The 57,671-nt window shown below is 37.0% G+C and carries 58 protein-coding genes (1 of these 58 running past the window's edge); 43 read left to right on the top strand and 15 right to left on the bottom strand.

The features are described 5' to 3' along the window. The 21 genes from PGOND44_RS00290 to PGOND44_RS00190 form a co-directional block, all read left to right on the top strand. A protein-coding gene (locus tag PGOND44_RS00290; protein ID WP_003434567.1) for a tetratricopeptide repeat protein crosses the window boundary here: on the top strand, positions 1-575 show its end. Its footprint begins 1,366 nt before the window's first position; only the last 575 of its 1,941 coding nucleotides appear in the window; the start codon falls outside the window, past its left edge; its stop codon occupies positions 573-575. Between the two features lie 9 nt (positions 576-584). Then, a complete protein-coding gene (locus tag PGOND44_RS15110; RefSeq protein ID WP_003434565.1) occupies positions 585-1,190 on the top strand; it encodes a nucleotide pyrophosphohydrolase in 606 nt (201 codons plus the stop codon). A gap of 23 nt (positions 1,191-1,213) precedes the next feature. After that, complete coding sequence (locus PGOND44_RS00280) at positions 1,214-3,070, top strand: DUF2075 domain-containing protein (RefSeq protein ID WP_003434562.1); 1,857 nt, start codon at positions 1,214-1,216, stop codon at positions 3,068-3,070. A 477-nt stretch (positions 3,071-3,547) separates the two neighbouring features. Then, complete coding sequence (locus PGOND44_RS00275; protein WP_003434559.1) at positions 3,548-5,002, top strand: lipopolysaccharide biosynthesis protein; 1,455 nt, start codon at positions 3,548-3,550, stop codon at positions 5,000-5,002. A 2-nt stretch (positions 5,003-5,004) separates the two neighbouring features. Next, on the top strand, positions 5,005-5,436 hold the full coding sequence (gene dut / locus PGOND44_RS00270; protein ID WP_003434557.1) for a dUTP diphosphatase: 432 nt from the start codon (positions 5,005-5,007) through the stop codon (positions 5,434-5,436). Positions 5,437-5,493: 57 nt separating this feature from the next. Further along, positions 5,494-6,135 (top strand): hypothetical protein, encoded by a 642-nt coding sequence (locus PGOND44_RS00265; protein ID WP_003434556.1) that lies wholly within the window; start codon positions 5,494-5,496, stop codon positions 6,133-6,135. A gap of 9 nt (positions 6,136-6,144) precedes the next feature. Next, positions 6,145-7,158 carry a sugar phosphate nucleotidyltransferase gene (locus PGOND44_RS00260; protein ID WP_003434555.1) on the top strand — a complete coding sequence of 338 codons (1,014 nt, stop codon included), beginning with the start codon at positions 6,145-6,147 and terminating at the stop codon, positions 7,156-7,158. A gap of 6 nt (positions 7,159-7,164) precedes the next feature. Then, positions 7,165-8,529 carry a tetratricopeptide repeat protein gene (locus PGOND44_RS00255; protein ID WP_003434554.1) on the top strand — a complete coding sequence of 455 codons (1,365 nt, stop codon included), beginning with the start codon at positions 7,165-7,167 and terminating at the stop codon, positions 8,527-8,529. Further along, positions 8,529-9,299 carry a DUF4292 domain-containing protein gene (locus tag PGOND44_RS00250; protein ID WP_003434553.1) on the top strand — a complete coding sequence of 257 codons (771 nt, stop codon included), beginning with the start codon at positions 8,529-8,531 and terminating at the stop codon, positions 9,297-9,299. The genes PGOND44_RS00255 and PGOND44_RS00250 overlap by 1 nt, the downstream gene beginning before the upstream one ends. Next, positions 9,299-10,507, top strand: a complete 1,209-nt coding sequence (locus PGOND44_RS00245; RefSeq protein WP_003434552.1) for a murein hydrolase activator EnvC family protein — start codon at positions 9,299-9,301, stop codon at positions 10,505-10,507. The genes PGOND44_RS00250 and PGOND44_RS00245 overlap by 1 nt, the downstream gene beginning before the upstream one ends. Before the next feature lie 154 nt (positions 10,508-10,661). After that, positions 10,662-11,666: an AAA family ATPase gene (locus PGOND44_RS00240; RefSeq protein WP_003434551.1), complete on the top strand. Its 1,005-nt coding sequence runs from the start codon at positions 10,662-10,664 to the stop codon at positions 11,664-11,666. A gap of 98 nt (positions 11,667-11,764) precedes the next feature. After that, positions 11,765-12,628 (top strand): DUF58 domain-containing protein, encoded by an 864-nt coding sequence (locus PGOND44_RS00235; protein WP_003434550.1) that lies wholly within the window; start codon positions 11,765-11,767, stop codon positions 12,626-12,628. Between the two features lie 5 nt (positions 12,629-12,633). Next, a complete protein-coding gene (locus tag PGOND44_RS00230) occupies positions 12,634-14,274 on the top strand; it encodes a hypothetical protein (protein WP_003434549.1) in 1,641 nt (546 codons plus the stop codon). Then, positions 14,271-15,275: a vWA domain-containing protein gene (locus PGOND44_RS00225; RefSeq protein ID WP_003434547.1), complete on the top strand. Its 1,005-nt coding sequence runs from the start codon at positions 14,271-14,273 to the stop codon at positions 15,273-15,275. Before PGOND44_RS00230 ends, PGOND44_RS00225 begins: the two co-directional genes overlap by 4 nt. Then, positions 15,276-16,325 carry a vWA domain-containing protein gene (locus PGOND44_RS00220; protein WP_003434544.1) on the top strand — a complete coding sequence of 350 codons (1,050 nt, stop codon included), beginning with the start codon at positions 15,276-15,278 and terminating at the stop codon, positions 16,323-16,325. Beyond that, positions 16,300-17,172: a tetratricopeptide repeat protein gene (locus PGOND44_RS00215; RefSeq protein ID WP_223810171.1), complete on the top strand. Its 873-nt coding sequence runs from the start codon at positions 16,300-16,302 to the stop codon at positions 17,170-17,172. Before PGOND44_RS00220 ends, PGOND44_RS00215 begins: the two co-directional genes overlap by 26 nt. 3 nt (positions 17,173-17,175) lie before the next feature. After that, on the top strand, positions 17,176-18,933 hold the full coding sequence (locus PGOND44_RS00210; RefSeq protein WP_040555627.1) for a BatD family protein: 1,758 nt from the start codon (positions 17,176-17,178) through the stop codon (positions 18,931-18,933). Position 18,934: 1 nt separating this feature from the next. Then, on the top strand, positions 18,935-19,684 hold the full coding sequence (locus tag PGOND44_RS00205; RefSeq protein WP_003434537.1) for a tetratricopeptide repeat protein: 750 nt from the start codon (positions 18,935-18,937) through the stop codon (positions 19,682-19,684). A 51-nt stretch (positions 19,685-19,735) separates the two neighbouring features. After that, positions 19,736-20,026 (top strand): hypothetical protein, encoded by a 291-nt coding sequence (locus PGOND44_RS00200; RefSeq protein WP_003434535.1) that lies wholly within the window; start codon positions 19,736-19,738, stop codon positions 20,024-20,026. 78 nt (positions 20,027-20,104) lie between these two features. Next, positions 20,105-21,670 carry a SulP family inorganic anion transporter gene (locus PGOND44_RS00195; RefSeq protein WP_003434533.1) on the top strand — a complete coding sequence of 522 codons (1,566 nt, stop codon included), beginning with the start codon at positions 20,105-20,107 and terminating at the stop codon, positions 21,668-21,670. Between the two features lie 2 nt (positions 21,671-21,672). Beyond that, complete coding sequence (locus PGOND44_RS00190; RefSeq protein ID WP_003434530.1) at positions 21,673-22,314, top strand: carbonic anhydrase family protein; 642 nt, start codon at positions 21,673-21,675, stop codon at positions 22,312-22,314. 42 nt (positions 22,315-22,356) lie between these two features. Here the strand turns inward: PGOND44_RS00190 and PGOND44_RS00185 are convergent, their stop codons facing one another. Then, positions 22,357-22,878 (bottom strand): CvpA family protein, encoded by a 522-nt coding sequence (locus PGOND44_RS00185; protein WP_003434527.1) that lies wholly within the window; start codon positions 22,876-22,878, stop codon positions 22,357-22,359. 45 nt (positions 22,879-22,923) lie between these two features. Between PGOND44_RS00185 and PGOND44_RS00180 the strand changes: the two genes are divergently transcribed. From PGOND44_RS00180 to PGOND44_RS00170, 3 genes are all read left to right on the top strand, one after another. Next, positions 22,924-23,277, top strand: coding sequence for a hypothetical protein (locus PGOND44_RS00180; protein WP_003434525.1), 354 nt, complete (start codon positions 22,924-22,926; stop codon positions 23,275-23,277). A 79-nt stretch (positions 23,278-23,356) separates the two neighbouring features. Beyond that, the gene (gene pheS, locus PGOND44_RS00175; protein ID WP_003434517.1) at positions 23,357-24,379 is read left to right on the top strand and encodes a phenylalanine--tRNA ligase subunit alpha; all 1,023 of its coding nucleotides are present in this window, start codon (positions 23,357-23,359) and stop codon (positions 24,377-24,379) included. A 10-nt stretch (positions 24,380-24,389) separates the two neighbouring features. Next, on the top strand, positions 24,390-24,791 hold the full coding sequence (locus tag PGOND44_RS00170; protein WP_003434515.1) for a hypothetical protein: 402 nt from the start codon (positions 24,390-24,392) through the stop codon (positions 24,789-24,791). A gap of 3 nt (positions 24,792-24,794) precedes the next feature. On the opposite strand, the gene PGOND44_RS00165 is transcribed toward PGOND44_RS00170, so the two are convergent. The 5 genes from PGOND44_RS00165 to PGOND44_RS00145 form a co-directional block, all read right to left on the bottom strand. Further along, positions 24,795-25,694: an EamA family transporter gene (locus tag PGOND44_RS00165; RefSeq protein ID WP_003434509.1), complete on the bottom strand. Its 900-nt coding sequence runs from the start codon at positions 25,692-25,694 to the stop codon at positions 24,795-24,797. Positions 25,695-25,707: 13 nt separating this feature from the next. Beyond that, positions 25,708-26,709, bottom strand: coding sequence for an NAD(P)H-dependent glycerol-3-phosphate dehydrogenase (locus PGOND44_RS00160; protein WP_003434508.1), 1,002 nt, complete (start codon positions 26,707-26,709; stop codon positions 25,708-25,710). Between the two features lie 122 nt (positions 26,710-26,831). Continuing rightward, the gene (gene nadD / locus PGOND44_RS00155) at positions 26,832-27,413 is read right to left on the bottom strand and encodes a nicotinate (nicotinamide) nucleotide adenylyltransferase (protein ID WP_003434507.1); all 582 of its coding nucleotides are present in this window, start codon (positions 27,411-27,413) and stop codon (positions 26,832-26,834) included. Positions 27,414-27,415: 2 nt separating this feature from the next. After that, the gene (gene gmk / locus PGOND44_RS00150; RefSeq protein WP_003434505.1) at positions 27,416-27,994 is read right to left on the bottom strand and encodes a guanylate kinase; all 579 of its coding nucleotides are present in this window, start codon (positions 27,992-27,994) and stop codon (positions 27,416-27,418) included. Positions 27,995-27,996: 2 nt separating this feature from the next. Then, entirely contained in the window at positions 27,997-28,863 is an 867-nt protein-coding gene (locus PGOND44_RS00145) for a YicC/YloC family endoribonuclease (protein ID WP_003434501.1), read from the bottom strand. A gap of 133 nt (positions 28,864-28,996) precedes the next feature. Between PGOND44_RS00145 and lpxB the strand changes: the two genes are divergently transcribed. Continuing rightward, positions 28,997-30,109 (top strand): lipid-A-disaccharide synthase, encoded by a 1,113-nt coding sequence (lpxB, locus tag PGOND44_RS00140; RefSeq protein ID WP_003434498.1) that lies wholly within the window; start codon positions 28,997-28,999, stop codon positions 30,107-30,109. Here the strand turns inward: lpxB and PGOND44_RS00135 are convergent. After that, positions 30,106-31,014, bottom strand: a complete 909-nt coding sequence (locus PGOND44_RS00135) for a NifU family protein (protein WP_003434495.1) — start codon at positions 31,012-31,014, stop codon at positions 30,106-30,108. The two genes, lpxB and PGOND44_RS00135, sit on opposite strands and share 4 nt — an antisense overlap. Positions 31,015-31,167: 153 nt before the next feature. Here PGOND44_RS00135 and PGOND44_RS00130 point away from each other — a divergent pair, with 153 nt between their 5' ends. Continuing rightward, positions 31,168-32,214, top strand: a complete 1,047-nt coding sequence (locus PGOND44_RS00130; protein ID WP_003434492.1) for a PorP/SprF family type IX secretion system membrane protein — start codon at positions 31,168-31,170, stop codon at positions 32,212-32,214. Here PGOND44_RS00130 and murI read toward each other — a convergent pair. From murI to PGOND44_RS00090, 8 genes are all read right to left on the bottom strand, one after another. Further along, on the bottom strand, positions 32,211-32,999 hold the full coding sequence (murI, locus tag PGOND44_RS00125; RefSeq protein ID WP_003434488.1) for a glutamate racemase: 789 nt from the start codon (positions 32,997-32,999) through the stop codon (positions 32,211-32,213). The two genes, PGOND44_RS00130 and murI, sit on opposite strands and share 4 nt — an antisense overlap. Positions 33,000-33,066: 67 nt before the next feature. After that, positions 33,067-33,576, bottom strand: coding sequence for an OmpH family outer membrane protein (locus PGOND44_RS00120; RefSeq protein WP_003434485.1), 510 nt, complete (start codon positions 33,574-33,576; stop codon positions 33,067-33,069). Between the two features lie 27 nt (positions 33,577-33,603). Further along, entirely contained in the window at positions 33,604-34,407 is an 804-nt protein-coding gene (locus PGOND44_RS00115) for an OmpH family outer membrane protein (protein WP_003434482.1), read from the bottom strand. Positions 34,408-34,436: 29 nt separating this feature from the next. Beyond that, the gene (locus PGOND44_RS00110) at positions 34,437-37,094 is read right to left on the bottom strand and encodes a BamA/OMP85 family outer membrane protein (RefSeq protein ID WP_003434476.1); all 2,658 of its coding nucleotides are present in this window, start codon (positions 37,092-37,094) and stop codon (positions 34,437-34,439) included. Beyond that, positions 37,030-37,767: an isoprenyl transferase gene (locus PGOND44_RS00105; protein ID WP_003434475.1), complete on the bottom strand. Its 738-nt coding sequence runs from the start codon at positions 37,765-37,767 to the stop codon at positions 37,030-37,032. Before PGOND44_RS00105 ends, PGOND44_RS00110 begins: the two co-directional genes overlap by 65 nt. 3 nt (positions 37,768-37,770) lie before the next feature. Next, on the bottom strand, positions 37,771-38,481 hold the full coding sequence (porG, locus tag PGOND44_RS00100) for a type IX secretion system protein PorG (protein WP_003434474.1): 711 nt from the start codon (positions 38,479-38,481) through the stop codon (positions 37,771-37,773). 99 nt (positions 38,482-38,580) lie between these two features. Then, a complete protein-coding gene (locus PGOND44_RS00095; RefSeq protein WP_003434473.1) occupies positions 38,581-39,468 on the bottom strand; it encodes an NAD kinase in 888 nt (295 codons plus the stop codon). A gap of 12 nt (positions 39,469-39,480) precedes the next feature. Further along, a complete protein-coding gene (locus PGOND44_RS00090) occupies positions 39,481-40,137 on the bottom strand; it encodes a CBS domain-containing protein (protein WP_003434472.1) in 657 nt (218 codons plus the stop codon). A 79-nt stretch (positions 40,138-40,216) separates the two neighbouring features. Here PGOND44_RS00090 and PGOND44_RS00085 point away from each other — a divergent pair, with 79 nt between their 5' ends. The 17 genes from PGOND44_RS00085 (at position 40,217) to PGOND44_RS00005 (ending at position 57,217) form a co-directional block, all read left to right on the top strand. Further along, a complete protein-coding gene (locus PGOND44_RS00085) occupies positions 40,217-40,930 on the top strand; it encodes a pyridoxine 5'-phosphate synthase (RefSeq protein WP_003434471.1) in 714 nt (237 codons plus the stop codon). Further along, a complete protein-coding gene (locus PGOND44_RS00080) occupies positions 40,931-41,701 on the top strand; it encodes an alpha/beta fold hydrolase (protein ID WP_003434468.1) in 771 nt (256 codons plus the stop codon). A 108-nt stretch (positions 41,702-41,809) separates the two neighbouring features. Beyond that, positions 41,810-43,066 carry an OmpP1/FadL family transporter gene (locus PGOND44_RS00075; protein ID WP_003434466.1) on the top strand — a complete coding sequence of 419 codons (1,257 nt, stop codon included), beginning with the start codon at positions 41,810-41,812 and terminating at the stop codon, positions 43,064-43,066. 9 nt (positions 43,067-43,075) lie between these two features. Beyond that, positions 43,076-44,632: an SGNH/GDSL hydrolase family protein gene (locus tag PGOND44_RS00070; protein ID WP_003434462.1), complete on the top strand. Its 1,557-nt coding sequence runs from the start codon at positions 43,076-43,078 to the stop codon at positions 44,630-44,632. A gap of 88 nt (positions 44,633-44,720) precedes the next feature. After that, the gene (locus tag PGOND44_RS00065) at positions 44,721-45,065 is read left to right on the top strand and encodes a phage holin family protein (RefSeq protein WP_003434459.1); all 345 of its coding nucleotides are present in this window, start codon (positions 44,721-44,723) and stop codon (positions 45,063-45,065) included. Positions 45,066-45,080: 15 nt separating this feature from the next. Beyond that, positions 45,081-45,656, top strand: coding sequence for a CPBP family intramembrane glutamic endopeptidase (locus PGOND44_RS00060; protein WP_003434457.1), 576 nt, complete (start codon positions 45,081-45,083; stop codon positions 45,654-45,656). Positions 45,657-45,762: 106 nt separating this feature from the next. Next, entirely contained in the window at positions 45,763-47,085 is a 1,323-nt protein-coding gene (tig, locus tag PGOND44_RS00055; protein WP_003434441.1) for a trigger factor, read from the top strand. Positions 47,086-47,193: 108 nt separating this feature from the next. After that, on the top strand, positions 47,194-47,868 hold the full coding sequence (locus tag PGOND44_RS00050) for an ATP-dependent Clp protease proteolytic subunit (protein WP_003434438.1): 675 nt from the start codon (positions 47,194-47,196) through the stop codon (positions 47,866-47,868). A gap of 3 nt (positions 47,869-47,871) precedes the next feature. Next, positions 47,872-49,104, top strand: a complete 1,233-nt coding sequence (clpX, locus tag PGOND44_RS00045) for an ATP-dependent Clp protease ATP-binding subunit ClpX (RefSeq protein WP_003434435.1) — start codon at positions 47,872-47,874, stop codon at positions 49,102-49,104. 109 nt (positions 49,105-49,213) lie between these two features. Then, complete coding sequence (locus PGOND44_RS00040) at positions 49,214-50,563, top strand: M24 family metallopeptidase (RefSeq protein WP_003434433.1); 1,350 nt, start codon at positions 49,214-49,216, stop codon at positions 50,561-50,563. Positions 50,564-50,761: 198 nt separating this feature from the next. Beyond that, the gene (locus PGOND44_RS00035; RefSeq protein WP_003434428.1) at positions 50,762-51,586 is read left to right on the top strand and encodes a prephenate dehydratase; all 825 of its coding nucleotides are present in this window, start codon (positions 50,762-50,764) and stop codon (positions 51,584-51,586) included. Next, positions 51,583-52,743 (top strand): pyridoxal phosphate-dependent aminotransferase, encoded by a 1,161-nt coding sequence (locus tag PGOND44_RS00030; RefSeq protein ID WP_003434425.1) that lies wholly within the window; start codon positions 51,583-51,585, stop codon positions 52,741-52,743. The genes PGOND44_RS00035 and PGOND44_RS00030 overlap by 4 nt, the downstream gene beginning before the upstream one ends. Further along, positions 52,740-53,609 (top strand): prephenate dehydrogenase, encoded by an 870-nt coding sequence (locus PGOND44_RS00025; RefSeq protein ID WP_003434418.1) that lies wholly within the window; start codon positions 52,740-52,742, stop codon positions 53,607-53,609. Before PGOND44_RS00030 ends, PGOND44_RS00025 begins: the two co-directional genes overlap by 4 nt. Continuing rightward, entirely contained in the window at positions 53,599-54,681 is a 1,083-nt protein-coding gene (locus PGOND44_RS00020) for a bifunctional 3-deoxy-7-phosphoheptulonate synthase/chorismate mutase type II (protein ID WP_003434416.1), read from the top strand. Before PGOND44_RS00025 ends, PGOND44_RS00020 begins: the two co-directional genes overlap by 11 nt. Before the next feature lie 753 nt (positions 54,682-55,434). Continuing rightward, positions 55,435-55,896 carry an IS200/IS605 family transposase gene (tnpA, locus tag PGOND44_RS00015; RefSeq protein ID WP_003434414.1) on the top strand — a complete coding sequence of 154 codons (462 nt, stop codon included), beginning with the start codon at positions 55,435-55,437 and terminating at the stop codon, positions 55,894-55,896. Between the two features lie 643 nt (positions 55,897-56,539). Continuing rightward, on the top strand, positions 56,540-56,794 hold the full coding sequence (locus PGOND44_RS00010) for a DUF6364 family protein (RefSeq protein WP_003434412.1): 255 nt from the start codon (positions 56,540-56,542) through the stop codon (positions 56,792-56,794). Further along, the gene (locus tag PGOND44_RS00005; protein WP_003434410.1) at positions 56,795-57,217 is read left to right on the top strand and encodes a type II toxin-antitoxin system VapC family toxin; all 423 of its coding nucleotides are present in this window, start codon (positions 56,795-56,797) and stop codon (positions 57,215-57,217) included. Positions 57,218-57,671: the final 454 nt, after the last annotated feature.

Here is a 57,671-nt window from a genome sequence, read left to right as displayed (position 1 = left end):
TTAAGTCTAACAAAATTGAACGAAAACAAGCAGAAAATTTTTATCAAGAATACCTTGAATATTTAAAGGATAAAGAACCATCTGAAGAATATGAACTTTTACAACACTGGGCTGAAGATTTAGAGTTAGACGATTTATTTGAGCTTAAAAAAGAAAGCATAAATAAGTCTAAAACAGCTGAGGATGTAATTAGTGATGTCAACAAAGACCCCTATGGTTTAGAAAGTAAAGAATCTGATTATGTTATCGAAGAACGTAAAAAGTTTGTTGAATCACATAGCAGTGATGAGGTTAATACTGCTGTTGTAATGTACATGGTTGAAGCATTGGACTTTTTTGTTAGTAAACCAAAAGCAGAAATTAAAAAAATTGCATTCGAATTTGGTACTTTAGGGATGACTGGCATTGATCCATCCAAAAATAATTATGATGTACCTTCAATAGATAAAAAAATGTCAGGTTTTCAGGCTTTGGCATATTACTATGTGAGTTGGGCAGTTGGAATACCTGAAATGCTTCCACAACTAGGTATGCCTTTCGATAAAGAATATGAAATAGCGCAACAAGCACTTTAAAATCAAGTCATGATAAGCATCCATTTTCCCAGAAACGATAAAGAAGCATCGGCTTACAATGGTTTCTTAGATAGAGAAGGCAATTTCAATAAGCTATTCCTAGCTGAAGAATTTGGATCAGTTTTAAACTTAGAAAGTGGAATTAATCAATTTTTAAACGAAAATGCATACAAGTCGGTAAGTTTTGGAAGTATAGATGAAACCATTATTCTTGAGAATGATGTTTTAAGCCTATCTAGAGTCGAAATAAAGGCATCAGTTTTACTTGTTATATACAGAGGCATTAACTCTTCACTTAACCCAATTATTGAAGCCTTAGAGGTGTTTAGAGAAGAAAGAGATTGGAAACAATTCCACAATCCTAAAGATCTGTCAATGGCATTATCTATCGAAGCCAGTGAATTACTAGAATGTTTTCTTTGGAAAGATATCTCAACCACTAATAAAGACCAAATCAATGAGGAGGTCGCTGATGTTTTTTCCTATTTGTTGTACATCGCCACAGATTTGGGAATTGACCTAGAATCAGTCACCTTGGAAAAGATTAAAATAAACTCAAAAAAGTATCCAATTTCAAAATCTAAAGGTGTCAATACTAAATACAATAAACTATAATTCACTAACAAAAACTTAAGTATATGCTTGTTTACAACAAGACCAAAAAAAAATTTAGTGATGATATTTTAACTAATAATATCCATAATATTGTTTCCCAACAGATACTTGAACGTACTGGTAAAAAAGTAGCTAATAACGAGTTGAGGTCTTTTCAGAACTCACTTCAGTATATGGATAGAGTGCTATATGATAATGAAATCCCTGAAGATTGTGGGATTTCTATTGAGTACCATTTACCTCAAACTTCAAAAAGAGTTGATTTTATTGTATCAGGCACTTCTGAAGGTCAAGAAAATGTCATTATTGTGGAGTTAAAGCAATGGCAACAAGCTGAATTAACCCCAAAGGATGGAATTGTAAAAACAAGATTTCAACACGGTGTCACAGAAACAAGTCACCCCTCCTATCAAGCTTGGTCATATGCAGCCTTATTACAATCATTTAATGCCACAGTAGACGAAGAGAACATTAAATTGCACCCTTGCGCTTACCTTCACAATTATGAACCTGACGATAATATCACCAACGAATTTTACAGCTATTACATAGAAAAAGCGCCAGTTTTCCTTCAACCTGATGCGATCAAGCTAAGAGAGTTTATAAAACGCTTCATAAAAGAAGGTGACCATTCCAATATTATGTTCCGCATCGACAATGGTAAAATTAAACCTACCAAAAGCCTTGCTGATAGCTTAAAAAACATGATCAAAGGGAATCAAGAGTTTGTAATGATTGATGACCAAAAAGTTGTATATGAGACAGCTTTGGATTTAGGAATCAAGTCAAATGAAAAAAATAAAAATGTACTTATTGTAGAGGGTGGTCCAGGCACAGGTAAATCTGTTGTTGCTATAAATTTGTTGGTAGAGCTTAACAGAAGAGGCAAGATGTCGCAGTATGTTACTAAAACTTCTGCCCCACGAGATGTGTACTTTGAAAAATTATCTGGAACAAAGAAAAAAGTTGAACTTAAAAATCTATTTGTAGGTTCGGGAACGTTTATCAACGCACCTGAAAACGCAATAAACACTCTTATAGTTGATGAGGCACATCGCTTGACAGAACGTACTGGGTTTTTAAAAAGAGGAAAAAACCAAATCATTGAGATTTTAGAAACAGCTTTATCATCAATATTCTTCATTGATAAGAATCAACGTGTTTCTGTAGACGATTACGGTGAATCTTATTTAATAGAGAAGTTTGCTGAAGAACGAAAAATAGGCGTTACTAAACTAAAATTAGAATCGCAGTTTAGATGTAATGGTTCTGACGGTTACTTAGCTTGGCTAGATAATGTTTTGCAAATTAGAGAAACTGCAAATTTTGATTTAGAAAGCCTTGATTATGAATACGATTTTAAAGTTTTTGATGATCCTTTAGCTCTTCAGCAAGAAATCTTTAAAAAAAATAAAATAAACAATAAAGCAAGATTAGTGGCAGGCTATTGTTGGGCTTGGGATAGTAAAAAGAATCCTGACGTTTACGATTTCAAAGAGGAGGAATTTGGCTTTAATATGAAGTGGAATATGACTGATTATGGTGGCAAATGGGTTATAGATGAAGAATCTGTTACTGAAATCGGATGTATTCATACAGCTCAGGGGCTCGAACTTGACTACGTAGGTGTTATTATTGGAGAAGACCTCATTGTTCGGGATGGAGAAATATTAGTACAGCCTATAAAACGTGATAAGGGTGATAGAACTGTGTTTGGCTGGAAAAGTGGCATAAAGGTTAATCCAGAATATTGGAAATCACTTTTAAAAGAGATAATCAAAAATACCTATAGAACCTTAATGACTAGGGGGATGAAGGGCTGCTATATATATTGTAAAGACAAAGAGACGAGTGATTATTTCAAGCAACAACTTTATTAAACAATTATTTTAATCAGCTTAAATAATATTCCAACAAAAACGGCGGGTAATAACTAAGAATTCTTACAGTCGTTTAAGATTATAACGTTTTTTCAGTAACCCAACATTAATGTCCTGTTTTGAAGGGGATGGTTACATCGCCTTTAGATATATAGGCAGCGGTGGTGAAGCTAATGATGGAACTTATGAATTGGATGATATCTTAATTTCTGTTGAGTAGGTAAGGTATGCTGAACTTGAAGAGGAGGCATCTCAATTTAGGAAAACTCTCTTTCTAACCCGACCAATGAAATTTTAAGAGGGGTTTTCGGAATCTTAGAATATTAAAAGTCAAGAGAATTGAAGACCCTGAAATAAGTCAGCCTACCAGTTGCATTCAGTCAAGTTTAGGGTGACAGATTACCAAGTTATGTGACAACTTATTTTGTCACGGTTCGACTTTATAATTTACTACATTTGAAAAAATGAATTTTTCGGGTGAGTATCTATAAAAAGCTTTTTAAAAACACCTTTATTTACGGAGTAGCGACAGTAATCCCGAGGATGCTTTCAGTTATTTTGGTTCCCTTATATACAGGGGTCCTAGAAAATACTTCTTTTGGAGATTACTCCATCATCTTCTCCTACTTTGTTATTTTCAATGTGATTTTAGCCTATGGGATGGAAACGGCTTTTTTCAGGTTTTATAATAAAGAAGAAGATAAATCTCAAGTGATACACACCTCCACTTGGTCTATTCTCATCACAACTCTAGCTTTTCTAGCCTTAGCCTACCTATCGATATCAAACATTGAAAATTTCACACGGATTAATCCTCAAAATCTACAAATCATCATTTGGATTTTGGCTTTAGATGCTTTGGCTATTATCCCATTTTCCTGGTTAAGAGCGACCAACCAACCTGTAAAATTTGCATTTATCAAAACTGTGAATGTTGCCATTAATTTGGGTTTGAGCGTGTTTTTTCTCCTCTATTTGGGTCAATGGTCTGAAACAAATTCTTTTTTCCAATCGATCTATATTCCCAATTTTGAAGTGACTTACATCTTTATCTCTATGCTAATTGCCAGTGGGGTTACTTTGTTTCTCTTATTCGATTTCTTTAAGAAAATCAAATTTCAATTTAACTGGAGTTTATGGAAATCTATGATGTCCTATGGTCTTCCGGTTTTGGTTGCGGGCTTAGCCTTTTCTATCAATGAAGTTGTAGATCGCTTGTTTTTGGAACGGATGTTACCAGAAAATATAGCTAAAGAGCAAATTGGGATTTACTCGGCTTGCTATAAGCTGGGGATGTTTATGACTCTCTTTGCTACGGCGTTCAGATTGGGTATAGAGCCTTTCTTTTTTAGCCATGCGTCTAGCAAAAATCCCAAAACAGCTTACGCGATGATCACCAAATATTTTGTGATTGTTGGTTCTATAATTTTATTGGGCGTTATGGTATTTGCAGACCTCTTTAAACAGCTTTTAATTCAAGATGAAAGCTATTGGGAAGCCATGAAGATTGTTCCAATTATTCTACTGGCCAATTTGTTTTTAGGAATTTATCATAATCTATCTGTTTGGTATAAAGTCACAGACAAAACTCATTATGGTGCCTATATTTCCTCAATTGGAGCGCTTTTTACAATAGGAATCAATATTTGGTTAATTCCTAAAATAGGGTATGTAGGATCTGCTATTGCTACCTTAACTGCTTATGCTAGCATGATGTTACTTTCGTTTTTCTTAGGCCAAAAGCATTATGCCATTCCTTATAAATATGGTAAAATATTAATCTACTTAGGTGTTTCAATTCTATTTTCTATACTTTCGTTTTATTACTTTAGAGAAAATTACCTAGTGGGAATTTCTCTTATTATAGTTTTCTGTAGTGGAGTTTATTTCAACGAAAAAGAGGAACTCCAAAGACTTATAAAAACAAAATAACCATGAAAGTAAAGATTATCAATCGTTCCGATTTTGAATTGCCTAAGTATGAGACGTCTCAATCTGCAGGAGTAGACCTTAAAGCAAATATTAAGGAACCTATTCATTTAGAAAGCTTAGAGCGCTGTCTTGTCAAAACAGGACTTTTTATAGAACTTCCTTTTGGTGTGGAAGCCCAAGTAAGACCAAGAAGCGGTTTGGCTCTCAAAAAAGGCATTACCGTTCTCAATTCTCCAGGCACTATAGATGCAGATTACCGTGGAGAAATTGGAGTTATTCTGGTGAATCTATCCAAAGAAACCTTTACCATAAATTCAGGCGATCGTATCGCTCAACTTGTTCTAGCACAACACGAACAAGCGGAGTGGCAAGAAGAAGATACCCTAACAGAAACTCAAAGAGGGGAAGGAGGATTTGGAAGTACGGGACAATAATAGGTATTTTAAAAGCAAATCAAGAACGGAGGGTTCTACTTTTAATTTTAGATAGATATGACATTCGAAAAAGACTTTAAAGAAGCACTTAGCTTTCTTCCAGACAAAGAAAAAGATAAGCTCATATTGCGCCTGCTGAAGAAAGATAAGATACTGGCTAAGCGTTTACATTTTGAACTGGTGAGTTCCACTAGTTTAGAAGATAAGCGCTCCCAAATGGAAGAGAATATTAAAGAAAGAACGAAACTGTTTGACAAGGAATTTTACTCTGTGGGATATTTAAATATGGACATCCGTTTTTTGAGTGGGGATATAACCGAACACGTTAAAGTTACCAAAGATAAATTTGGAGAGGCTAGTCTAAACTTGCTTTTATTGAAGGAAGTTTTAAAACATAATAACCCTCATATTATTAAAGCTACGCCGCGTAAATTTAAAAAAATAGGGGTAGCGCTCATCGCTAGAGCTTATAAAATTCTTGTTCTCATCGATAAATTAGACCAAGATTACCTACTAGAGCTAGAAGAAAACCTCAAAGAATTAGGTGGCCTTATCGTAGATAACCCCCCTTTAATGAAAATGGCAATTTTCTGCGGACTTGATGTTAATTGGTTTATTCGAGCAGAGATCCCAGAAAACATATCAGAAATTTACAAGCATGTAAGAGCGGAAGGCTATCTTAGTGCAAAAAATTATTAAATTTACTTTATGAAAATTATAGTTCCCATGGCCGGAAGAGGCTCAAGACTAAGACCACATACACTTACCATTCCGAAACCCTTAATACCTATTGCTGGAAAACCTATTGTACAGCGTTTGGTTGAAGGTATTGCAGATGTACTTGAAGATGAAATTGATGAAATAGCTTTTATTATTTCTGAAGATTTTGGTGTTGAAATTGAAACAAAGCTGAAAGAGATTGCGACAGGTTTAAAGGCGAAATCGACTATTTATTATCAAGATAAACCTTTAGGAACGGGTCATGCCATTATGTGTGCTAAAGACTCATTGAGCGGTCCTGCTGTAATTGCCTATGCCGATACCCTGTTTAAAGCTGATTTCAAATTAGACAAAGAAGCCGATGCAGTTATGTGGGTGAAACAGGTAGAAAACCCTGAAGCTTTTGGGGTCATAAAATTGAATGACAAAGGGCAAATCACAGAGTTAGTAGAAAAATCTAAGGACTTTGTTTCTGACCTGGCAGTGATTGGGATTTACTATTTTAAAGAAGTCTCACAGCTCAAAACTCAGTTGGAGAAAGTCATTGAAGAAAACATCATGCATGGCGGTGAATACCAAATCAATGATGGGATTAAGAAGATGAAAGAAAATGGTGCTATTTTTAAACCAGGACAGGTTGATGAATGGATGGATTGTGGCAATAAACAGGTGACCGTTGAGACGAATTCTAGAATGCTGAAATTTATTCATGAAGACCAAAAAGAACAATTGATTTCTTCTTCCGTAAAAATTGTAAATTCTGAAATTATAGAGCCTTGTTTTATTGGGGAAAACGTGTTTTTGAAAAATGCTAAAATCGGTCCAAATGTTTCCATTGGAAATGGTACAATGATTGATAATTCATCCATTAAAAACTCCTTGATTCAAGAAAACTCACAGGTTCTTAATGCTAAGCTCGATAAGGCTATGATAGGGAACTTCGCCAAATTTGATGGGAATTTCACTTCCGTAAGCATAGGAGATTATTCGGTTTTAGATTAAAAAAGTATGTCAAAACAGGTTCGTCTTTTTTGTTGTCTGCTAATGCTGCTGTCCTTTTACAGTTATGCTCAGGAAAAAGACAATTTATCTGAAGAGATCAACGTGGATAATCTTGGAGATAACACAGACGAATTTCAAGAGACTTTCTTTAAAGCGATCGCCCAAAGGGCTGTAGAAAATCCTCAAAAAGCGATAGAAGAATTAGAAAAATGCTTAAAGCTTCAGCCCGAAAATACGGCGGTGTATTACGAATTAGCCAAAAACTACATCGATTTGGGAGCCTACGATAAGGCAGAAACCTTTTTTAAAAAGACTTTAGAAGATCCAAAATACATAGAAAATATAAACATTCACAGGCAGTTGTTTTATGTCTATTCCATGCAGAAAAGGTATGATGATGCTATAGAGGTAGCCCAATTTATAGCTGAAAAGGATCCAGTATATTATCAAGAGTTGTCGAATTTGTATTTGATTCAAAATGAATATCAAAAAGCTTTACAAGCATTGGATCGTTTTGATGCTAGAGAGGGTTTAGACGAGTTTCGAGATCAATTCCGAATGGTCATTTATAAAGAAGGGAACCTCTTAAAAAAAGGGATCAAATATTTTGAAGACAGGTTTCAAAATTCTTTGGAAGATACTCGAGCGGCAACATACCTTATGGAGCTTTATAGGCTTAATAACTCTCCAGAAGAATCTATAAAAGTTGGGATTCTTGTGCAAGAACACTCTGTATTTAACCCAGAAATTAATGTAGAGTTAGCATTAGCTTATTTGGTGACTAGAAATATCCCCAAAGCTAAAGCTTACAGTCAAAAAGTTGTGGAAAGCCTTACTCTAGAAGAAAAAGATAAAGTAAAAGTAATCAACACCTTCAAAGCGTTTGCTCTCCAAAATCCAGATGCCCAAGACGCTTTTGTAAGCGTATTAGACTCCGCACTCACCTCAGAAAAGAACTCATCCAGCAAAGCAGAATTAGGAGAATTTTACAAATCTAGAGATAAGCAGAAAGCCTTAGACAATTATAAATCTGCTTTACGCAATAAGCCTAATGATTTCAGGTTAATAACAAATATCATTGAGCTTGAAGTGGAGTTAGATAAGTTCGAGGACCTATTCAACACCAGTGAAGAAGCTTTACAGAGTTACCCTTCGCAAGCATTGCTATATTATAGTAAAGGATTAGCTTTGAACAAATTGAAAAAACACCAAGCAGCTATTGAGGTTTTGGAAGAAGGTTTGGACTATATTTTCGAGGATAATAAACTAAAGCGAAGCATGTTTGAAATTTTGAAAGAGTCCTATTTAGCATTAGGTGAAATTCAAAAAGCTGAGGCTTACAAGAAGAAATTAATAATAATAGCAAATTGATGAATCGTCATTTTTTACATATTAGCTTGGCCTTGTTGGTAGTGTTAACTATTTCAAGTTGCAAGTCCTTAAAAAGCAATTCGGGTTCTGGGTTGAAAGAAAAATCAGCTAGAGTGGTCATAAATAGGTATGAAGATAATTTTGCCGACTTTAAAACGGCCAATGGGACTATGAAAGCGAAGTATGAGGCTGAAGATGATTCCCAGTCTATTACTATTTCATACAGAATTGAAAAAGATAAGACGATTTGGATGAGTGCAAAATTAATGGGGTTATTGACTGTTGCCAAAGTGTATATTACTCCAGATCGGTTTATGTATTACGAAAAGATAAATAAAACTTACTTTGATGGCGATTTTTCCATGGCCAAAGAGTTTCTTGGAGTCGATGTAAACTTTCAAAATCTTCAGAATTTATTAATAGGCAAACCAATGTTCGATCTGGAAAAGAAACAAATGCTCTTCGATGAGAATACATATATCTTTTTGCAGAATGTCAAAAATATTTTAGCCTATTCGGCGAGTATAGATGGGCGTCAATTTGAAATGAAATCTCAATCACTTCGGAATCAAAATAACGAAAGTTTGGTGGTAGATTACGAACGATTTCAATTGATCAATAAAAAGAAATTTCCTTCCAAAATAAGGATGACTGCCCAAAATGCTGATGAGAAAGTGAGAATTGATCTAGATTATCGCTCGGTTAATTTTGATGAAGAACTCAGCTTCCCCTTCTCTATTCCAAATAACTACGAACTCTTAGGATTTTGATGAAATACCTTCAGTACATATTTGTCTTCCTCATAGTTTGTGCGAGCCAACAGGCTTTTACGCAAACTCGGGTGGAGCTTGAAGCCAAACGTCAAGCCATTCAGCAGGAAATTGACGAGATCAATAAAATTATAAGAACTACAGAAACAAAAGGGAGATCGGCTTTAAGTGAGTTTGAAGACCTTCAGAATAGAATTAAAGCGACAGAAAGATTAATCCAGGTCAATAACCAAGAGGCCAATTTGCTGACAAGAGAAATCACTAGCAATGCCAATAAAATTGATAGGTTTCGAAATGAGCTTATACAACTCAAGGACGATTATGAGCAAATGATACAGAAGTCCTATAGAAGTAAATCCAATAAAAGCAGGATCATGTTTTTGTTTTCTTCGGAGTCTTTTCTGCAAGCTTACAAAAGGATTCAATACATGAAGCAGTTTGCACAATACCGCAAAAAGCAAGGGGTTGAGGTTATGGCGCAAACCAAAGCACTGCAAAATCTCAACTCAACTTTGTTTGAGCAGCGCAGAGACCAAGAAAAAATTTTAGCAGAAAATCGCCAAACGAAATCTAGGCTGGTGAGTGATAAAAATACGCAAGAACAACTTCTGGCCAGTATCAATAAACAGAAGAAAAAATATGCTTTGGAGCTTAATCAAAAGCAAAAAGAAGTGAGCAGGATAGATCGTGAAATCGATAGATTGATACGGGAAGCTATCGCGAAAGAGAATAAAAAAGTAGGATCGGATGCCAAGGCAACCTTTGAGCTTACTCCAGAGGCAAAGGCTTTAGCCAAAGATTTTGCCAACAATAAAGGCAAGCTTCCTTGGCCAGTAAAATCTGGAGTTGTGTCTATGCGCTTTGGTGAACGCCCTCACCCCATTGTCAAAACCATTAAGATAATGAGTAATGGGGTAAGGATAGATACTGAGAAAAACGGCACCGCAAGAGCTGTTTTTGAAGGAGAGGTAAGCCAGGTAAGTAAAATCCCAGGGGCCAATGTTGTGGTTATGGTAAGACACGGGGATTATTTGTCCATCTACAATAATCTTCAAAAAGTATTTGTAAAATCTGGAGATAAGGTAGAACGAGGAGAAGAACTGGGTGAAATAGGAATCAACTCTTCCTCCGGTAAAACGACTCTCATCTTTCAATTGTTTAAGAACACTTCCAAACTAAATCCGGAACAGTGGATCTATAAAATGTAAAGTATTTCTTATATATTTATTGATATTTTACCCAGACTCATAAGCTTATGGTAAATCCTTTATTTTTAACCAAGCCTTAACAACACAGAATGAATTTAATTTTCAATTTGCAACTTGATATAAGATTAAGTTATAACGCTATAAGAAATTAGATATGGATCAGGATCAAGCTAATGTAGACATTGCCTCGATTAACGAAAAAATAGAAAAAGAAAGTGCTTTTGTAGACATTCTTACCAACGAAATGAATAAAGTGATCGTTGGTCAAAAGCACATGATTGAAAGGTTATTGATAGGTTTATTGGGACAAGGCCATATTTTACTAGAAGGGGTGCCAGGCTTGGCAAAAACCTTGGCGATTAACACGTTAGCGAAAGCAGTACAAGGAAGTTTTAGTAGGATTCAATTTACGCCAGACTTACTTCCTGCTGATGTTGTAGGGACTATGATTTTCAATATGAAAGAAAATGATTTCAGCATTAAAAAAGGCCCGATTTTCGCCAATTTTGTTTTAACCGATGAGATCAATCGTGCGCCCGCCAAAGTACAATCTGCCCTGCTAGAAGCTATGCAGGAAAAGCAAGTGACTATTGGAGATGAAACGTTTATATTGGACAAGCCCTTCTTGGTAATGGCCACTCAAAATCCCGTAGAACAAGAAGGAACATACCCTTTACCCGAAGCTCAAGTGGATAGGTTTATGTTGAAAACCGTTATAGATTATCCAACCATTCAAGATGAGCAATTGGTGATGAGGGCCAATCTCGATAACAGCTTTGGGAAAGTGAATCCAGTTATTTCTACCGAGCAAATCCTGAGAGCTCAAAGCGCTGTGAGGGAGGTGTATATGGACGAAAAGATTGAAAAATATATTTTGGATATTGTTTTTGCTACTCGTTATCCTGAGAAATATAAATTGGCCGAGATTAAGCCTCTAATCAGTTTTGGAGCTTCTCCAAGGGGAAGTATCAATTTGGCGATAGCAGCAAAATGTTATGCTTTTATCAAAAGAAGAGGTTATGTTATACCAGAAGACGTTAGAGCAGTAGTCTACGATGTGTTAAGACACAGAGTCGGAATTACCTACGAAGCCGAGGCAGAAAATATAAAATCTGAAGATCTAATAAGCAAAATTATAAACGAAATAGAAGTGCCGTAAATTTAAGTTCAAACCTATATGCACAAATTTTAAATCGCTTAATAATTAAAATACCTTAACGATTTAGTTCTAGATCGAATCATTAGTTTGCAGAATCCATGGATACCAAATCGCTTTTAAAGAAAGTTAGAAAAATAGAAATCAAAACGCGTCGGTTAAGCGATCATGTTTTTGGTGGAGAATACCATTCTACATTCAAAGGGCGGGGGATGACGTTTAGTGAAGTGAGAGCCTACCAGTTTGGAGATGATGTAAGGTCTATAGATTGGAATGTGACTGCTCGGTACAATGAGCCTTTTATAAAAGTGTTTGAAGAAGAACGGGAGTTAACGATGATGTTGCTCGTGGATATTTCAGAATCTACTGTCTTTGGGACTAGAGAAACCTTCAAAAAGGATATCATAACTGAAATGGCAGCTACCTTAGCTTTTTCGGCCACCCAAAATAATGATAAAATTGGTCTGATGTTATTTTCAGATCAAATAGAGCTTTATATCCCACCTAAAAAAGGGAGAATGCATGTTTTGCGAATTATAAGGGAACTCATTGAGTTTAAGCCTTCTCATAAAACTACCGACTTGACAAAAGCCTTCAAATATCTTATAGATATGATGAAGAAAAAAGCGATAGTGTTTGTGTTGTCAGATTTTTTATCCGACGACTACGAGCATACTTTAAAGATTTTAGGGAAGAAGCATGATGTCACAGGAATCCGTATTTTCGATGAGAGAGAAGAAGAACTCCCTAATTTGGGAATGGTTCAAATGCGAGATGCCGAAACAGGAGAGGCAATATGGGTAAATACGTCAAGTAAATCGACAAGGAAAACCTTCACAAAACAGTATAGGGACCGAGTGGATTATTTTCAAAGAGCCTTCAAGCTAAGTGGATCCGGCTATTTAAGCAATCGAGTCGATGAAAACTACGTGATAAAACTCCTTGGCTATTTCAAATCCAGATAAGAGTTATGCAAAAGCCATTACATCCCTATAACTTCGATATAACAAGGAAACTCACTTTGAGTATTATCCTAGTGTTTGTTTTTGGTTACGCTTATTCACAAGAGGTAAAGTTCAAAACCAATGCGGATACCATTAAAATTGGAGAGCAGGTAGATTATACTATTGAAGTTGAAAATATAAGCAACGAAGACTTTGTAGTGTTTCCAAAAGATCAAACTTTTGTGCCCTTGGAAATGGTGGAAGATTATAAAATCGATACCACTCAACCTGAAGCAAAAAACTTTAAACTCACCAAGCTTTATAAACTTACACAATTCGATTCTGGAACCTACTCCGTTCCACCGCAATTGGTGAAAATAAACGATAAGGCATTTTACACAGACTCCCTTAGGATAAGAGTGAACGATGTGGTTTTGGATACGACTCAACAAAAGTTGTTTCCTATAAAACCATCAATTGGAGTAGAAAAGCCTTTCCGTATTGCATCTTGGTTTTGGTGGGCGATAGGAATTATAGCAGTATTAGCCATTATAGCTTTCTTATTATTCAAATTCAAGAAGAAAAGAGACTTAGCCAAAAAGAGAATTCCTCCTTTCCAACAAGCGATGATTTATCTTAAAGAACTAGATAAATCCTCTGCACTAGAGTCTAGAAATTTTAAGGAGTATATTACAGAACTCACCAATATTACCAGAAGATACTTGGAAGAAAAACTAGAAATAAGAGCGATGGAATATACTACCAATGAGCTTATTTCAGAATTAATCTTCAGAAAAGAAAAGAAAAAGCTAGCGTTGAAAGACGATATCATAGCAGAGTATGAAAAGATTTTAAGGAGAGCAGATCTAGCAAAATTCGCCAAAAGCAAACCAGATCTCATCACCCTGAAATCGGATAGAAAGCAAATTGAAAATTTTCTGAAAAACGTTCAAAGTGCTATTCCGCAAATTACAGAGGAGGAAAAGAAAAAAGACAAAGCGTTTCAAGAAGCTCTAGCGAAGAAACGAAGAAAACAAAAATGGATTGTAGGAATAATCCTCGGAGCAGTATTGATTATCGCTGTAGTTTCTGCGGTGATAGCCACCAAAGGCTATGCTTATGTTAAAGATAGTATTATAGGGAACCCAACCAAAGAATTACTGGAAGGCGATTGGATGACCAGTGATTATGGAGTTCCGCCAATGAGTATGACCACACCAGAAGTCCTGGTTCGAGGGGATTACGAACTTCCTGAAAGTCTAAAACAGAATGTAGCAGACAGCGAGATGTATAGCTCTGGATCTATGTACCAAAGCCTTTATATACTGCTCAATCAAATACGTTTTAAAGAAGCTCAAGAGATAGATCTAGATGCTGTTGTAGATGGAATTTACACTGATTTTGAAGAAAGAGGGGCTTATAATATCGTGACTAAATCTGAAGAGTTTGAAACTATTGGAGGGGTGAAAGGGAAAAAAGTATTTGGAAGTTTTGCCATAGAAAACCCGATTACAAAAAGCGACATTAGAAAAGAATATCAAATTTTGAATTTTGGTAAAGGAGGATTCCAGCAAATCATCATCATCCATGATGGTGATGACGAATATGGAGAAAGCATTACTAAACGAATTATCAATGCAGTTGAATTTAAATCTTTAGGAAAATGATGATTTTTGAAAACTTTACTTTTGAAAATCCAAGCTGGTTTTGGTTACTACTTTCCATTCCATTAGCGGTGTTTTGGTATTGGAAAAAAAGAGATCAACAAAATGCTAGCTTAAAGATGTCTAGTACGCAAGGGTTTAAGAAAAGTACTTTAGCAAAGTTACGTCCTCTTCTCTTTATCTTAAAAATGCTAGCCTTGGTGTTATTAACTATAGCGATGGCAAGACCAAGAACAGTAGATGTAACAACCAAAGTCAAGAAAACAGAAGGAATCGATATAATTATGGCTGTAGATATCTCTGCCAGTATGTTGGCTAGAGATTTGGAACCCAACCGGCTGGAAGCTTTAAAAAAAGTAGCTATTAATTTTATAGAAGGTCGACCAAACGATCGTATTGGACTTGTGATTTACGCTGGAGAAAGTTATACTAAAACCCCTTTAACCAGTGATAAGTCTATCATATTTAATGCTATCAACGATCTGGAGTATACTCAAAATATAGAAGGAGGAACTGCTATAGGCATGGGATTGGCAACCTCTGTCAATAAATTGAAAGATAGTAAGGCCAAAAGTAAAGTGATTATTTTATTGACAGATGGTGAGAACAATGCGGGTTTTATAGATCCTAAAACAGCAACACAACTCGCTACGGAATACGATATTAAAACCTACACCATTGGAGTAGGCAGCAATGGTATGGCATTATCTCCTGTGGGGATAAAAGCAAACGGACAATTTGAATACAGAAATATGGAAGTCAAAATCGATGAAGCTTTGCTTAAAACCATAGCTGAAAGTAACGGCGGTAAATATTTTAGAGCCACCGACAATCAAAAGTTTGAAGCTATTTATGAAGAGATTGACGCCTTAGAAAAAACAGAAATTGAAGAATTTAAGTTTTATAATTACGATGAGAAATATAGACTCTTCCTTATTCTAGCTGGAGGTTTATTATTTATAGAATTTTTATTGAAACACACACTTTTTAGAAGCTTTGTATAAATGTTTATAATAGAAGAACAAATTTATTTTTGGGGTTTCCTAGTGTTACCAATCTTGTTGTTTTTGTTCTTGAGCCATGTGTATTGGAAAAAGAAAGCTCAACATAAATTTGCAGACACCAAGCTTTTTAAAAAGCTGGCGCCCAATCAATCGAGTTTTAAAGCCAATTTAAAGTTCATAGTTTTAGCCCTTGCCTTTTGTTGTTTTGTCATGGCTTTAGTCAATCCAAAACTAGGGACCAAAATGGAAACTATCAAGCGAGAAGGAGTAGATATTGTCTTTGCCCTGGATGTTTCAAAAAGTATGTTAGCCGAAGATATCGCTCCTAATAGACTGGAAAAATCGAAGCGAATCATCACCGAAATAGTGAATAAGCTTACGGCAGACCGCGTGGGATTAGTAGGTTATGCGGGGAGCGCTTTTCCTCAAGTGCCCATTACGACGGATTATGCGAGTACAAAGACCTTTTTGCAAAGCATGAATACAGATATGGTTTCTAGTCAAGGTACAGCCATTTCGCAAGCTATAGACCTAGCCAAATCGTATTATAATGACGATGATCAAACCAATAAAGTCTTAATTATACTTTCTGAAGGTGAAGATCATGACAGTAATGTTGAAAGCATGGCAGAAACAGCTGCTGCTGAAGGAATTAAAATATATACTATTGGCGTAGGAACCGAACGAGGAGATCCTATTCCTATTAAAAAAGAAGGTAGAATTCAGTCCTACTTAAAAGATGACAATGGAGAAATTGTCATAACTAAACGAGACACGGAAACTCTTCAAAAAATTGCTGAAATTGGTAATGGGGCTTACATAGACGGGACAAACACGTCCGATGCTGTTGACGATATCTTAAAAGAATTACAAAAAATTGAAAAAACAGAGTTTGAAGCAAAACAATTTGCCGATTTTAAGAGTAAATACCAATGGTTTCTAGCTTTTGGTATATTTTTGGTTCTATTTGATATCTTGCTACTAGAGCGCAAAACGGCTTGGATAAATAGATTAAATTTATTTAATGAACATGAAAAAGATGATGCTTAGAAGAAAAATAGTATTAACCTTAGCCATATTGGCCTTTGGTGTTGCCCTAGGTAATGCTCAAAACATGTCTAAGGCTTCCAAGGAAACCAAAACATTACTGGCAGAGGCGCAAATCAATGCGGGCAATTTTCCTATTTCTGAAGCTAAAGTTCGACAAGCTAAAGCGATGGACCAAGACAACTCAGATATCAGTTACAATTTTGGAAATTTGTATTTAGAAAACAATGAAATTGAGTCTGCTAAACTTCGTCTTATCGAGGCGATTGAGTCTACAGAGGATAAATCACTAAAGCATAAAAGTTACCATAACTTGGGTAACACCTTCATGAAGGAGGAGCAATATCAATTTGCTGTAGATGCGTATAAAGATGCTTTACGGAACAATCCTACAGATGAAGAAACCAGATATAATCTTGCTTACGCCAAGTCGAAATTGAAAGATGAGAAAAACGACGGCAGTAAGGATGGTGACGACAAAGAGGATAAAAGTCAGGATAAAAAAGAAGATGAAAGTAAGGATAATAAAGACAAAGGCGATAACGAGGACAAGGAAAAAGACAACAAAAATAAAGATCAAGAGGAAGACAAAGGCGATCAAAACGAAAACAAAGAAGATCAAAAAGATAAAGAAGGAGATAAAGGCAAGCAGGAAAAAGAACAAGAAGGAGATGGAGGGAAGGATGAGCAAAAGCAGCCACCACAACCTCAAAATAAAAAAGGACAAATCTCACCAGAGCAAATTGAGCGTTTGCTAGAAGCTATAGAGAATCAAGAGAAAGATGTGCAGGAAAAACTCAATGCACAAAAAGCTAAAGGACAGAAATCCAAAACAGGAAAAGACTGGTAAAACATGAAAAGTGTAACGTTCTTAATGTTTTTTTTAATAGGGCTAACCTCGTTAGCTCAAGTTACTTTTACGGCAGAAGCTAGTAGAACAAAAATTGGAATAAACGAACGTTTAAAAGTAGATTTTACCGTAGATGCTAACGGAGACGATTTTATACCTCCAAACTTCAACGGTCTTCAAAAAATTGGAGGCCCTAATCAATCTTTTTCTCAATCTTGGAAAAATGGTAAGAGTTCATTTCAAAAAACGTTTACGTATTTCTTTCAGCCAGAGAAAAGAGGGACTATTACTATTGGCCAAGCGGAAATTACAGTAGAGGGTCAAGTCTACAAGACCTCACCAATTGAAATAGAAGTCACTGCTGCAGTCGATACCCCCAATCAATCTAAAGCAGTTGCCCAGGCTGGCGACGGCATACATCTTATAGCAGAAGTGAGTAAATTCCAACCCTACCTCAACGAAGGAATTTATGTGGTGTACAAGCTTTTTTTGAGTCCTACGGTGAACATTAGAAACTGGAGACCTTTGGATGATCCTAAGTTTGAAGGCTTTTGGAGTCAAAATATCAATATTGATCAATTAGAACTGAAACAAGGAGAATTTGGTGGACAGCCTTATCGTTACGTCGAACTCCGTAAAACAGTTCTTTATCCTCAAAGAACAGGAGAGTTGAAAATTGAACCTTTATCTCTATCTGTTTCTGTAGAAGTTCCCACAGACAAAAGGGATTTCTTTGGAAGACGAACCTATGAGGTTGTCGAAAAGAATTTTTCTGCCAATACCCGAATTGTAGATGTGAAACCTCTTCCAGAAGAAGGTAAGCCAGAAAATTTCTCTGGTGCGGTAGGTGAGTTTGATTTTAAACTAAAAGCTAACAGACAAGAACTAGATGCTCAAATGTCTTTGGAATTGACTTCAGAAGTGAGTGGAAAAGGAAATTTGAAACTGTTCAATATGCCAGAAATCCGCACGCCATCTTCATTTGAAGTCTATGAGCCAGAGCGCCAAGAAAACGTAAGAACGTCGAGTCTAGGTATGCAGGGTAGAGTGAGTGAAAAATACACTGTGATTCCAGAATTCAAGGGAGATTATACCATACAACCTGTACCTTTTTCTTATTTCAACCCAAGAACTGAATCCTACGAGACTTTAAATTCTAGTCCTATCTCTATAAAAGTGAATTCGGGACCGGAGCGACCGAGAGAGGCTGTGACAACCTCAGGGGGAGATAATGCTAAAGCTCAAAATATAATTTCCTCGAAGAACAACTTCAATTATATAAAGTTGAAGACCAACTTGAAGCAAAAAGATACTCCAGAGTTTTTCCAGTCTCCATTATACTGGACATTATTCTTTGCCCCCTTTTTGGCGATACCGTTTATGCTGATTTTTGGGAAAGTAAAAAACAGAGAAACAGATCAGAATCAATTACTACGAAAAAGAGCGAACAAGTTGGCCAAGCGCTATTTATCTGAAGCTAAAAAGAATTTAGGAACTTCTAAGCCTTTTTATGAAGCCTTAGAAAGAGCTTTGCATAATTATCTAAAAGCTAAATTGAAAATACAGACCTTGGAAATGCACAAAGATAAAATTCAAGAGCTCTTGAGTGCTAAAGGCATTTCTCAAGAAACAACGACTCGATTTTTAAAACTTCTTGAAAATTGTGAATTGGCCAGATATTCTCCTTCAGTCACAAAGGACATGCAGTCTGATTTTGAAAAAGCCGCCAAAGTGATTTCTGAAATTGATAAAGAAGTTTAATATGAAATACTATCTCTACATATTAATAGGACTCCTCAGTTATACTGGATTTTCTCAGTCTGAAGATACTTTTGAAAAAGCAAACGAGGCTTATGCCGATGACCAATTCCCTGAAGCTGTCCAGTTATACTCCAGTTTATTGGATGACGGCTTAGTTTCAACTGAATTATACTTCAATTTGGGGAACGCTTATTTTAAACAAAATGATTTAGCCAATGCTATATTTCATTATGAAAAAGCACTTCAACTCAACCCTGCAGACCAAGAGGTGAGAGAAAATCTTGAGATTGCCAATACCCAAACTATCGATAAGATTGAAAATGCACCAGAGTCCAATCTAAACACTATGGTCTATACTACTACACACTTGCTAAAGGTGGATACTTGGGCTTGGGTAAGTATCGTTCTTTCTTTGTGTTTTGGTTTTTTTATGGTGTTGTATTTCAGGTCTGGAACCACTCGTAAAAAACGCAGCAACTTTTTTGTTGCCACTTTATTTTTAGTGTTTGGAGCAACGAGTTTACTATTTGGACGTTTTCAAAATCAATTTTTAGGCGAGCAGTCTTTTGCTATCATCTTTCAAGATCAAGTGCAAGCTCATGTAGAGCCCAATCCACGAAGCGATGTTAACTTTCAATTGAACAAAGGAACTAAAGTAAGTACGGGCTCTATCTTTAGAGAATTTACTCAAATAGAACTCTCCGACGGGTCTAAAGGATGGGTCAAGACTACAATTTTAAAAAAACTATAACACTAGCTAGTCATCCCATTTTTGTAATTAATCCATATATTTGCATTATATATGAGATTAAAAATATTTATACTTCTTTTTTCCTTTTCCAACCTTATCATCACTCCTACTTTGTTAATGTTAACGGTAGAAGACGGTGTTGACATAAGTTTTGTGTTCAATGCTAATGAGGAAGAAAATTCAGAAAAAAACAGTGTATCTTTTAGTGATTATATCGTTGATGAAAACTTAATGACCAGTGGTTTCTCGTATAGAGATTTATCCAGTTCAACGGCACCTTACCTTTTGAATTACAAAGCTATTCATCAAAAAATAGTCTGTCCCCCTCCCGATTTTTTATAATTGAATTCGCCATTTTTTTCAATTATCTATTAAATCAATAAATGCTCTTTTCTAAAAGAGCATGGATAAATTAATTTTATGTTTAAACATTTAAACAAAGACCTACCCTCAAGTGTAGTTGTCTTTTTTGTGGCATTACCCTTATGTTTGGGTATTGCCTTGGCCAGCGGAGCTCCGCTTTTTGCCGGAGTTATAGCCGGAATAATAGGAGGGCTTGTTGTGGGTTCCATAAGTGGATCTTCATTAGGAGTAAGCGGTCCAGCAGCAGGTCTTGCCGTAATAGTACTTAGTGCAATTGCAAGCTTAGGTAAATACGAGTACTTCTTGGTAGCTGTAGTGATAGGAGGAGCTATTCAAATTTTATTAGGTATTTTGAAAGCTGGAGTCATTGGATATTATTTCCCGTCCTCTGTCATAAAGGGCATGCTAGCTGGAATTGGTATCATCATTTTTTTAAAGCAATTCTCTGTGGCTTTTGGCTTACCAGATAATTATGAGTTTTTTCATTATAATATAAAGGTAATGATAGATAATATCATCTTAGCTTGGGATGGGCTTTCTATAGGGACTCTAAGTATCACACTAATCAGTATTGGGATTATGTTATTTTGGTCTAAGGTTTTAGAAAAAAAATACCAATTTTTTAAAGTAATCCCAGGCCCTTTAGTCGCTGTTATTATGGGGATTCTCTACAAGTTATTTATAGAGGATGCCAGCGTATTTGGAATTGCAGATTCCAATCTAGTTTCAGTTCCTGTACCCAGTAGCTTTTCAGACTTTATGACTCAATTCACTTTTCCAGATTTTTCAATTATAACAAGCTCCGAAGTTTGGGTTGTCGGGTTTACTATTGCAGTTGTGGCTAGTTTGGAAACCCTACTAAGTGTAGAAGCAACAGATAAGCTAGACCCTAGAAAGCGAGTAACACCAACAAATAGAGAATTGCTTGCTCAAGGAACAGGTAATATGCTCTCTGGCTTTATAGGAGGCTTACCCATTACACAAGTGATTGTAAGAAGTTCTGCCAACATCCAATCTGGAGGACGTACTAAATTATCGGGAATACTACATGCGGTATGGTTGCTTCTCGCAGTCGTTTTTATCCCAGATTTACTTAATCTCATCCCACTAGCAGTTCTTGCTGGAGTCTTATTTATTGTAGGCTATAAACTAGCGAAACCTTCTTTATTTGTAAAGATGTTTAAGCTTGGAAGGACTCAGTTTTTACCTTTCATAGTGACTGTAGGAGGTATTGTTTTAAGTGATTTGCTCACAGGAATAGGCTTGGGCCTTGTTGTAGGTCTAATTGTAATTCTCATTAAAAGCTATCAGAATTCACATTTTTTACATGTAGAAGATAAAACGGGTGATGGGAAACTTGTAAAAATGACTTTTGCTGAAGAAGTTACGTTTTTCAATAAAGGGGCCATCTTAAAATCTCTTAACGATATTGCAAAGCATTCCAATGTTGAAATCGATATCAGAAAATCTAAATATTTGGATTACGATATTTTGGAAATTCTTGAAGATTTTAAAACCAAAGCTAAAAATAGGGATATTTATATAACGATCATTTCAGACCGAGGAAAATTTGAAAATCCAGACAGTTATCAGAAATTTTTTAATTTAAAGTCAAACTACTAATTATGAGATTAAATAAAATCATTACTAAACAAGAGCAAGAAGCGCTTACTCCAGATGAAATCTTAAAAGATCTACTAGAAGGAAATAGTCGTTTCACATCAGATAATTTTCATTCTAGAGATTATAATGCTTTAAAGGTGAGTGCCACCATTGGTCAATATCCAAAAGCTGTCATCCTATCGTGTGTGGATAGTCGTGTTCCTGTGGAAACTGTTTTCGATCAAGGTATAGGTGATATTTTCGTCGCTAGAGTTGCGGGTAATTTTGAGAATAAAGATATACTTGGAAGTATGGAGTATGCTTGCAAGGTGGCAGGGAGTAAGCTCGTTTTTGTGATGGGTCATGAGAGTTGTGGAGCTGTAAGTGCGGCTTGTGATGGAATAGAATTAGGAAATATCACTCATTTATTGAGCAATATAAAACCAGCCGTAGAAGCTGTTAAAACCGAAGGTAAAAGGGATTCTACCAATAAAAAATTTGTTCATGATGTGGTCGAAAAAAATGTCCGCTTAACTATCGATAGAGTTCGCGAAAAGAGTCCTATTTTGAAAGATATGGAGGATAAAGGAGACATAAAGATTGTAGGAGGTGTCTATTCCCTTCAATCTGGAAAAGTAGAATTACTGTCTTCATCTGACTTTTAGTTTTTTTAAAACATACCCTTGAAAGTTGTTTTCAGGGGTTTTTTATGCTTCATCGGTACTATCCAACAAATCACTTGCTTCTAGCAATTCCTCCAAAGAAGGAATAAGAGTTGAGCTCACTTCTTTTATAGTCGATACGATAATAGAGTCTTGAAGTTTGGTGATTGCAATAAACCTACCGTTAGCGTTGATGTATTCAAAAATCAATAGCAAAATCAAAATAAATAATCCTGTTTTAACCACTCCAAATACGGCTCCTAGTAGTCGATTGATCATTCCTAAGGCTATGGTATGAACTATTTTAGTCAAAATCTTACCCAAAATCGATACGACGAGCGATATTATAAGGAAGCTAATAAAAAAACCAGTAATTTCTATGTTGGAGGTCGACCAGTCCGTCCAGCGAGTAAGATAACTTTCTGCAATGTAACTGTATTCTAAAGCGCCAAAGATGCCTGCTAATAAGCCAATAATCCCCGTAAGCTCTAAAATAAAGCCTCTCTGGAATCCTCTAATAAGACCAATGAGAAGCAAAACTCCAAGAATAATGTCTAATATATTCATGTCGCCAAATATAATCAAATCGATGAAAGCATTTACCTTTGTAGTATGAGAGATGAATTACTTAAAAAACGTTGGGAAACCCTACAAAACAGACTATCCACTCAGTTCGCAGATGGAGATACGATGGAGCTCGATGCCATTATATATTTAGTAGGTGTGCAAGAGTTGGGCAAGCCACAAGCCAAATTTAAAAAAGACGATAAAGTTAATTTGATGCACATCGCTATCTGTACACTTCTAGAGCCTTATGGATTCTATGAATTTGACTTCGTTGATGAAGATGGTTGGCCACATTTCAATAATATTTCAAAACTTCCAGTTTTAAAAGCAGGAGAACAAACGGTATTGATGAAAGAAGCTTTGGTATCTTATTTTCTTAAACGAGAGTACATAGAATAGTAGGCCAGTAATTAATATTTTTTCTGGGGAATATGCTGCTTATTTTTTCTAAATTTGCCAATTCATTTTACCAAACAGCATGATAGATAAGATAAAGGCGTATATAGATGAAGTTGAGCAATTTGCAACGGATAAAACAGAGGAATTAGAGCAATTTAGAATTCGGTTTTTAGGAAAAAAAGGAATTTTGAATGACTTTTTCGCTGAATTTAAAAACGTACCTAATGAACAAAAGAAAGAGTTTGGGAAAACGATAAATGAGTTGAAAGTTTCAGCTCAAGCAAAAGTGGAGCAACTGAAATCTGAAATTGCTTCAAAAATGGAAGATAAAGGACTATACGGCGACCTTTCAAGACCCGGGGAGCCGCTTGAAATTGGCGCAAGACACCCTATTTCTTTAGTCAAAAACAGAATTACAACCATATTTTCTAATATTGGGTTTAACGTTTCCGAAGGTCCAGAAATAGAAGACGACTGGCATAATTTTACGGCCTTAAACCTTCCAGAATACCATCCTGCTCGAGATATGCAGGATACCTTTTTTATCCAAACCGATCCTAAAGATATTTTGCTGCGAACTCACACTTCGAGCGTCCAAGTAAGGTATATGGAAAACAATAAGCCTCCTATACGAACGATTTCTCCAGGAAGAGTCTTTAGAAATGAAGATATTTCTGCACGCTCACACTGTATTTTTCATCAAGTAGAAGGTTTGTACATAGACAAAAATGTATCTTTTAAAGACCTGAAGCAAACCTTGATTTACTTTACACAAGAGTTGTTTGGCAAATCCAAAATTCGATTAAGACCGTCTTACTTCCCCTTTACAGAACCTAGTGCAGAAGTTGATATTTACTGGGGACTAGAAACCGAAACCGATTATAGAATTACCAAAGGGACCGGTTGGCTAGAAATTATGGGATGTGGGATGGTAGATCCAAATGTCTTGAAGAATTGCAATATAGATCCCAAAGAGTATAGCGGTTTTGCTTTTGGTATGGGTATAGAGCGTATAGCCATGTTGCTTTACCAAATAGGAGATATCCGTATGTTTTACGAAAACGATGTTCGCTTCTTAGAACAGTTTAAATCGTCATTGTAAGTTTTTCAACATGAAAAAAGACATCGACAGAGCTATTCCAAAAGTAGAAAACGTCTACATTGTCGCCTCTTATGAGTTCAATTCCATCTTTAAAATAGACGAATGGACTATTTACCTCATCAACGATAATACCGAGGCTTTAGAAACTGCTTTGGTGGTTTCCAAAGGGGAAAGCAATGTCAAAACAACGTCTATTCTAAGGAAGAAGTTAGACGTTCTGCCCGCTAATTCGTTCGCCAAACTCGAGTTTCTTCATGACGATGTTTTAGAGGTAGATAATATTTTTCAGGTGACTTATTTTTTAGGGGGAAAGCTCCTACATAAGGATTTCAGGTTTCCAAAATTCTCTCTGAAACCCGAAGCGGTAGTAGATTTACCCTTATTAAACTCTAAAGGAATTATAGCAGATTAATTCTTAAAGAGGATCCTTTTTGACTTTTCTCAAATTCATCAATACTATAGATGATAAAATGAGAGCTATTCCAATCCATTTATAAAGGGTTTGTTCTTCTTGTAAGACAAAATAACCCATCAAAACAGCTACAGGCAATTCTATGGAAGAAATGATGGCGCCTAGGCCTACATTTATTTTTGGCATGCCTGCTGTAAAAAATAAGGGGGGTAAGATAGTCCCAAATAGGGCGAGAATTGGCCCCCATACCATAAAAATGCCAAAGTCCATATACTCTATAAGTTCTGGAAGTGTAATCACAGACACAACAAGGAGCCCGCCAAGCATCATCCATTTGCTTCGAGTAATAGGGTGATATTGAAGCCCAACACTATTGGAAGTCATAATGGTAACCGTATAAGACAAAGCGGCAAGTATGCCATATCCTATGCCTGCAAAATCGACATCTTGTTCTTCGACAAGAAGATCTGCCGCCAAAACAGTACCTATCAAAATAAGGATAACCGAAAAAATCTTTCTTTTAGTAGGCTTTATCTTATTGATAATTCCATCCAAAACAACACCTATGCATACGCTTTGCATCAACAAGACAATACCCACAGAAACAGTAATGTATTGAATAGCCAAATAATAGAAAATGCTGGTAAACCCAAGAGACGTCCCCGATAGGATGAGATAAAAAATAGTCTTGCGTCTCAGTTTTGGGTCCTTGATAGGAGGCTCACTTTTCTTCAAAAAGAGATTTAAAACAACTAAAGCAATAAAGCCAATGATAAGCTGAGCAAAGGTGACTTCGTAAGGAGTGTAGTGCTCCTCGTAAGCCAGTTTTACGAAAGTAGTAAGCAATCCGTAGCAGGAAGCGCCAAGAGCGACTAGGAGCCCTCCTTTTAAAATAGAATTCATAGTAAAGTAATGGTTAGTTTAGCTTATCGGCTAGTTTGGCAAAGACTTCTTTTGGATTTTTACCCTCGTATAGGACTTTATAAACGGCGTTGATAATAGGAGTTTTAGGTTTTTTATTCCCGTAAGATTTACTGATTTCGTAAGCCGAGTTAGTGGCATAATACCCTTCTGCTATCATACTCATTTCCATTTGAGCACTTTTTACCGTGTAGCCTTTTCCTATCATATTTCCAAAATAGCGATTACGGCTAAAGACTGAATATCCTGTGACCAATAAATCTCCTAAATACGCAGAATCGTTGATATTTCGTTTCAACTTAAAGCGTTTTTTGATGAAGCGATTCATCTCCCGTATAGCATTACTCATCAGGACACTTTGGAAATTATCACCATAGCCTAAGCCATGAGCAATTCCTGCAGCAATCGCATAAATATTTTTGAGTACAGCAGCATATTCTGTACCGATAATGTCTTCAGAAATATTGCATTTTATATAGTCGCTTCTTAAATACTTTGCTAGGGTATTGGCATGTTCTTCGTTGGCACAGGCCAAGGTTAAATAAGAAAGGCGTTCTAAAGCAACTTCTTCTGCATGGCAGGGTCCAGTGATCACCCCAATTTTGTCGAAAGGGATATCGTATTCATTATGAAAATGTTCCCCAACCAAACTCTGAGATTCTGGAACAATCCCTTTTATAGCGCTAAATATGATTTTGTCTTTTAAACTGACCGTGACTTTATCCAGTTCTTTTTTTAAAAAGGCTGAAGGGACAACGAAGATTAGAAAATCTGATTCCTGTATGACCTTATTGATATCATCGGATAACTTGATTTGCTTTGGATCAAACTCTACAGCGCTAAGGTAATTTGGGTTGTGGTGCTCTTTCTCAATGTGGGTTATGACTTCTTTGTTCCTCATATACCAGTTCACTTGCGGTACATTTTCACATAGCATTTTTACGATTGCGGTAGCCCAGCTTCCACCACCTATAACGCCAAAATTCGGATTAGTCATATGTTTTGTTTTAGTGTCTATATATCTTAATTTCTATATTCAAGAGTTCATTTAAAGAATCTTAAAGATAATCACATTTACTTTTGGATTAGCAGACCTTTTAAGCAAGCTCAAATTTCCGATTATTTATAAAAATTCATCTCATCTATATATTCCCAGACTTTGTGCTGAAGAAGAGGACGTATATTCTTATCAGATTTTATCATTTTCCTTATTAGCGTTGACGATATTTCCATTTGAGGTGTGGTGGTCAAATGGATTTTTGGATGATTCAGGAACTGCTCAGGAACGTCAGATTTAGTGAGTCGTGGGCAAATATAGATCTCATGGTTGTCCAAAATATTTTGGAAGTTTTTCCATTTATGGAAATTTACCAAATTATCCTCGCCCATAATCAAAGAAAAATCTAAGTCTGGATGCGAATCTTTAAGTTCTGCTAGCGTCTTGGAGGTATAACTGGGTTGAGGTAAGTTAAACTCAACATCGCAAGGCTTTAGCTTATCATAATCTTCTGTACCTCGATATACCAACTCTAATCTATGATGGTTTTCTAAAAGATTTTTTTTCTTTTTGAACGGGCTTTGTGGAGTAATAACAAGCCAAACCTCGTCCATCTCGGTATGCTCTGCCAAATGATTTGCAATAATCAAATGTCCGATGTGAAAAGGATTGAACGTCCCAAAGTAAAGGCCAACTTTTTTCATGTCTATTGAATATAATCTTTTACCAAGTGATAGGCTTCGTCGAGAGCTTTATCCAAATCTTCATTCACTATGATATGGTCAAACTGTGGAGCGGTTGCCATTTCAATAGAGGCCTTTGCAACTCGCATAGCAATGCGATCTTCAGACTCTGTTTTCCTTTTTTTAAGTCGGATTTTGAGTTCCTCGATACTTGGCGGTTCAACGAACACTGCTAAGGTTTGTTCGGGATAAATGCGTTTAATATCCAAACCGCCGACAACGTCTATATCAAAAACCACATGTTTTCCCATGGCCCAAATTCTATCTATCTCAGCATTTAGGGTTCCGTAAAAGTTATCTCTGTAGACCTCTTCCCATTCCAAGAAGTCATCGTTTTTTATATGGGTTTTGAACTCCTTCAAATCCATAAAATAATAATCTTTGCCGTCGACTTCATTTTCTCTTGGTGATCTTGAGGTTGCAGAAATCGAAAACTCTAGATTTAAGTCTTCCTGGCCTAAGAGATGTTTTACAATAGTGGTTTTGCCAGATCCAGATGGAGCAGAAAACACAATGAGTTTGCCTTGTTTTGAGTCGCTCATGCCTATAATACGTTGAGGAGTTGCTCTTTGATTTTTTCCAGCTCATCCTTCATTTGGACAACGGCTTTTTGCATGGGAGCAAAGTTAGATTTACTGCCTATGGTATTGATCTCTCGTCCTATTTCTTGGCAGATAAAATTTAATTTTCTACCGTTAGAATCTGATGAGTTTAAAGCTTTATTGAAATAAGCTAAATGGTTGTCTAGCCTTGTTTTTTCTTCGGTGATATCGTATTTTTCTATGTAATAAATCAATTCTTGTTCAAAGCGGTTTTCATCCACTTTTTCCTTTAGATCCTCAATGCCTTTTCGCAATCTAGATTTCACGTGAGCGATACGTTCAGGATCAATATCTTTCACTTTTAAAAGTAATTCTGTGAGGTTATTGATGCGAAGCTCAAAGTCCTTTTTTAAGACTTCTCCCTCATCGGTTCTAAATTGATTAATCTGTTCTAAAGCCATTTCCAAAACTTTATACACCGCTTCAGAATCCTCTTTTTCTAGCTCATTTTTTTCTGAACTCAAAGCGTTTGGCATTGACATCGCAATTTGAAGTAAACGGCTGTCGTCTTTAAAAGTCGTCACTGGAAGCTGCTTGAGTTGCGTTAGATAGTTCTCAACTACTTTGATATTTATCTTCGCAGAGCTTTCTGCTTCGTGCTTTTCTACTTGTAAGGATAGGTCTACTTTACCGCGGCCTAGGGCTTTCGATAATCTATTTCTAAGGGGAAGTTCTAGCTCTCTAAATTCTGAAGGGAGCCTTACGTTAGCATCCAGATGCTTACTATTGAGAGATTTGAGTTCTGCCACAAAAGTTTTGCCAGCTACTTCCAATTTGCTTTTACCGTAACCGGTCATCGATTGAATCATAAAATCTTATGTAAAAAAGTTACGCAAAGGTAACAAATCCCACAGGAACTTTGAAGGTGGAAGTTAGCATTCCCCCAAGGAGTAATGCTGAATTTATTGTAATTTCGCTATTGTAGATAGGTAAACTGAGTTCATGAAATATTATATTATAGCAGGAGAAGCGTCTGGAGATCTGCACGCTTCCAATTTAATGCAAGCCTTACAAGATAAAGATACCTCTGCAAATTTTAGATTTTGGGGAGGTGACCTTATGGCCAAGGTTGGGGGAACACTTGTAAAACACTATAGAGAACTCGCTTTTATGGGGTTTTGGGAGGTGATTACTAACCTTAAAACTATTTTCAAGAATATTAATTTTTGTAAAGTCGATATATTAGAATATCAACCAGACGCTATCATCTTTATCGATTACCCTGGTTTTAATATGAGAATTGCTCAATGGGCTAAAGAATTAGGGTTTGCAACACATTATTATATTTCTCCGCAGATATGGGCGTGGAAAGAAAGCCGCATTAAAGCCATAAAAAGAGATGTAGATCATATGTATGTGATTTTGCCTTTTGAAAAAGACTTTTACGAGAATAAGCATGATTTTCCGGTTCATTTTGTGGGTCACCCTTTACTAGATCAGATTGATAGACGAAAAGATATCAGCTTTGAAACCTTTAAGCATAAGCATAAGTTAGAAGATAAACCTATTATTGCTTTGTTACCAGGAAGTAGAAAGCAAGAAATTTCCAAAATGCTATCGGTTATGCTTTCAGTAGTAGAACATTATCCGTCTTACCAATTTGTAATTGCGGGAGCACCAAGCCAAGATGAAGAATTTTATAAGTCGATTGTATCCAATTCAGAAGTGAAATTGATAGAAAACGACACTTATAACTTATTGAGTCAATCTCATGCAGCTCTTGTGACATCGGGGACTGCGACTTTAGAAACCGCCTTGTTTGAAGTGCCGGAAGTAGTTTGTTATAAAGCAAATGCTGTGTCTTATTTAATTGCTAAACAAATTGTCAATTTGCGTTTTATCTCGTTGGTGAATTTAATAATGGATCGTGAAGTAGTGAAAGAACTCATTCAGAGTGATTTCAACGTCAAACAGCTTCGGCAAGAATTGGATAAAGTCTTAGATCTTCAGAAGCGGGAAGACTTGCTGAAGGAGTATAAAGAATTGAAAACAAAACTCGGCGGAGTAGGGGCAAGTCGTAAAACCGCCGAATTGATTGTTAATTCTTTCAACTAACCATTAAAGGCTGTTACACTGTTTACTTTACCCTGTAGCATTTCTTTAAGCATAGTTTCAATACCATTTTTTAAGGTGATGGTAGAGGATGGGCAGCCACTACAAGCTCCTTGTAAAATGACTTGCACATCTTTTGACTCGGTATTGTAAGACTTAAACATGATGTTTCCTCCATCGCTGGCCACAGCGGGTTTCACATATTCTTCCAGGATTTGTACAATCTCTTTAGAAATATCGTCAAGATTACTCGTATCAATTTTTGGAGATGGGGCCTCTGTGTTTCCAGATTGGACTTTTCCAGATTCCAAAATCTTTCCACCTTCCTCGATATAATCTTTTATAAAGCCTCTTAATTCGTTGGTAATAAGTTCCCACTCTGCCATGTCGTATTTATTGATGGAGATATAATTCTCATCCATAAATATCTCTTTTACAAAAGGGAAGTGAAATAATTTTTGAGCAAGAGGAGAGAGTTCTGCATCATCTATACTTTTAAATTCGGCAGACTCCAACACCAGTTTTTTATTAGCGACAAATTTCATCACTGAAGGGTTAGGAGTACTTTCTGCATAGACGGTTACAGGAACTTTGTTGACAGAGTCCTCTTCTTTTTCATCGACTATTTTACCGCCATCATTTAGATGTTTTAGGAGTTGCTCCGAGACTTCGTCTTGAACATCTGCCCATTCCACAATATTAAACTTCTCAATAGCAATAAAGTTTTGAGAAATATAAACTGTTTTGACGAAGGGGAGGTAGAATAACTGAGAAGCAATTGGAGACTTCATCGCATCTTCTATATTATGATACTCATAACCCTTCTGTTTTGTCAAAAACTCATTAAATTCAAATTTAAGGATAGAGGGTTTGTTGGTAGTTTTAATTTCAACCGTGTAATTCTGCATGATCGTTCTTTTATGCAAAACTACAAAAACAATAGAATCAAAGCTTCATCTTTGTGCTCCTATTAATAATTTGATCTTATAGACGATTAATATGATAGTTTAAAATTTATATTTGTGTTGAAAACCATTTTTCACTAAATTTTTTAAATCCTTTTGTTTTTTAAATCCTGTTTTTTAATTTTTCCCAAAAGCAATAGAGGCTTAGCATTTCTAGTACTCTCTATTTTCTCTTTTACTGCTTTTTCTCAAGGGTCCAGTTTACCTATTTACTCAGATTATTTGACAGACAACTATTATTTGGTTCACCCCTCCATGGCAGGAGCCTCAAACTACAATAAAGTTAGGTTAACAGCTAGGCAGCAGTGGTTGGATGTAAAGGATGCGCCAAGTTTGCAAACCTTAAGTCTCAATGGAAGAGTAAATGATAAAGTAGGACTTGGAGGGATTTTTTATAATGACTCCAATGGAAGATTTTCACAACAGGGGGTCACTGCTACTTTTGCTTACCATTTAATGTTTTCCAGATCTACAGCAGATCTCCACCAACTTTCCTTTGGACTTAGTGCCAATATTCTTCAGGATCGTTTCGACCAAACAGGTCTAAACACTATAGTGAATCCAGACCCAGCCATAGACGGGTCTCAACGTTCCGAGACCTTATTCAATACAGACGTCGGAGTTTCATATTTCTTTTTGAATTTTTTTGCACATGTGACTTTCAAAAATCTGCTCCCACAGCAGCGTAGAGTTTTTTCTGAAATCTTCGAAAATGAAAATCAAAGACAATACCTGACCTCGGTTGGTTATACCATTACTTTACCAGAATCGCGCTGGTTATTTGAACCTTCAGTTTTTTTTCAGCATAGAGAAGCTCTCAATCAATCCAATATCGATTTCAATGCGAAGGCGTATTACCAACTTAATATTGGTCAAATTTGGGGCGGGCTATCTTATAGAGCCGCTCTGGATGGGATAGATTTTGCAGCTTCTGGCTCCTCTGATCTAGAGTCTCAAAAGCTCCAGTATGTGTCACCTTTTCTGGGCTTCAATTACAATCGGTTTATGGTAGCCTATACCTATTCCTACCAAACCAATTCGAATGTGATTTCTACAGGTGGTTTTCATCAGATTACCTTAGGATATGATTTTGGTGAAGATAGAAAGCGTTATAAGTGTAATTGCCCCGCGGTAAACTACTAAAAGTCCTTTTGAGTAATATTTACATTTTTAAAATCCTTCATTAATTCTCGAAGATGAGAAGAGTTGACTGTGTTGGTATAAATGTTTATATGTCCAAAACTATCCTCTGTATTTTTTAAATGCTGTTCTTCCAAAACAGCCTTAGTTTGTCTAGCGACTGCCCTCCCAGAATCAATAATAGTGACATGCTTTGGTAGTAATTCTTTAAGCAAAGGAATGATGTAAGGGAAATGTGTACACCCCAATACCAAATAATCGATATCCTCTTTAATAAAAGGTTGGATCTGTTGATTCAAGTTATCGACAAACGTCTTATCATCGGTCCAGCCACCTTCAACAGCTTCCACTATTCCTTCTCCAATCACTTCAATAACGTTTATACCTTTAGTAAAACTCTCTGAGGTCTGCTTGAATAATTCACTGCTTAAAGTGCCCTTAGTAGCAAGTACACCTATGCGTTTTGCTTTTGAATTTAGCGCTGCTGGCTTTATGGCGGGTTCTATCCCTATAAACGGAAGAGTATAGTGGGATCTTAAAAATGAAATAGCATTTGTGGATGCTGTATTGCAGGCCACAATGATCATCTTAGCCTCCATTTGAATAGCCAACTCTGTATTTTTAATACTTAAGTTGATGATATCTTGCCTTGTTCGGAGCCCGTAAGGAGCATTTTTACTGTCAGCCAGATAAACTATATTTTCATGAGGAAGCAAGTGGATAACCTCCTTAAGGATAGATGTACCACCAACACCAGAATCAAATAATACAATAGGATGTTTAGACATAATAGGTATAACTAAAAAAGACCATCACAAAGATGGTCTTTTTTTATAAAAATGTAATGTGAATTAATTACTCACCAATAGCAGCTTTAGCATCTGCCATCAAGTTGTAACCATCTGCCATAAGGACTCCTGCTCCAAGTGAAGAATCTAAAACATAGTCGTAGCCTTTTGCTCTAGCAACTTGTTGGATAACCTCTCTTGCTCTTTCTAAGACAGGTCTCATGAGTTCTTCTTGTTTTTTCTGAAGATCTTCAGAAGCGGTTTGTCTGTATTCCATGATGGATTGTTGCATTTCCTGCAATTCCATTGCTCTCTTTTGGTTTTCTTCTTCAGTCTTAGTGCCAGCTTCTCGTTGGTAACGCTCGTTTGTTTTTTGAGCTTCTTTTAACAAATCGTCTATTTCAGTACGATATGTTTTTTCTCGTTGGTCCAGTTCTGTCATTACAGACTTATAAGTTGGTAAGTTCTGAACAAACTCTTGCGAGTTAATGTGTGCTACTTTCGACTGTGCATTTGAGGTTGCCATTAATCCGAATGACAATACTAAAGCTATTGCGATTGTTTTTAAAGTTTTCATTTTTTAATTTTAATTTAGTGATTATTTTTAATTATTCTCTCTTGCTTTTCTAATAGAGTCTCTTTCTTTTTCTCTTTCTTCTCTTTGTTTTAAGATTCTTTCTCTCCGTTCTTCAAATTCTCTTTGTCTTGCATCCCTCAAAGAATCTCTTTTTCTTTGGCGGTCGTCCATTAAAGCTTCTCGTTCGTCCTTTCTAGCTTCTTCTTCTTGAGCTTTTTCTTCTTTTTTAACTTCTTCCTCTTCCGCTTTTTCAACAGACTTATAGTCTCCTATTTCCTCCAAAACATCGGAAGACTCTTTTTCAGCTCCTCTAGAATTTCTATTGATGAGCTTCAAAATGACTTCACTTAAATCATGTCGCTTTGCAGAAAACAAAAGTAAGGCATCTGCAGAGTTTTCAAAAATAAAATCATAATCTCTATTATCACCAATTTCCTGTATAGCATTAAAGACTTGATCTTGTATGGGTTGTATCAATTGCCTTTTTTGAACAATAAAATCCCCAGAAACACCAAAGCGTTTATTGCGATACTCCAAGAGCTGATTTTCAAGATATTCAATTTCATCCTCCAGATCTTGAATTAAATCTGCTGTAAGTAAAGGTCTTTCACTTTCTAACTCATCCTTAAACTTGTCAATGTCGTTTTGTTTGCTTTCAATTTCTGTTCTCCACTGTTGAGCTTTAGAGTCCAATTGGCTCGAGGCTTGCCTATACTCGGGAACATTATCTAGAATATAATCCATGTCCACGTAGGCAATCTTTAGACCACCTTGCCCAAAAGAGGTTAAAACACAAAAACAAATAAAGAAAACACTATTAATAAATCTCATAATTAGAATGTATTAAAAATCATGCCGTTTTAAAATTGCTGACCGATAATAAAGTGGGTTTCCCATCCATTTGGCCCTGTATTACTTCCAGGTATGGGATCAAATCCATAACCAAAGTCTATACCCAATAGGCCAAAAGCAGGCATAAAGATACGTAAACCAGCACCAGCAGACCTACTCATTTCAAAGGGTGTAAAATCTTTAAACTGATCGAAAGTAGCACCACCTTCCATAAAAGCAAGTGCGTAAATTGAAGCTGAAGGTTTTAATGTAATAGGATACCTCAATTCCATTGTGTATTTGTTATAGATGGACGCTCCATCATTAAAGCTTTCTTCTCCGCCAACTGTTCGTGTTCTAGGTAATATGGATTGGTTAGGATAACCTCTTAGAGCAATAATTTCACGACCATCTAAAGCAAAACCGGCTAGGCCATCTCCTCCTAAGAAAAAACGTTCAAATGGAGGAATACCTCTGTCATTATTATAAGCTCCTAAGAATCCGTATTCAAAACGTGTCCTTAAAACTAGTTTATCAAACAAATTATTATACCAATCCCCACTAAATTTTACTTTATAAAACTCTAACCAGTTGAATCGCTGTTGATCGATCACCGCTAAAGCCTCTGAATCATTATTGGCCAAAGCCTCTGTTCTTTGCTCTCGAAGGCCGGCGTAATCTACATCGTTAAACGCTGAGTAGGGTAGAGTAAATTTCACAGAGAAATCGAATTCTGAACCTCCTGTTGGAAAAATAGGATTGGTAAACGTATTGTTTCTGTTTAATCCGACGGTGAATGATAGGTTATTGGATGTACCATTAGGGAATCTAAATAATCCTATATTATAATTATTTAATTGAAAATTCTGATACCCAATCGATGTGGATAACGTAAAGTTTTGATCGGGTTCCCTTAGTCGCTTAGCGAAACCAACGTTTATACCAGAAATGGTAAAACTCCTATCATTATCAGCTCTTCGTGTTAATGGGTTGAACAAGAACTGTATAGTTTGAGATAATGAGACAGAGAGCTGTACTGGCTTTTTGCCCCCCAACCAGGGTTCTACAAAAGATAAGCTATAATTCTGAAAGGCTAAACTTGCTTGTGCTCTTAGAGACAGAGACTGGCCGTCCCCCATAGGGACAGGTTTATAGGCTTCTTTGTTGAAAATATTTTTAAGGGAGAAGTTGTTGAATCTTAAACCTAAAGTTCCAATAAAGCCTCCACCACCATAACCACCTTGCAGCTCAATTTGGCTACTGCCTTGTTCCTCTACCACGTACTGAAGGTCTAGAGTACCTGATTGTGGGACTACATTTTTAAATTCTGGCTCAAGATTTTCAGCATTAAAAAATCCAAGCTGTCCAAGTTCACGAATCGTATTCATGACATCTTGTTTGCTGTATTGTTGTCCTGGTCGTGTCCTCAAATTTCTAAAAATGACGTTGTCATTCGTCTTGTCATTACCAGAGACCAAAATTTCGTTGAAGTAGGCAATTTTTCCTTCGTTGATTCGTATTTCGAAGTCAATAGTATCGTTATAAATTCGGGTTTCTACAGGAGTGATATTGGAAAATAGGTATCCGTTGTTTTGGTATAAATTGGTAAAATCATCGGCATCCGGTTTTTCATTATTGGCGATTTTATTCTGTAAAACAGTTCCGTTGTAAGGATCTCCTTTTCTAATCCCCATGAGTTGTTTTAACTGAGCGTCCGTATATGCAGAATTTCCTAAGAAATCAATTTCTCCAAAATAATAGCGGTTCCCTTCCTTTACCTCTATGTTGATAGCAATATCAGTATCGGAATTTACAATAACAGAATCGCTCACTATTCTTGCATCACGGTATCCTTTTTCTTTAAAGTTCTTTACTATTTTATCTTTATCGGCTTCATATTCGTCTTCAATGAATTTTGAACGTTTCCAAAACCTTAAGAAAAATTTCTCTTTGGTTTTCTTCATCATCCGCTTTATAGTCCAGTCGGAAAACTCTTCATTCCCTTTAATATTGATTTCGCTTATCTTTACTTTATCACCAGTATTGATGTCAACCGTCATATTAACAAGGTTGTCCGTACTTGAAGTGTCTATGACCGCCTTGGTAATGATATTAGCTTTTGCGTTAAGAAAACCTTTCTCCTTATACTTCTCTTCTATATTATTTCGAAGGTTTATCACATAATTTTCAGTGATTTTAGTATTTTTTTGAATGGAGTTGTCTTTTATAATTTCAGAGCGCTTACGCTTCTTAATTCCTCTTACTTTTACCTCATTAAGCTTAGGGACTTCAACGATTTCCAGTTGCAAATCCGCGGTATCACCATCTACGTTTTTTAAGTAAAAATTGATGTCACTAAAAAGACCAAGATCCCAAAGTTTTTTCAGAACCTTACTTATTCTATCACCAGGAATGAAGATTTCTTCTCCTTCCTTAAGGCCTGTAAAGGCAATCACGGTTTGTTCGTTATAGCTTGAGGAACCAATAACTTCTATCTTTCCTAAAGTGTACTTTTTACCGGCGGCTTGCTGAGGGGTTTGCTGAGCATTCGCAAAGGCGAAAAATAACAGTAGTGTTAGAGTCGTTACATATAGGTTAACTCTAGAAAATAGTGTAGTGCACTTAGAGTTGTTCACTTGTTTTTCCAAATCTTCTTTCTCTTTTTTGATATTCGTAAATTGCTTCAAAAAGGTTTTCTTTTCTAAAATCTGGCCAGAGGGTTTCTGTAAAATACAATTCCGCGTAAGCCATTTGCCAGAGTAAAAAATTACTGATGCGTTGCTCGCCACTCGTGCGAATCATCATATCTACGTCTGGTAAATTTCGGGTGTAAAGATGATTATTTATTGTAGACTCATCAATAGTTTCAGAATCTATTATATTATTTTTCACCTTTTGACTAATTTGCTTGACAGCTTGAATCATTTCTTCTCTTGCTCCGTAACTCAAAGCAAGGGTTAAAGTCATATGAGAATTATCTGCCGTCTTCTCGATAACTTCTCTAAGTTCCTTTTTGGCCTTGGTGGGTAAATTTTCAATACAACCAATTGCCTGAAGCCTAATTTTGTTATCCTGTAAGGTATCAATCTCATCTTTTAAAGAAGAAACTAACAACCTCATAAGGGTTTGGATCTCTAGTTTAGGCCTATTCCAATTTTCAGTTGAAAAAGCGTAAAGCGTAAGATTTTCAATGCCTAACTCAGCACTGCTTTCTACAGTTTCTCTAACGGCTTTAGTTCCTTTTTCATGGCCTCTAACGCGCATTAAGCCCTGCTTTTTGGCCCAACGCCCATTTCCATCCATGATGATGGCAACGTGCTTAGGAAGTTTTTTTGTATCTATGTTTGATCTGAAATCCATTCACTAAAAATTGCAATAACAAGGTTTACGCCCAAATGTATAAGTGAGTGTAAGTCCCGAAAACATGTACCAATCATTCATATTAGAATTGCCAAAGGTAGGATAATTTGTTTGACTGTTTATTTCATCTGGAGCACTTCCGTCCAAATTATCTGTAAATGTATATCTGGCACCAAATTCAACAGCTAGTATCCATTGCCTACTCAAGGTTCCCTTTATACCTATAACAAGAGGAATAGCAAAATTTGAGGTAGAATCTCCCTCTACAAGTTCACCATTTTCTACAAAAAAATCGTTGGTAAAAAAATAGGTTGGACCCGTATAAAGATATGGAGTAATAAGAGGCCGTTTAAGCGCATGTAAATCCCATTCAAAAAAGTTCAATTCCAAACCAACCGACAATTCTGTAATGCTGCTCTCAAAAGAATATCTTCGATTAAATCTTCTGGGCTCATCGGACCTTATATCGTTTCCAAAGGTGTTTGCTCTCAATACAGAAAACCTAAAAGCATGTCTCGGACTTCTGTTCCATTTTAAAATGGCACCATAAGAGACTTTATCTCGACTCAGATAATCTTCTGCTTTCATAAAAGAAGAAGACCCAACATCACCAACAAAATTTACTCCGCCCAAGATAAGACCTGCTTCATAAGTCTGAGCCGACGCGAACTGAATTCCAAGACAAATGGAGATGCCAATAAGAATATATCTCATAGAGTTTCAAAAGTTTGCAAATATATAAATATTGATTTCACTGGTTTTCATTTTAAATCATTTGTGATTTTAAAACACAATTTGACTTGATTTATTGTTTTAGTTGCGTTTATCTTGTCCCCAAAGTAGTTTTTTTCTGAGGGTTGTAATAAAGCTATCGCTAAATAGCCAAACAAGTTTAATCTTAAAGTCAGCTTTTTTGATGCGCACAATGGTGTCTTTGTCCAAACTAGCCAACCTAGAGTCGAGCGCAATCAGGTATTGATCTTCTCTACCAGAAATTTTCAACTTTATTTCTAAATCATCTGGGATAACCAGTGGTCTGGCATTTAAATTATGCGGTGCGATGGGAGTGATGACGAAACTTTTGGTTTGAGGAGTAATAATAGGCCCCCCACAACTTAAAGAGTACCCTGTGGAGCCCGTTGGGGTTGAAATAATAATACCATCAGACCAGTACGAATTGAGGAATTCATCATTCAGCCAAGTCTCAATGGTGATCATAGAAGTGGTTTCCTTTCGGCTTATGGCAATATCGTTAAGGGCAAAGGGGAAAGAATGTAGAGCGCCTTCCTGAGATTCGCAGGAGACTTCCAAAATAGACCGCTCGGAAACGGTGTATTTTCCGTCTAGAATTTCCTCTATGCTTTTTTTTATTTCGTTTTTAGGAACGGTAGCCAAAAAACCTAGTCTGCCAGTGTTGATACCTATAATAGGAATGTTGAGATCTTTTACTAACTTTACCGCAGACAGAATAGTACCATCTCCACCTATGGTAAAAAATAAATCTATGGTTTTGTCGAGAGATACAAATGTTTTTAAGCTATTGATTTCAGGGATAGATTTCTCCTTTTTCAGTAGTCTAAAGTAGTCTTGCTCGATAACCACATCTATACGATGCTCGTTGAGGACATCGAGTAGTTGAAGGAGATACTTTTCAGTTTCCGGATAAAAAGATTGGCCAAAAATAGCGACGTGTTTCACCATGATTTACTAAAGCTATATGTCTAAATATTTGTTGAGGTAGTCGGAATGTTCTTTAAGGTCTTCAGCAAAAAGATCCTCGGGATGTTCGCTAGCAATTTGATAATCGTAACGTCTAAAGGTTTGTAAAATTTCATTGATGCCTTGGTGCTCTACTTTTACGGTAATTTCTACGATATCTTTGGAGAGATAACTCACATACATGCCAGATAACTTTGCATTAAGAGTTTCAGTAAGTTGAGCGACTTCACTGAAAGAGAATTTGGTTCTCTCTTTCCTTAAGATCATCACTACCCCTTCGTTGGCAATAAAAGGACTTTCCCCAAATAAATCCAAAACATCCTCAAGCTTCATAACGCCAATGTAGTTTTTGTCTTGGTCTAGAATGGGCAACAAGTTGGTTTGATGATTAGCAAACTCATGGATAAGATCTAAATTGGTTTTATGGGCTTCCACATAAAAAACCTCTATCAGGTATTTAAATTTTGAAAGTGGCTCGTCTTTATCTAAATCAATTAAGTCGTCTACATTAATACTTCCTTTAAACACGCCTTTCTTAAAGACAGGAAGATGATTGAATGTTGAGGTCTTGAAAACCGACTCCACTTCTGAAATTGAATTCGATATATCGAGAGGTTGTAAGGTTTTGTCAATAAAATTTTGCCAAATCATAAGATGATCTTTTCATGCAAAATACGTAAAATCAAAGCAAAGTCTCGTATTTGATTGTATTTTTGTTTAAAAACTAACAATGATACGATTAAGTGTTAACATCAATAAAATTGCGACTCTTAGAAATGCTAGAGGAGGAGATACTCCTAATGTGGTTGAAGCTGCAAAACATTTAGAGTCTTTTGGAGCTCAAGGTATTACTGTTCACCCTAGGCCAGATGAGCGTCACATCCGATATGCCGATGTCAATGAACTAACCAAAGTGGTCAAAACCGAATTCAATATTGAAGGGAATCCTAACCAGAAATTTATAGCTCTAGTTCTAGATGCTAAACCCGCTCAGGTAACTTTGGTCCCAGATGGGGAAGATGTACTAACTTCCAATGCTGGGTGGGACACTCTAAAGCATAAGGATTTTTTGAAAGAGGTAATTTCAGAATTTAAAGCTCATGGCATAAGAACTTCAGTTTTCGTAGATCCCTCTGTGCAAATGATTCAAGGAGCTTCAGAAATAGGGGCTGATAGAGTAGAACTCTACACCGAGGCTTACGCTCAAGGATACATAAAGGATAAAGAAAAAGCGATTGCTCCTTATTTAAAATGTGCAGAAGAAGCCAAACGTTTAGGCTTAGGCATTAATGCTGGACACGATCTGTCACTCGATAATATCGAATATTTTGCTCAAACGATTCCTTTCTTAGACGAAGTATCTATTGGGCATGCTTTAATTTCAGAAGCTTTGTATGATGGATTGGAGGCTGTGGTTAAATCTTATCTAAAAAAATTAAGCTAAATGAAGTTACATTCAAAAATAAAAGGAAAGGGTAAGCCCCTTGTTATTTTACATGGGTTTTTGGGGATGGGCGATAATTGGAAAACATTAGCCAATGCCTACGCTAAAGAAGGGTTTGAGGTGCACCTTGTCGATCAAAGAAATCATGGAAGAAGTCCCCATGACCCTGCGTTTAGTTATGAACTCATGGCCGAAGACCTTAAGAATTATCTCGAGGATAAACATTTAGAAAAGGTCTCTATCATTGGTCATTCTATGGGAGGGAAAGTCGCTATGCGCTTTGCAACCTTATATCCAGAGAGTCTTAATAGATTGATCATCGTAGATATTGCCCCAAAATATTACCCACAACATCACCAGCAAATCTTGGAGGGTTTAACTCAAATTGCTAAAGCTAAACTCACTTCTAGAAGTGATGCAGATGAGCTTCTGGCCAAGTATATTTCTTTAAAAGCAATAAGGCAATTTCTTTTAAAAAATCTTTATTGGAAGACGCCAGACGAACTCAACCTTAGAATAAACCTACAAGCTTTAAAAAACAATATCGAAGAAGTGGGGAAAGGCTTACCGCAAAATTCAAAATATGGAGGAGAAACTTTATTTTTAAAAGGAGGGAACTCAGACTATATACAAGATAAAGATGAAAAAGGTATAACTTCTCATTTTGAAAATTTTGAGATTAAAGCCATTAAAAATTCTGGTCATTGGGTTCATGCAGAAGAAAGGGAGGACTTCCTTCAAGTCAGTTTAGAATTTTTGAAAACAAACTAATTTAAAGTGCATGCATTATATTTTAAATTTATGGTGTGAAATTGTTAATAAATGATAGATTTGATCACTAATCTTAGAATTTCATAATTAAGCAAAATCAAAATCAATATGAAGAACTTTTTAATTTCAGGAATGCTTTTAATTTTTGCATCAGCTTCAGTATACGCAGGAGGCTATCGAGTAGCAGCCCAAGGGCAGCGCGCTTTAGCGATGGGTCATGCTGGTGTAGGTGTTGTAAATAGTGCGGAAATTGCATTTTTCAATCCATCAGGAATGGTCTATTTGGAAGATAAATTCACAGTTTCTGCCGGGGTAACAGGTGTCTTTTCTAATGTGAAATGGCAAAATACGTCTACTGGGCAATTCGCAGAAACCCAGCAAGGTGCAGGAACACCGTTTTATCTTCATGCGGCTTATAAAGTCAATGAATGGTTAAGTTTAGGTTTGTCGGTAACGACTCCTTATGGAAGCTCTGTAGAGTGGGAGCCAGATTGGGCAGGTTCTCACTTGGTTAATGATATTAACTTAGCGGCTATTTTTATACAGCCCCTAGTTTCTATAAAGCTATCCGAACATTTTAGTATTGGAGGTGGACCTATTTTTGTGACAGGGAATGTCAATTTCAATAGAAATGCCAACCGTACCCTTACCGATGAGCAAGGAAATAGATCCAATATTACCGTAGACGACACTGGGGTCACCAATACAGGATGGAGTGGAAGTTTTATGTTTACTCCTGTTAAAGAATTGAGAATTGGATTTAATTATAGATCCGAAATACTCTTGAATGCTGAGGGAGGTGAGGCCGCCTTTAGTAATTTCCCAAACTCAACATTAACGCCTCAAAACGGTACAACTACCTTTAATGCCACTTTGCCACTTCCAGCCGAGTTAACCCTTGGGTTTGCTTACGAGCCTAATGAAAAATGGTTATTTGCCTTCGATTATCAGAGAGCATTCTGGGACGTTTATAATTCTCTAGACATTGAATTTGGAAATCCAAATGTTCCAACGTCTATTAATCCAAGGAACTACAAAAATGCTTCTATCTATAGATTTGGTGCTCAATATAAAGCAACAGACAATGTGACGTTGAGAGCGGGTTACTATTTTGATGAATCTCCAGTTCAAGCTGGATTTTTTGCGCCAGAAACTCCAAGAAACGACGGAAATGGTTATACAGCAGGTTTGTCTTTTCAAGTCTCAGAAAAGCTTGCTATAGATGCTTCTTTTCTGTACTTAAGATTTGAAGAAGTAGATGCCTCTTATGATTCTTATTTTGAAAATGGACAAAGTGTACCTTTTAGCGGAACCTACAAATCAAATGCATTCTTACCAGGATTGGGAGTGACTTATAAATTATAATTAAAGACTATGAAAAACTACATAAAATATTTACCGTTTCTGGCCATAGGGCTTCTGTCTTGTGAACCAGAATTTGACGACGCTATTGAAGAAAACGAAGTCTACACCCCCGGTGAAGCTGATTTCTCCAACTATGTATCTTTAGGGAACTCGCTAACTGCTGGATTTGCAGACAATGCACTTTACGTACAGGGACAAGAAAACTCCTATCCTAATATTCTTGCTGGTCAATTTGAGCTCGTAGGAGGAGGTGAGTTTACTCAACCTTTAATGGCTGATAATTTAGGAGGTTTACTTTTGAACGGAACCCAAATCACCAATAATCGATTGGTATTATCTTCCAATGCTGGACAACCAGTTATTCCTCCAACACCAATTGCTGGAACTCCTCAAACTGAAGTTACCAACAAATTATCGGGACCCTTTAATAATATGGGAGTCCCTGGTGCAAAAAGTTATCATCTAGTGGCGCCAGGTTATGGAGCTGCTGCAGGTTTACCCTCTCAGGCTAATCCTTATTTTGTAAGATTTTCTACTTCAGAAACGACTACGGTTCTTGCCGATGCTGCAGCTCAAAATCCGAGCTTCTTTTCGCTATGGATTGGAAATAATGATATCTTAGGCTATGCTACCAGTGGGGGAACAGGTGAAGACCAAGCTGGAAATTTGGATCCTTCCACTTATGGAGGTAACGATATTACAGACCCTAATGTGTTTGGAGGGGTTTATACTCAGTTGATAAATGAAATGAGTGCAAATGCTTCTGGAGGAGTAGTTTATAATATTCCAAATGTTACCGACATCCCGTTTTTTACAACGGTTCCAAACAACGCTTTGGTTCTGGATGCAGCTACAGCGGGAAGTTTAACCGGCTTCTTCCAAGCAGTTACTGGAATTTTCACTCAAGGCTTGATTCAGCAAGGAGTGCCCCCCGCACAAGCACAAGCTCTAGCGGCTCAATATGCTATTACATTTAATGAAGGCCCAAATCGTTTTCTAATTGATGTTCCTGCAACTCAAACTAATCCATTAGGATTTAGACAAATGCAAGAAGGTGAACTTTTACTTTTAACCATCAATCAAGGTGCTTTGGCACAAGGTTATGGTTCTGTAGCTCTTTCACCAGCAGTTCTGCAAGTTTTAGGAATCCTTCAACAAGGAGGTACGCCTACTCAAGAACAAGCCCAATTGGTTTTGGGGGCTGTGAATGGTATTGATGATAAAGATGCATTAGACTCTAGTGAACTTAGTGCTATTTCCAATGCTAGACTTTCATATAATTCTACAATACAATCTTTAGCACAAGCTAATGGATTGGCTTTTGTAGATGTGGATGCTTTATTACAGAGCGTAGGACAAGGCCTAAGCTTTCCAGGTGGAATTATCACTTCAGACTTTGTTACTGGTGGTGGATTTTCTTTGGATGGTGTGCATTTAACCCCTCGGGGTTATGCTCTCGTAGCTAACGAAACTTTAAAAGCTATTAACCAAACTTATGGTTCTAATTTGCCAGAAGTGAATGTTGGAGAGTATGGAACCATATCTTTGTCCGACAACGTGAATTAATCGTTTCTTAATTATAATTATAACTGCTTCAACTTAATTGTTGAGGCAGTTTTTTTATATTAGAGAGTTTAAAATTTAAAACAGACCTATGAAAACCTTACTTCAAATTGTTATTACAGGACTTATTGTCCTCATATTATCCAATATTCTAGGTGGGGTGTATGTCTCCGACTTTTTTACGGCTATTGTTGTGGCTGCAATTCTAGCGCTACTTAACATCTTTATAAAGCCAATTTTATTGATTCTGACCCTTCCCGTTACCGTGGTTACCTTTGGTTTGTTCTTGCTGGCAATCAATGCATTTATCATTTTGATGGCAGACTGGCTTGTAGATGCTTTCCGTGTGGATGGATTTTGGTGGGCAGTATTATTTAGTATTTTGCTTTCTTTCTTACAATCTATCGTGTTCGCTCTTATAGAGCGAAAAAGGTAATCTAAATTTCAATACATGGTAGTCACCAAAAAGGCCATGCTTGCCATGTCCATATTTACTCTTTTTGGCTTTAGCGGAATAGCTTATTTTATTTTATCATTTTCTGATGAAGTTGATTATTTTGAGATGTTCAATTATGATCATCTCGCCACCTCTATTTCAATTGGTCTTGGTTTTGGAGCAGTGGCAGCAATTATAGGAGTTTTGCTTTTAAAACTTCCTGTGTTAAGAGAGACCAGTACTTTTTACGCTAAGCTTTTTAAAGGGGTAGACCTACAGTGGACCGATATTGTGTTTTATTCTTTATGTGCAGGCGTAGGTGAAGAAATTCTATTTCGAGGAGCACTTCAGCCACTTATGGGATTATGGTGGGCGGCTATACTTTTTGTCGTTCTCCACGGCTATATATCTACAAAGGATTGGAAAAAATCTATCTATGGAGTATTTCTGATTTTAATTTCAGCTGGCTTTGGCTATCTCACTCGTTACTTTGATATTTTCTCGGCAATGGCTGCGCATTTTATTTTTGATGTCATCATGTTTATCAAACTCAGAAAAGAAGCGAGATCCTTGTCTTCTGAAATTGATTAAGATTTAACGCTTAGTGTAAAACCCTTATACTCTAGCCTTCAGCATAAAAACTTGGTAAGCAGTGAAATAAATTGTAATTTTGCACCTCCAAAAAAAATTCTTTAAAATGAATATAACAAGAGAAGATAAAGACCAACTGAATTCTGTAGTCAAAATTAAAATTGAAAAAAACGACTATAGTCCCAAGGTAGAGAAACTACTTAAAGACCATCGTAAGACAGCAAGTATTCCTGGTTTCAGAAAAGGAATGGTCCCTATGGGTATGATAAAAAAACAGTACGGGAAATCTGTTTTGGTAGATGAAGTCAACAAATTATTACAAGAGTCATTAAACTCATATATCACCGAAGAGAAGCTTGAGATTTTAGGGAACCCACTTCCTAAACCACAAGACGACTTAAACTGGGAATCCGACGATTATAACTTTGAATTTGAACTAGGACTAGTCCCAAAATTTGATGTCACTTTAGAAGGTGAAGGTCCAGTGAAGTATTACAATATTTCTGCCGATGAGGAGATGATTGATAACCAACTCAAAACCATTCAGCGTCAATATGGGAAACTCGAGCCTCAGAACGAAGTAAAGGAAAACTTTACTGTGGTTGGAACTTTCCACAATGAAGAAGAAGGTATCGAAAATGAGGCCACCTTCAAAGTTGAAGATATCGATGGAAAGACCAATCAAAAAGAGCTTTTAGGAGCAAAAGTTGAAGATCAAGTGACTTTAAAATCCAATAAGCTTTTTAAAGATGACGATACTCTAGCGACTCACCTTGGCATTGAAAAAGATAAAGCTGAGGGTCTAAAAGTTGATTTGACGTTTACGATCAAAGAAATCAACGAACAGATTCTAGCAGAACTTAATCAAGAATTGTTCGACAAAGCTTTTGGTGAAGGAGAAGTCTCTTCAGAAAAAGAAGCTAAAGAAAAAATAGCAGAACAGTCTAAGCAAACTTTTCAACAACAAGGAGATCAGCAATTTTTTAATGATGTCACAGAGCACCTCATTGAAAAGGCAAACATGGATTTACCTTCAGAATTTCTTAAAAAGTGGTTGCAAACGCAAGGCGAAAAGCAATTGACAGTCGAAGAGGCTAAAGAAGAATACGAAAAGAGCGAAAAAGGCATTAAGTACCAGCTTATTGAAGCTAAAATAGCGAAAGATAACGGTGTTAAAGTCGAGATGGAAGATGTAAAGAAAGTCGCTAAAGAAAAAATAAAAATGCAAATGATGCAATTTGGTCAAATGGATTTTCCAGAAGACCAAATGGACGGAATCATTCAAAATTTGATGTCTAATCAAGAGCAAGTCAAACAGTTTTCTGAAGAAGTAATGGTTCAAAAATTACTTGGACTTTACAAGGAGAAAATGAATATTGAAGAAAAGGACGTTACCTATAAAGAATTTGTAGATACGATTTATAAATAAATCAATTTTATACCTATAAAAGGAGATAGCTCGAAGTTAACATTTAGTAAAAGAAGCATGCTAGATCTTAGCTTCGAGCTATATTCGTTTTAAAATACAGAGGATACTATGAAAATGGATAAAGAATTCAAAAATTTTGCCACCAAAGATCATGGTGTCAATGCCAATTATTACGATAAAATTATTACAAGCATGACTCCTTCGGCCATGACTCCAAATATTATTGAGGAGCGCCAGATGAATGCGGTGGCTATGGACGTTTTTTCTAGATTGATGATGGATAGAATTATTTTTTTAGGATTACCTATCAACGATCAAGTGGCCAATATTATTCAAGCCCAACTCTTGTTTTTAGAAAGCACAGATTCTTCAAAAGATATTCAGATTTACATTAACTCTCCAGGAGGGAGTGTTTATGCCGGTTTGGGGATTTATGATACTATGCAGTTTATAAAACCAGATGTGGCTACAATCAATACAGGCATAGCAGCTTCTATGGGAGCCGTTCTGCTTTGTGCAGGAACAGCCGGAAAACGAAGTGGTCTTCCTCACTCAAGAGTGATGATCCACCAGCCTATGGGTGGAGCGCAAGGACAAGCAGATGATATTGAAATCACAGCGAATCAAATCATCATGCTGAAAGAAGAATTATATAAGATCATTTCAAAACATTCTGGAAAATCTTACGATGAGGTCTACCAAGACGGAGATAGAGATTTCTGGATGAAAGCAGATGCTGCGAAAGAGTATGGAATGATTGATGAAATATTGACTAGAGACTAAATTATGGCTAAAGAAGAGTTAGAATGTTCATTTTGTGGACGCAAAAAAGCAGAAACCAACCTACTTATAGCAGGATTGGACGCCCATATTTGTGACCGATGTATTGAACAAGCTCACGGAATCGTTATTGAGGAATCCAAACAGGATAGCACAGAAGAGCTTTCTTCAGAATTGAAGTTGAGAAAGCCTAAGGCTATTAAAGATTTCTTAGATCAATATGTCATTGGTCAAGACCAAACCAAAAAGGTGATGTCTGTGGCTGTTTATAATCACTACAAAAGATTATTACAACCCAAATCCAAGGACGATATTGAAATCCAAAAGAGCAATATCATTATGGCAGGGCAAACGGGGACAGGTAAAACACTTGTTGCCAAAACCATAGCCAGAATGCTTAATGTTCCCCTAGCCATTGTAGATGCTACGGTGTTAACCGAAGCTGGATATGTTGGTGAAGATGTGGAAGCCATTTTGACTAAGCTTCTTGCTGCAGCAGATTACAATACTGAAAAAGCTGAGCATGGAATTGTATTTATCGATGAAATTGATAAAATCGCCCGTAAAAGTGACAACCCTTCTATTACAAGAGACGTAAGTGGTGAAGGTGTTCAACAAGCTTTGCTAAAACTTTTAGAAGGAACTACAGTTAATGTACCACCTAAGGGAGGTCGTAAGCATCCAGATCAAAAATTTATTGAAGTCAATACTGAAAACATATTGTTTATTGCTGGAGGTGCGTTTGACGGTATTGAGAAAAACATCTCAAAGCGTTTAAACATGCAAGCAGTTGGTTATGGAGCTTCAAAATTAGGTGAAAGTGTAGATAAAGAAAATATTCTTCAATACATTATCCCTAAGGATTTAAAAGATTACGGCCTTATTCCAGAGATTATTGGTCGTCTTCCTGTCCTTACCTACATGGATCCTTTAGATAAGGAGACGTTAAGACGTATTTTGACAGAGCCTAAAAATGCCATTATAAAGCAATACCAAAAGCTGTTTGAAATGGATGATATCGATTTTCAAATCACCGATGGGGCTTTAGATTTTATCGTCGAAAAGGCTTTAGAGTATAAACTTGGAGCAAGAGGTTTACGTTCACTTTGTGAAGCTATCCTTACCGATGCGATGTTCGATTTGCCAGAAAGTGATGAAACCGAATTTAAAGTAACAAAACCCTATGCTGAAAAAGCTTTAGAGAGAACTAGCTTAAGAAAACTGAAAGCAGTGAGTTAGCATCATCTTACTTTTACAAGAAATATTTACAGACCTCATCAAATTATATTGATGAGGTTTTTTGTTGAATTTATGTCTATTTTTAATCCTGAATTAAAAAGAACAACCTATGAAATTAGTTTTCAACCTATTTTTTATAGCAACCTTTTGCTGCATGACCTATGCTCAAGATATAGCGGTATTATCTCAAAAGGAACAATCTGAAGTTATCGATCAATGGCTCGGAGAACGTATAGAAACAGTTTTGCCAAAACTAATGGACCGTTCTGGGATAGACATGTGGTTGGTGATCTCTAGAGAATATAACGAAGACCCGATTATCAAAACCTTTCTGCCCAGCACATGGTTGGCGGCTCGGAGGAGAACCATACTAGTGATGTATAAGCCCAAAGGAGAAGATAAGGTGGAAACTTTGGCAGTAGCCAGATATAACGTGGGGTCATATTTCAAAAAAGCATGGGATCCTGAGGTCGAACCTAACCAATGGAAGCGATTGATAGAGCTGATTAAAGAACGCAATCCAAAGCAGATCGGCATTAATACTTCTGAAGATTTTGGACATGCCGATGGCCTAAACCATACCGAATACAAAATGCTGATGGAGTACTTGCCCAAATCCTATCAAGAGAGGGTAACTTCTGCAGAAGCTCTTGCCGTAAGTTGGTTGGAAACGAGAACACCTTCAGAAATGGCAACCTATAAACACATCCAAACCATAGCTCATGATATTATCCAAGAGGGTTTATCGGAGCAGGTGATTACTCCAGGAGTAACTAGCACCACAGATGTGGTTTGGTGGTACAGAGATAAAATTAAAGCGCTTGGCCTAGAGACTTGGTTTCACCCTACGGTTGATATACAAAGAAGCAGTAATGAAAGCAAGGAGCATTTGAGAACCTTTGATAATAATCCAGATCCAGAAATTATTAGGCCTGGCGATATTTTACATATGGATTTTGGTATTACCTATTTGAGACTGAATACAGACACACAAGAACTCGCATACGTTTTAAAACCAGATGAAAAGGAAGTCCCTCAATACCTGAAAGAGGCTCTTGCCGTTGGAAATCGGCTACAAGATATATTAACTTCCAGTTTTAAAACTGGCAGAACAGGGAACGAAATTCTACAAGCAGCTAGATCTACCATGAGTTCTGAAGGGATAAACGGCACTATTTATACCCATCCCATGGGATATCATGGTCATGCTGCAGGACCTACCATTGGCATGTGGGACAATCAAGGGAAAGTACCAGGTTCTGGTGATTATCCACTCCACCCAAATACGGTGTATGCGATAGAGCTTAACGCTGAAGTTTACTTAGACGAATGGGAAAGGCCGTTCCGAGTGATGTTGGAAGAAGGGGCTTATTTTAATGGAGAGGAAGTCATTTATCTGAACGGGAGACAAAAAGAATTTTTAACGATTCCTAGACAAAAGTCGTATCTAAAAAATTAATCTTTTGAATTTTATTGAAGTTAATAGGATTTAATTCAAAATAAATTCTAATTTAGTCTAATATTACATTACAAATGACAACACGTTTTTATTTTTATTTCAACTTTTATTTTGCTAGTCTAGCGAAACGAGGTTGATATGAAATAAATTCATTATCAAATATACAAAGCCTCGTTTCGTACGAGGCTTTTTTAATTTATGAGATTGAAGATAGCAATACAAGGTATAAAAGGATCGAATCACTATAAAGCCCTTACAGAGCTTTTTGGAGAAACCGATGTTGAGGTTTTAGAATGTATGACATTCCAAAAACTCGTGCACGCTGTTATGGATGGAGAATGTAAAAAAGGAGTGATGGCTATTGAGAATTCTATAGCAGGAAGTATCCTTCCCAACTATCGCCTTATTTTGGACCACCATCTTCAAGTGACCGCAGAGCATTATCTAAATATAAGTCACAATTTGGTGGCTCTGCCAGGACAGGAATTTGAAGACCTAAAAGAAGTGAGGTCTCACCAAATGGCACTGCATCAGTGTAGTCATTTTTTTGGAAACCATAGCCACATCCATCTTATTGAAGATGTAGACACGGCCCTCCCCGCTCAACATATTGCTGAACACCGCCTGTTTGGAGTCGGAGCTTTAGTGCCAAAAGGGACTGCAAAGCTTTTCAATTTGAAGGTGATGGCGAAAGATGTTCAAAACCATAGCACTAACGAAACCCGTTTTGTCGTTATCGAAAAAATAGGGAACTCCACTAAAGAAGTGAACAAGGCCACGCTAAAATTTGAAATAGCACATGAATCGGGAAGTTTAGCCAAACTCCTCAATGTCATGGCCGATCACGGATTAAACTTAACCAAGATTCAAAGTATCCCCATTCCTGAGGAAGTATGGAAGTATGCTTTTATCGTGGACGTAGCATTTACAAGCCTAACTCATTTTCAAGACGCTTTTGAAGCCATATCAAATTTTAGTATCAATCCGACCTGTGTAGGTCAATATAAAAGTGGAAAGTCATGATTTCATTATCCAATCGACTCCAGAAAACAGAAGAGTACTATTTCAGCAAAAAGCTGAGAGAAGTTGCTCAACTTAAAAAAGCAGGAAAACCGATCATCAATCTAGGAATTGGAAGTCCAGATTTAGCGCCTCCTCAAGAGGTTGTTGACGAATTGGTGAAGGCGACAACCCAACACGGGGCGTATCAATACCAAGCCTATAAAGGTTTAGATGAATTGAGACAAGCGATGTGTCGTTTTTATGAAAATCATTATGCAGTCCAAATCGATAAAGAAAACGAGGTGCTTCCACTGATGGGGTCTAAAGAAGGCATTTCCTTAATTTCTATGGCTTTTTTAAACGAGGGAGATCAGGTTTTAGTTCCCAATCCAGGATATCCCACTTACCAAGCGGCGACCAAGCTTTTGAATGCTGAACTTATCTCGTATGATTTGACAGCAGGCAATGCGTGGCATCCCGATCTCGAAGCGCTTCAAAAATTAGACTTGGCTAAGGTGAAGTTGATGTGGATCAACTATCCCAATATGCCGACAGGTCAAGCAGCAGATAGAGTCAAGCTACAAGAGCTGATACATTTTGCCAAGGCCAATGATATCTTGTTGGTCAATGACAATCCTTATAGCATGGTACTCACCGATGATAAATTTTCTATTTTTCAATTGGAAGGGGCGAAAGAGGTGTGTATGGAATTAAACTCGCTGAGTAAGTCATACAACTTAGCAGGATTCAGAGTTGGGTTTTTAGTGGGTCATTCTGAATTTATTTCAGCAGTATTAAAGGTGAAGAGCAATATGGATAGTGGGATGTTTTTCCCTATTCAAAAGGCTGCGACCAAAGCCTTGGGGCTAAAAAACGACTGGTTTGAAGCTCAAAATACTGTTTACAAAAACCGCAGGGCTATCCTTTGGGAGATGTGTGATACGCTAAACCTGAGTTTTGATAAATCTGCAGTTGGACTTTTTGTGTGGGCCCAAGTGAATTCCTCTCAATCTGCGAAAGAACTGGCAGATGAGCTTTTATACGAAAGAAACGTATTTGTAACCCCTGGTGATGTTTTTGGATCTAATGGGTCTAATTATCTCCGCTTTTCATTATGTGTTTCTGAAGAGGAGCTTAGCATCTGTAAAGAACGAATCTCAAAATCTGAAGCCATATGAAAATAGGATGTATAGGTTTAGGTTTAATAGGAGGATCTTTTGCTTTATCCATGAAGAGAAATTTCTCGGACTTTCAAGTTTTTGGGATGGATACAAATCCTGAGCATTTACAAAAGGCCCTAACCTTGAATATCATCGACCAAGTTTTGGAAGAGTCAGAATGGTTTGAAATGGACGTTGTTATCCTCAGTATCCCTGTGGACCATGCCTCGCCATTACTACAACACATTTTAGATAAAATTCATCCCCAAGCTTTGGTGATGGATATGGGGTCTACCAAAGGACAGTTATGTGAAGCGGTTTCAAAACACCCGAAACGGCATCAGTTTTTAGCCGCTCACCCTATTGCAGGGACCGAATTTTCTGGACCTGAAGCGGCTTTTGATTCTTTATTTGATCACAAAACTATGATTTTGTGTGAGGTTGAACACACAGAAGCTAGTCTCTTAGAACTGGCTAAGAGCTTAATCGCCCCTCTACACATGACACTAAAATACATGGGGGCCAAAGCCCATGACAAGCACCTAGCCTACGTCTCTCATTTGTCACATATTAGTTCCTTTATGCTGGGGAAAACAGTATTGGATATTGAAAAAAACGATCGAGATATATTCGATTTGGCAGGCAGTGGTTTTGCTTCTACGGTTAGACTAGCCAAATCTAATCCTGTGACATGGACGGCTATTTTCAAAGAAAATCAAGAGGAGGTCCAGTACGCCTTGGAAGAATACATTCAGAATTTAAAAGCTTTTCAGAAGCAACTAGAAACTCAAAATTATATGGGTATACATCAACAATTGGCAGAGGTCAATGACTTGAAACCCATTTTAAACGGAATCATAAAAAAAGAAGAGAATGGAAATTAACACAACACAAAGACAATGGTTAACTGACTTTAATTTAGATCATCCTTTAGTCATTGCTGGGCCTTGTAGTGCAGAAACAGAAGAGCAAGTGGTCAAAATCGCTCACCAATTAAAAGACACAGATACCAGCATCATGCGAGCGGGAATTTGGAAGCCCAGGACACGACCAGGTAATTTTGAAGGTGTTGGTGCTATTGGTTTAGAATGGCTGAAAACCGCTAAAGCAGAAACAGGTCTTAAATTGGCAACTGAAGTAGCCAATAAAACGCATGTAGAAATGGCGCTTAAAGCGGATATCGATGTCCTGTGGATTGGAGCTCGAAGTACAGTAAGTCCTTTTATTGTTCAAGACATCGCAGATGCCCTGAAAGGAACCGATAAAATAGTTTTAGTCAAAAATCCGGTCAATCCAGATTTGGCTTTATGGTTGGGGGCTGTAGAGCGTCTTCATGATGCGGGAATTAAAAACTTGGGTGTGATTCACAGAGGATTCTCTACTTACGAGAAAACTAAATATAGAAATAATCCCGAATGGCAAATTGCTATCGATTTACAGTCGGAATACCCAGACTTACCTATTATTTTGGATCCCTCTCATATTGCAGGGCGACGGGATATTATTTTTGATATTTGCCAGACTGGGCTTGATCTTAATTTCGACGGAATTATGGTGGAAACTCATTTCGATCCTGATAATGCCTGGAGTGATGCTAGTCAACAAATTACTCCTAAAGCTCTAGATCAAATGACCGTAGACTTAAGAATGCGTAAGGAATTTACAGAGGCAACAGCTTTCCAAAACAAACTTCAAACCCTAAGGACCAAAATCGATGTCGTAGATCATCAACTGATAGACCTTTTGGGAAAACGAATGAAAATCGCAGACGAGATAGGTGACCTTAAGAAGAAAAATAATGTAGCGATTCTTCAGTCCAAACGTTGGAATTCTATTCTGGATACTATGATTGCCGCTGGAGCTGAAAACAATTTAAGCAAAGAATTTATCACTAAATTTTTAAAGGCCATTCACGAAGAATCCATCAGTCACCAGCATAAAATTATAAGTGAATAGTGTTGAAGTTTAATACCAAATGAAAATGAGATCTTTTAAATTTTGCTCTTTCTTAAAAAGATATGTTTAACGATAATATTCTTATATTTAAGGAGTAAAAGGGGCGTTAGCCCTGCTATCTTAGTCGGGCTGATGAGAGGCATCATGATAGTAGGGGCGTAGCTCTGTAATCTTGGTCGGGCTGATGAGTGACATCATGATAGTAGGGGCGTAGCCCTGTAATCTTGGTAAAGGGGCGTAGCCCTGTAATCTTAGTCTGGCTGGTGAGTGGCATCATGATGGTAGGGGCGTAGCCCTGCTATCTTAGTCGGGCTGAGGAGAGGCATCATGATAGTAGGGGCGTAGCCCTGTAATCTTCGTCGGGCTGATGAGAGGCATCATGATAGTAGGGGCGTAGCCCTGCTATCTTAGTCGGGCTGATGAGTGGCATCATAATAGTAGGGGTGTAGCCCTGTAATCTTGGTAAAGGGGCGTAGCCCTGCAATCTTAGTCGGGCTGGTGAGTGGCATCATGATGGTAGGGGCGTAGCCCTGTAATCTTCGCCGGGCTGAGGAGTGGCATCATGATAGTAGGGGCTTTAGCCCTGTAATCTTAGACAGGGGCGTGGCCCTGACATCTTTGTCGGGCTGATGAGTGGCATCATGATAGTAGGGGCGTAGCCCTGTAATCTTGGTAAGGGGCGTAGCTCTGATACCTCGTTAACCTAGGGGCGTCAGCCCTGAAATCTTCGTAACCTTCGTAACCTTCGTACCAATGGCAAATACATACACACAGTTATACATCCAATTTGTTTTCTCTGTAAAAAGACGACAAAACTTAATCAAAGATTCCTTCAGAGACGAATTGGAAAAGGTGATGTGCGGTATAATTACCAAGCAAAAATGCAAAACCTATGCGATCTATTGCAATCCTGACCATACACACATCTTCGTAGGGATGCATCCAGAAATTTCCCCCTCTAAGCTCATGGAACAGGTAAAATCAGGTTCTTCTAAATGGCTTAATGAGAAAAAATTCATCTCTGGTAAATTCCATTGGCAAAATGGTTACGGGGCTTTTACCTATTCCAAATCCCATATCGACAGGGTAGTAAAATACATTTTGAATCAGCCTGAACATCATAAAAAGCAAACGTTCAAGGATGAATATTTGTCACTTCTCAAAAAATTTGAAATTGAATATGATGCGAAATATCTATTTGAATGGTATGATTAACAAAGATGCTAGGGGCGTTAGCCTTGGCATCTTCGCCGGGCTGATGAGTGGCATCATGATAGTAGGGGCTTTAGCCCTGACATCTTAGACAGGGGCGTAGCCCTGAAATCTTCGTCGGGCTGAGGAGAGGAATCATGATATTAGGGGCGTAGCCCTGACATCTTAGACAGGGGTGTAGCCCTGAAATCTTCGCCGGGCTGATGAGTGGCATCATGATAGTAGGGGCTTTAGCCCTGTAATCTTAGACAGGGGCGTGGCCCTGACATCTTCGTCGGGCTGATGAGTGGCATCATGATAGTAGGGGCTTTAGCCCTGACATCTTAGACAGGGGCGTAGCCCTGAAATCTTCGTCGGGCTGAGGAGAGGAATCATGATATTAGGGGCGTAGCCCTGACATCTTAGTTAGGGGCGTTAGCTCTTTCGAAATCTCATAATCTAGCAGAGATAAATTCAGAATAAAGCTATTTTAAACTTTGCTTTTTGCTAATTTCATAGTCTAAAACTCCACTTCATGTCTATCATTTTCGATACCGAAACTACAGGCTTGCCCAAGCCCTTAAGCTATTACGTGCTATTATTATAAAAAACACACGTGTATCAATAATCTTCTTATATTTGTACATACTTATTTAAGTTATAAGAGATGAATACAAAGCTAACATTAACGATAGAGCAGAAAATTATAAAAAAAGCGAAACAATATGCGAAAGATAAAAATCGCAGTTTGTCTGATATTGTTGAGAACTATTTAAAAATCTTGACCAAAGAAGAGCACGATCAAAAAGCTGAGAAACTTAGTCCAATAGTTAAATCTCTAAGGGGTTCTTTTAAAATTCCTAAAGAGGATATGAATTATAAAAAAGAACTTAGAAAAAGACTGGAGGGAAAATATTTATAGATGGATAAGGCTTTTATAGACACAGATGTAATCTTAGATTTCTTCTTTGACCGACAACCATTTGCTGAATTTGCTGCCGGAATTTTTAATCTATGTGCAGAAGATAAGCTAAGGGGTTTTACGACTCCAGTCGTTATTTGTAATGTGTACTATTTATTGAGAAAAACAGCAAAACATGAGATTATCATCGAGAAATTAAAGCAGCTTCTTAGTATAATTGATATTTTAAAAATGGATAAAGAGACTGTTTTTGGAGCTTTAAATTCAGATTTTAAGGATTTTGAAGATGCTTTACAAAATTTTTCTGCTATAGAAAATGGGCAAGTAAAAATAATTTTGACAAGAAATATAAAAGATTACAAAAAAAGTGAGCTAGCCGTTTTAACACCAGAAATGTATTTGAAAGGGAAAGGCAGTGGTTAGAATCGTGCTTTTATAAATAGCAGTAGTTATCGAAATCTAAAACTCTGATTTATAATGAGGTTCATTTTTATAATTCAAATTTTAGGCTAGAAAAGATGCCAGGGCTACGCCCCTACATTATGAGGTTTTCAGTTTGTGTTACGAAGATATCAGGGCTACGCCCCTAGATCATTACGGTTACAGTTTGTGATGCAGAGATGCCAGGGCTACGCCCCTATATCATTACTTTTGCAGTTTGTTTTACGAAGATGCCAGGGCTACGCCCTTATATTATGAGGTTTGCAGTTTATGTTACAGAGATATCAGGGCTACGCCCCTAGATCATTACGGTTGCAGTTTGTGTTACGAAGATGCCAGGGCTACGCCCCTAGATCATTACGGTTCCAGTTTGTGTTACGAAGATATCAGGGCTACGCCCCTATATCACTACTTTTGCAGTTTGTGATGCAGAGAT

The organism is Psychroflexus gondwanensis ACAM 44, assembly GCF_000355905.1.
GTDB lineage: Bacteria > Bacteroidota > Bacteroidia > Flavobacteriales > Flavobacteriaceae > Psychroflexus > Psychroflexus gondwanensis.
Note: the sequence above shows the minus strand (reverse complement) of the source record. Positions and strands in the feature narration are given on the sequence as shown.

What these genes read in the sequence shown, in the direction of transcription:
- PGOND44_RS15110 (WP_003434565.1), top strand. Translation starts at nt 585, where the DNA reads ATGATAAGCATCCATTTTCCCAGAAACGATAAAGAAGCATCGGCTTAC.
- PGOND44_RS00280 (WP_003434562.1), top strand. Translation starts at nt 1,214, where the DNA reads ATGCTTGTTTACAACAAGACCAAAAAAAAATTTAGTGATGATATTTTA.
- dut (WP_003434557.1), top strand. Translation starts at nt 5,005, where the DNA reads ATGAAAGTAAAGATTATCAATCGTTCCGATTTTGAATTGCCTAAGTAT.
- PGOND44_RS00265 (WP_003434556.1), top strand. Translation starts at nt 5,494, where the DNA reads ATGACATTCGAAAAAGACTTTAAAGAAGCACTTAGCTTTCTTCCAGAC.
- PGOND44_RS00260 (WP_003434555.1), top strand. Translation starts at nt 6,145, where the DNA reads ATGAAAATTATAGTTCCCATGGCCGGAAGAGGCTCAAGACTAAGACCA.
- PGOND44_RS00255 (WP_003434554.1), top strand. Translation starts at nt 7,165, where the DNA reads ATGTCAAAACAGGTTCGTCTTTTTTGTTGTCTGCTAATGCTGCTGTCC.
- PGOND44_RS00250 (WP_003434553.1), top strand. Translation starts at nt 8,529, where the DNA reads ATGAATCGTCATTTTTTACATATTAGCTTGGCCTTGTTGGTAGTGTTA.
- PGOND44_RS00245 (WP_003434552.1), top strand. Translation starts at nt 9,299, where the DNA reads ATGAAATACCTTCAGTACATATTTGTCTTCCTCATAGTTTGTGCGAGC.
- PGOND44_RS00240 (WP_003434551.1), top strand. Translation starts at nt 10,662, where the DNA reads ATGGATCAGGATCAAGCTAATGTAGACATTGCCTCGATTAACGAAAAA.
- PGOND44_RS00235 (WP_003434550.1), top strand. Translation starts at nt 11,765, where the DNA reads ATGGATACCAAATCGCTTTTAAAGAAAGTTAGAAAAATAGAAATCAAA.
- PGOND44_RS00230 (WP_003434549.1), top strand. Translation starts at nt 12,634, where the DNA reads ATGCAAAAGCCATTACATCCCTATAACTTCGATATAACAAGGAAACTC.
- PGOND44_RS00225 (WP_003434547.1), top strand. Translation starts at nt 14,271, where the DNA reads ATGATGATTTTTGAAAACTTTACTTTTGAAAATCCAAGCTGGTTTTGG.
- PGOND44_RS00220 (WP_003434544.1), top strand. Translation starts at nt 15,276, where the DNA reads ATGTTTATAATAGAAGAACAAATTTATTTTTGGGGTTTCCTAGTGTTA.
- PGOND44_RS00215 (WP_223810171.1), top strand. Translation starts at nt 16,300, where the DNA reads ATGAACATGAAAAAGATGATGCTTAGAAGAAAAATAGTATTAACCTTA.
- PGOND44_RS00210 (WP_040555627.1), top strand. Translation starts at nt 17,176, where the DNA reads ATGAAAAGTGTAACGTTCTTAATGTTTTTTTTAATAGGGCTAACCTCG.
- PGOND44_RS00205 (WP_003434537.1), top strand. Translation starts at nt 18,935, where the DNA reads ATGAAATACTATCTCTACATATTAATAGGACTCCTCAGTTATACTGGA.
- PGOND44_RS00200 (WP_003434535.1), top strand. Translation starts at nt 19,736, where the DNA reads ATGAGATTAAAAATATTTATACTTCTTTTTTCCTTTTCCAACCTTATC.
- PGOND44_RS00195 (WP_003434533.1), top strand. Translation starts at nt 20,105, where the DNA reads ATGTTTAAACATTTAAACAAAGACCTACCCTCAAGTGTAGTTGTCTTT.
- PGOND44_RS00190 (WP_003434530.1), top strand. Translation starts at nt 21,673, where the DNA reads ATGAGATTAAATAAAATCATTACTAAACAAGAGCAAGAAGCGCTTACT.
- PGOND44_RS00185 (WP_003434527.1), bottom strand. Translation starts at nt 22,878, where the DNA reads ATGAATATATTAGACATTATTCTTGGAGTTTTGCTTCTCATTGGTCTT.
- PGOND44_RS00180 (WP_003434525.1), top strand. Translation starts at nt 22,924, where the DNA reads ATGAGAGATGAATTACTTAAAAAACGTTGGGAAACCCTACAAAACAGA.
- pheS (WP_003434517.1), top strand. Translation starts at nt 23,357, where the DNA reads ATGATAGATAAGATAAAGGCGTATATAGATGAAGTTGAGCAATTTGCA.
- PGOND44_RS00170 (WP_003434515.1), top strand. Translation starts at nt 24,390, where the DNA reads ATGAAAAAAGACATCGACAGAGCTATTCCAAAAGTAGAAAACGTCTAC.
- PGOND44_RS00165 (WP_003434509.1), bottom strand. Translation starts at nt 25,694, where the DNA reads ATGAATTCTATTTTAAAAGGAGGGCTCCTAGTCGCTCTTGGCGCTTCC.
- PGOND44_RS00160 (WP_003434508.1), bottom strand. Translation starts at nt 26,709, where the DNA reads ATGACTAATCCGAATTTTGGCGTTATAGGTGGTGGAAGCTGGGCTACC.
- nadD (WP_003434507.1), bottom strand. Translation starts at nt 27,413, where the DNA reads ATGAAAAAAGTTGGCCTTTACTTTGGGACGTTCAATCCTTTTCACATC.
- gmk (WP_003434505.1), bottom strand. Translation starts at nt 27,994, where the DNA reads ATGAGCGACTCAAAACAAGGCAAACTCATTGTGTTTTCTGCTCCATCT.
- PGOND44_RS00145 (WP_003434501.1), bottom strand. Translation starts at nt 28,863, where the DNA reads ATGATTCAATCGATGACCGGTTACGGTAAAAGCAAATTGGAAGTAGCT.
- lpxB (WP_003434498.1), top strand. Translation starts at nt 28,997, where the DNA reads ATGAAATATTATATTATAGCAGGAGAAGCGTCTGGAGATCTGCACGCT.
- PGOND44_RS00135 (WP_003434495.1), bottom strand. Translation starts at nt 31,014, where the DNA reads ATGCAGAATTACACGGTTGAAATTAAAACTACCAACAAACCCTCTATC.
- murI (WP_003434488.1), bottom strand. Translation starts at nt 32,999, where the DNA reads ATGTCTAAACATCCTATTGTATTATTTGATTCTGGTGTTGGTGGTACA.
- PGOND44_RS00120 (WP_003434485.1), bottom strand. Translation starts at nt 33,576, where the DNA reads ATGAAAACTTTAAAAACAATCGCAATAGCTTTAGTATTGTCATTCGGA.
- PGOND44_RS00115 (WP_003434482.1), bottom strand. Translation starts at nt 34,407, where the DNA reads ATGAGATTTATTAATAGTGTTTTCTTTATTTGTTTTTGTGTTTTAACC.
- PGOND44_RS00105 (WP_003434475.1), bottom strand. Translation starts at nt 37,767, where the DNA reads ATGGATTTCAGATCAAACATAGATACAAAAAAACTTCCTAAGCACGTT.
- porG (WP_003434474.1), bottom strand. Translation starts at nt 38,481, where the DNA reads ATGAGATATATTCTTATTGGCATCTCCATTTGTCTTGGAATTCAGTTC.
- PGOND44_RS00095 (WP_003434473.1), bottom strand. Translation starts at nt 39,468, where the DNA reads ATGGTGAAACACGTCGCTATTTTTGGCCAATCTTTTTATCCGGAAACT.
- PGOND44_RS00090 (WP_003434472.1), bottom strand. Translation starts at nt 40,137, where the DNA reads ATGATTTGGCAAAATTTTATTGACAAAACCTTACAACCTCTCGATATA.
- PGOND44_RS00085 (WP_003434471.1), top strand. Translation starts at nt 40,217, where the DNA reads ATGATACGATTAAGTGTTAACATCAATAAAATTGCGACTCTTAGAAAT.
- PGOND44_RS00080 (WP_003434468.1), top strand. Translation starts at nt 40,931, where the DNA reads ATGAAGTTACATTCAAAAATAAAAGGAAAGGGTAAGCCCCTTGTTATT.
- PGOND44_RS00075 (WP_003434466.1), top strand. Translation starts at nt 41,810, where the DNA reads ATGAAGAACTTTTTAATTTCAGGAATGCTTTTAATTTTTGCATCAGCT.
- PGOND44_RS00070 (WP_003434462.1), top strand. Translation starts at nt 43,076, where the DNA reads ATGAAAAACTACATAAAATATTTACCGTTTCTGGCCATAGGGCTTCTG.
- PGOND44_RS00065 (WP_003434459.1), top strand. Translation starts at nt 44,721, where the DNA reads ATGAAAACCTTACTTCAAATTGTTATTACAGGACTTATTGTCCTCATA.
- PGOND44_RS00060 (WP_003434457.1), top strand. Translation starts at nt 45,081, where the DNA reads ATGGTAGTCACCAAAAAGGCCATGCTTGCCATGTCCATATTTACTCTT.
- tig (WP_003434441.1), top strand. Translation starts at nt 45,763, where the DNA reads ATGAATATAACAAGAGAAGATAAAGACCAACTGAATTCTGTAGTCAAA.
- PGOND44_RS00050 (WP_003434438.1), top strand. Translation starts at nt 47,194, where the DNA reads ATGAAAATGGATAAAGAATTCAAAAATTTTGCCACCAAAGATCATGGT.
- clpX (WP_003434435.1), top strand. Translation starts at nt 47,872, where the DNA reads ATGGCTAAAGAAGAGTTAGAATGTTCATTTTGTGGACGCAAAAAAGCA.
- PGOND44_RS00040 (WP_003434433.1), top strand. Translation starts at nt 49,214, where the DNA reads ATGAAATTAGTTTTCAACCTATTTTTTATAGCAACCTTTTGCTGCATG.
- PGOND44_RS00035 (WP_003434428.1), top strand. Translation starts at nt 50,762, where the DNA reads ATGAGATTGAAGATAGCAATACAAGGTATAAAAGGATCGAATCACTAT.
- PGOND44_RS00030 (WP_003434425.1), top strand. Translation starts at nt 51,583, where the DNA reads ATGATTTCATTATCCAATCGACTCCAGAAAACAGAAGAGTACTATTTC.
- PGOND44_RS00025 (WP_003434418.1), top strand. Translation starts at nt 52,740, where the DNA reads ATGAAAATAGGATGTATAGGTTTAGGTTTAATAGGAGGATCTTTTGCT.
- PGOND44_RS00020 (WP_003434416.1), top strand. Translation starts at nt 53,599, where the DNA reads ATGGAAATTAACACAACACAAAGACAATGGTTAACTGACTTTAATTTA.
- tnpA (WP_003434414.1), top strand. Translation starts at nt 55,435, where the DNA reads ATGGCAAATACATACACACAGTTATACATCCAATTTGTTTTCTCTGTA.
- PGOND44_RS00010 (WP_003434412.1), top strand. Translation starts at nt 56,540, where the DNA reads ATGAATACAAAGCTAACATTAACGATAGAGCAGAAAATTATAAAAAAA.
- PGOND44_RS00005 (WP_003434410.1), top strand. Translation starts at nt 56,795, where the DNA reads ATGGATAAGGCTTTTATAGACACAGATGTAATCTTAGATTTCTTCTTT.